We start from the raw sequence: 49692 nt of genomic DNA on the forward strand, positions 1-49692 counted from the left end.
CGCTGACCCTCGCGGGCGTTCCTCCGGCCGCGCCCGTGACGCTGCGGGAGGTAGCCGCCGTCACCGGCACCGGCCGCGGCGCCGTGCTGGTCGGCGCGGCGGGCATCGCCACCGCCGTGGCACAGGCCGCACCAGCGATCCAGGCGCTAGGCACGCTGGCGCCGGCCGTCGCCATCGCGGTCATCGCCGCCGCGGTGGTCGGCGTGCTCACCTGGCGGCTGCGGCGGCCAGCGTGAGCGCCTTCGCCGCGGCCATGGACGCGCTGGTCGCGGATCCGAACATCGGTGTGGATGCGATCTATCGCGCGGGAGGGACCGGTGCGCCGGTCCTGCTCCGCGTAGTCCGCTCGGCGCCGGACCGGTTGGGCGATGCCTTCGGCACGAGCGTGATCCAGGCCAGCGACGTGCTGACCGTGGTCATCGCCGTGCTGCCCGCCGTCGGCGCGGACGACACCTTCACGCTCGGCGCCGACACCCTGACCGTCCAGCACGCCGAGCGCGACGCCGCAGGCATCGCCTGGCGCGTCTTCTGCCGCCGATAGGAGCACCGCCATGATCGACCCCGAGCGCATCGGCGGCATTGTCGGCGAGGCGCTGCTTGCCGGCGCCCTAGGTGCGCTCGGGGCGATGGCCCGCTTCTCCTCCACCGACCGGCCGCTGCTGACCCGCGCCTATCTGCTGCACGCGCTGGCTGGCGGCAGCCTCGGCACCGGCGCCTGGCTGATTGCCCATGCCTTCGAGCTCGACGGCTGGTGGCTGTTCGCGGTGGCGTGGCTGGCGGGGACGCTGGGCTACGCCGCGCTGCACGACCTGCTGCTGCGTATCCTCAGCCGCAAATTCGGTGGGCGCTGATCCATGCGGCTCGGCGTCGCCATCGTCGGCGACCTCCGCAAGGTGCTGGCCGATGAGGTGAAGGCGGGCGAGCGCGCCGCCATGACCGCCATCCGTGCCGAGACCGACCAGGTGAAGGCCGAGCTGCGGCGGCAGGTCACCACGGCCTTCTCGGGGAACGCGCGCGGCATCGCCAATGCCTGGCGGTCGATCATCTTCCCACGGTCCGGGCAGTCGCTGCGGCCGGCCGGGCTGGTCTTCACCAAGGTCCCGAATGTGATCGACGCCTTCGAGCGCGGCGCGCTGATCCGGGCGAAGGGCGGCGGGAAGTTTCTGGCCATCCCGACCGGCTTCAATGCGGCGCGCGGACGCCGCGGGCGCGGTGAGAAGGGCATGCGCGTCACGCCGGCGCAGATGGTGGCGTCCGGCCAGGCCTTCCTGCGGCCCTTCAAGTCGGGACGGGGCTTCGTGTGGTGCCTGCCGCTGCGCCAGGGCGAGCAGACCGGGCGGCGGCGCAGGACGCGATTGGTGGCGGGCGGCGTGACAGAAGTCGGCACCGCCAATCGCAAGGGCCGCGAGGCCTGGGCGCGCGGCCTCCTGGAACAGGGGATGGTGCCGATGTTCCTGCTGCTGCCTCAGGTGAAGCTGGCCAAGCGGCTGGACGTGCGCGGCGCGGCTGAGCGTGGGCTGCGCCGCCTGCCGGGCCGTTTCGTCGCGACTTGGGCGCGTGAGAGCGGACGGGCAGCATGAGCGCGCGCGAGACCGCCATCGCCGCGCTGCACAGCCGGCTGGTCGCGTCGCTCGCCGTCCGGAACCCTGTACCGCTGGTGCTCCGCGGCGAGACGGTCCCGCAGCGCATCCCCGCTGGCGGGCTCGTCGTCGTCCGCGACGGCGAGACGGTGGAGGAGACGCCCATCCTCTCACCACTCGCCTGGCAGATCGAGCATCGCGCCGAGGTCGAGATCACGGTCGCGGGCGCAACGCCCGCCGTGCGCAACACCCTGCTCGATGCGATGCTCGTGGATATCGCTGCAGCAATCACCGCCAACCGCACCCTCGGCGGCGCCGTCGAATGGGCGCAGCCCGGCAGCGCGTCCTTCGAGGATGTCGAGTTCGAGGGCGCGGCCGCGGCCCGCGCCGCCGCCATCCCCGTCACCCTCTGGTTCACCGTCGCCGGCTCGCCGCTGGCCTGATCCCCCTCCAGGAGAAAGCCCATGCCCCGTGCCATCGGCGCGAACTGCCGCCTGCTCATGCTGCCAGAGACCGTCTACGGCACCGCGCCCGGCAGCAACTGGCGGCGCATGCCGTTCCTGTCGTGCGATCTCGGCGCCGAGCAGCCGCTGCTGGACGCCGATGTCATCGGCGTTGGCAGCAACCGGGATCCCGCCGCGCCCTTCCTCGACACGGTGACGGTCGCCGGCCAGGCCGTCGTGCCGGTCGATCTGATCAACATCGGGCACTGGCTGCGGCTGCTGCTCGGCGCACCCACCACCACCGGCACCACCAACTTCATCCACACCTTCGGCTCGGGCGCGGCCTCGCTGCCCAGCAACGCGATGGAGATCGGCTACCCGGACGTGCCGTCCTTCGACGTCTGCACCGGCGTCCGCGCCGATACGCTGGAGATGGACTTCACACCGACCGGCGCGGCCACCGCGACGTTCGGGCTGATGGGCCAGGGCTCGGTGCGCACGGGCGCCACGTCAGGTGGCACGCCGACCAGCTCGGCCTATACCGCGTTCAACAAGGCGCAGGGCTCCATCACACGCGGCGGCTCGGCCCTGGCGCAGGTCACCGGCGCGCGGCTCACCTACGCCAATGGCATGGAGGCAGTGCGCACCATCCGCGCCGATCGGCGCGTCGAGGGCGTGGATCCCGGCATCGCGCGCTGCACCGGCCAGATCACCGTGCGGTTCGAGAACACGACGCTGCTCGCGCAGGCGCAGGCTGGCACCTCGGCGGAGTTCGCGCTGGCCTTCACCATCGATGCGAACCGCAGCCTGACCATCACGCTGCACGAGGTCTATCTGGCACTGGCCAAGACCCCGATCGAGGGGCCGGCCGGAGTGGAGGCCAGCTTCGATTTCAGGGCGGCGTTTAACGCGACCGCAGCGCGGATGATGACCGCGGTGCTGCGCAATCAGCAGGCGGGGACAGAGTACGCGTGAGCCTGATGACCGCTTTGATGCGACGCTGGCCACTGCGATCGATCGCGCGAACAAATTTTTGGACACAATTCTGGAATGTTGCTGGCTGCATTGCCTGAGCATGGATCGCTACTCCCCTCAGCATCGATCCGACTGAGCTTTACGGAGAAGGTCGGGTATGATACCCGTTCTTTGGTTCGGGTATGGTGCCCATACTCTGGAGAGCCTGTGCGACTGATCAGATCTCGCGATGTCCCAGCCCTTACGGGGCTCACCGCCGATCAGCTGCGGGAGTGGACCGTCCGCCGCCGGCTGATCCAGCCAGACGAACCCGCCCAGAAGCGGGGTAGCGAGGCGAAGTTTTCCTGGCAGACCTTATTGGTGCTGCGGCTCGCCGTCGCGTTGCGGACCGGCTTCCACGTCGAGTTGCAGGCTCATCGCGAGCTTCTTGCTTCGGCGCGGAAACTGCTGGACGGCGCATCATTCCTGGGGCTCTGGGGAGGAACGCTCGCGATCTATGGATTGGCGCGGTGCGAACTGCTGAGCGCGCGCACGCCACCGGCTTCAGTGGAGGAGGACGCGATCCTCCTCCGTCTCAACCGTCACTTGGACGCCCTTTCACAAGGGCTAGGGTTTCCAGAGCCGGTCTCACAATTGTCTCTCTTCACGGCCGTCGGACTCAAGGGGGCGGGCGAGGGCGCGCCTGCCGAGTTCCGACGCGCCGAAGGTGCACGCTCATGAACGCGCTACTCTCCATCGAGACCGAGCTACGGCAGCTAGGCTACGCGTCCGAAGCAATCATCCGCGATTACACCTTCGCTGACGTCCTATCGGCGACTGGAGAGTCGCGTCGCGTGGATCTGGCGGCGTTCACTCAGGTGCCCGAATCCTACCGTTCGGCAGCCTTCGGGGTAGTCGTCGGAGAAGACGAGATTTCGCTGATCGACCGCCGGGCTCTGGGCGCGCCGATCCTGTTCTCGATCGGCCGGCAGGACATCGGTGTTTGGCGAGTCGTTGCCAAGGGCGCTCCTCGGCTGATCGAACGCGTCAGTTTGGATGCGATCCCAGAGCTGTTCCGTCGGAACGCAGAGCGCTGGCGTCCGCAGGCCGTACATCGCGCGAAAGCGCTGGGTCAGGCACAAACAGCTTATCAGCTTGATTTCGTCGACCTTGGTCTTCTTCCAGCCATTGAGCACGAAGTCGAGGGCAAGCTCGATCGCCTGCTGCGGCAAGTTGTCGAAGAGCTCATGGCAGGGCTGGATGGCGAGACAGAGGAAGCCGTTTTCCGCACGACGTTCCGGTTGCTCGCAGCGAAGATCTTGCTCGATCGCGAGCACCCAGCAGCGGTCATGTGGCGGGATGCATCCGTCACCAAGGTTTTGGCCGGCATTGAGAGCTATTATGGCCTTGGGCGGTTGCCGTCCGAGGCCCTGAGCGGAGTCCCGTATCCATCGCTGGAGACCGCTTGGCGAACACTCTCGCGAGCAATCAGCTTTCGGAACATCTCCTCGGACAGTCTGGCCTTCGTGTACGAAAACACGCTGGTCACGAAAGACACTCGCAGGCGCTTCGGAACGCATAGCACCCCGCGGCAGGTGGCCGAGTATGTTGTTGGTCGGCTCGACCTGAGTAATTTCGACCTCGATGGGCTCACCGTGTTCGAGCCGTTCACAGGTGCGGGCGCATTTCTTGTCGCGGCGCTCCGCCACATGCGGGATCTTCTGCCCGAGGGGCTTTCGGCTGAGGAGAGGCACGCTTTTCTCGTTCCGCGCATCCGGGGCGCCGAAATTGATGCGTTCGCTTGCGAGGTGGCAACGCTCTCCTTGATCCTGGCGGACTACCCGAATGCCAATGGTTGGAAGATTTCCAACGAGGACCTATTCCGACCGGCGGTGCTCGCGCAGCAGATCGGATCGGCGAGGATCATGCTGTGCAACCCGCCCTGGGAGGACTTTGAAGCCGAGAAGCGTGCCGAGTATCCCGAAATGGCGACAAAGTCCTTCTCAAAACCAATGGCGGTCCTTCGAACCGTTCTGGAGGCAACGCCCGACGGAATTGGGTTTGTGCTACCGCAAGGCTTTCTTCGTCAGCAGCAATATAGTCAGATTCGGCAGATGATCGCTGATCGCTATCAACGTGTAGAGCTGACTTCGCTTCCGGACCGTATTTTCCAGCGGGCGGGTTTTGAGGCAGCAGTTCTGATTGCCAGTGATCGTCGCGTCGACCTTGAGCAGCGGACAGTTCATTTGGTGTCTAGTGTCGTCTCTGACCGAGGTCGTGCCGACTTTCTGGCGACCGGGAAGCTGACTACCGAGCGGCGTAGAACAAAAGATATCTACTCGGGCGACCTGTGGATTGGAGAACTCGACGAACTATGGGAAACGATTGAGCGCTTTCCGCGATTGGGCGAGATGGCGGACGTCTACCGCGGACTAAAGTGGTGGCAGCAGGGCAGCGGGGTCTCGGAAGCGCCGCTAATGGGCTTCGCGCCAGGTGTGTTCAAGCCAGCAGATTCTCTGTTGCAGTATTGCGTTCGCAACACTGTCTATCTCAACATGCATCCAGATGCAGCGATGTTCCCTGGACCGCTGAGTCGACCGTGGGACAGGCCCAAAGTGCTGACGAACGCCGCTCGGCTTTCGCGGGGGCCGTGGCGGATGGCCGCGGCTTCCGATTTATCTGGCCTTGTTGCATCTCAGGGCTTCTTCGGGATTTGGCCCACGAGCGACAAGCTCCCTCTCGAGGCGTTGGAGGCCATCCTCAATGGACCACTCGCCAACGCCTTTCTCACAGAGCGCGCGTCCAATCAGCATTTCACCAATGAGTTGCTGAAGCTGCTCCCGATGCCCAAGAAGGCGCTCAACCGGGTGGTTGAGGCCGTAAAGCGCTATCGCGCGGCAGGCGGGGCTGCAGGTGCGGAAACACTTCGAGCCGCAGACACCGCCGAGATCCTGAACAGGCTTCTGATCGAAATCGATGCGGAGGTCCTAAGAGCCTATGACTTACCTCCGCGCCTGGAGCGACGTTTGCTCGAGTTCTTCCGTGGTCATGAACGCGAGCGCCGCGTTGACCATCCATTCCAAGGATGGCTGCCGGAGGACTTCACGGCGTACATGCCGCTGCACGAATTTCTGGGGCCCTTGGTGGAGAGCAACCGTGGATCGTGGGCGCTCGAGGCATTCACGCCGGCGCCGGAGGAAGAGGCGGGAATTCTGAGGCAGTACATCCACTGATGGACACGTATCTCCTCGACACCAACCTCGTATCAGTCCTCTACGACAGCGGTCGGCCAAATCACCAAGCGGTTCGCAGTGCGCTCGCTGCCCTAGACCCCAACTCCCCGCAGCTTGTCTCGGCGATTACGATTGGCGAGTTGCGCTTTGGTCTTGCTCTCTCCAGGTCCGCAGGCCGACCGCTGGCCCATATCGAAGCTTGCATCGAGCGAACTGAGGAGCATCCCTTGGCCGAGGTTGGTCGTCATACCGCCGAAGCTTTCGGATATGTGAAATCAAGCGTTGCGCTCCAACGTGTCGATATCCGGCGGCGTATTCCACGTTGGGTCGAAGCGTGGTCCGACCGGGTGACGGGGCAACTCCTACAGATTGACGAGAATGATCTGTGGATCGCTGCTCAGGCGGTGGAGCGAAATCTTGTAGTCGTGACATCAGATCCCGACTTCGCCCTCGTGATTGCACCGGCCGTGCGTGAGCTTCGTGTCCAGCTCGTGTAGCAACTATGTACGAATCTCACGTGAAACATAGCAACTTGATCTGACTGAGGGTTTGATCTCGCGTGGTGAGTGTCCCCCGGATCAAAGCTGTCGTCTGTGACACTACGCGGCTTTCGCCGAGTTCTGCCTTTCGCGCGGATGTGGGCATTGGCGTTTTGTCGAACCACCGGTTTCCCTGATGGGTGCGCTCCTTGTTGTAGGGGGTGACCCAGGCATCCAGATCGGCCTGCGGGCGCACCCTGGCTGACTCACTGCGAAGGCGCCGCCGTTTCGTCGGATGCCTTGCCGCAGTCCCCATAAACGGAGAACCCCATGCTCACCCTCGACCTCCCGGCCGGGCCGTACTGGCTCGACCTGCCGCGCGGCGTCCGCGTGGAAATCCGCCCCGTCACCACCGCTGTCATGGCCGCGGCTCAAGCCGGCTCCGCGCGTCGTCTCGGCGCGCTGCGGGCTGCCGAGGCCGATCTCGACCCCGACATGGCGCGTGGCCTGGCCTTCGCTTTCCTGGTCAAGGCGCTCGCCCGCCACGCCGTCACCTCCTGGGAGGGCGTCGGCGATGCCGCCGGCAAGCCGCTGCCGCTCTCCCCCGAAGCCGTCGAGCGCCTGATGGACATGGACGAGATGGCCGCCGCCTTCTGGGATCGCGCCACCGGCCCCGTCGCCGCAGTGGCCCTGGAGGGAAACGGCTAAGGGCCCGGGCCGAATGGCACTTCGGCCAGGGCCCTGACTACTGCCGCGGCTGCGCGGCCCTCGATCGCGACTGCGGCCTCGCCTGCCCCTACGCCGCGCAAGCCCCAGCCAGCGTTGAGGGTGCCGCGTGTTGGGCCGCCGGCACCACCTGCGCCGCGGCGACCATGGCAGGCCTCGACCTCGACATGCCGGCCGCGCTCGCCACCGCCCGCGAGATGGGCGCTTCCGGCTGGGCCGCGGCGGAACTGCTGCTCGCCATGCGCATGGGCCTCGCCGGCGGCAGCGCTGCGCGGCGCACTGATCCGCCCGGGCCCTGACCACCCGACCAACGCAGGAGGCGTGACGCATGGCGGATAGCACGCGCCGCGTCTCGGTTCGGCTGTCGCTGGATGACGCTGCCCGGGTAAAGCAGGAGCTGCGCGAGGTCGGCGAGACCGGCCAGCGGAGCCTGGAGCGCATCCAGGGCGGCGCCGATCGCGCCTCCCGCGCGCTCGACCTGCTCGACGTCGCCGTCCGCGGCGTGCAGATCGCCGGCCTCGCCGCCGGGCTGCGCGCCGTGGTCGTGGCCGGCGATGCGCTGACCCAGTCCATGGGCCGGCTGAACACCGCGCTGGGCTCTGTCGAGCGCGCCGGCGAGATCTACGACCGGCTGTATCGCGACAGCCTGCAGACCGGCGTCGCGGTGCGCGAGAGCGTCGACGCCTTCGCCCGCTTCTCGATCGCGGCGCGGGAGATCGGCGCGACCTCCGACCAGGTCGCCACGCTGGTCGGCGGCCTGCAGCGCATCGCCATCGCGTCGGGCGCCAGCCAGCAGGAGATTGCGTCCAGCACGCAGCAGCTGGCCCAGGCGCTGGCCTCGGGCACGCTGCAGGGCGATGAGTTGCGCTCGATCCTGGAAGGCCTGCCCACCCTGGCGCAGGCGCTGGCGCGCGAGCTCGGCGTCTCCATCGGGGAACTGCGCAAGCTCGGCTCCGAGGGCAAGCTCACCGCGGACACGGTCTTCCCCGCGCTGCTGCGCGCCGTCGAACGGCTGAATGGTGAGTTCGAGCGCGCGCCGCTCTCGGTCGGCCGCGCCTTCGGCCAGCTCACCGCCGCGGCGGATCAATTCCTGGCCCGGCTCGACCAGGCCATCGGCCTGTCCAATGCCCTGGCGCGCGCCCTGTCCGGGGCCGCCCGCGTGCTGGACGGCGTGCGCCGCGGCTCGGGCCTGCTGCTGCCCTCCGAGCAGGATGCCGACCGCCGCGCCCAGGCCGAAGCCCTGCGGGCCCAGATCGCCCGCCTCGAGGCGGAGAGCGACGGCCGCGACAGCCTGCGCTCCCAGCCCCGCCGCGGCAGCATCCAGGGCGGGCTGGTCGGCACCGCCCAGCAGCAGGCCGGCGTGGACCGCGCCGCCCGGCTGGAGGAACTGCGCCGGCAGTACCAGGAGCTGTCGGAGGAGATCACCCGCGGCGAGCAGGCCGCCGGCGAACGCCAGAGCACCGAGCAGGAGGCCGCCGCCGGCCAGGCCGCCGAGGCCCGCCGTCGCCGCACCGCCGCGGATGCCGAGGAACTGCGCAAGGCACTCGACGACCGCTTTCGGATCAACAGCGAGTACGAGGACCGCGTCCGCCGCCTGCGCGAGGCAGAAGCCGCAGGCGGCATCACCGCCGCCGACCGCACCCGCCTCGAAACCCTGGCGCTCCGCGAGCGCGACGAGGCGCTCCGTCGCATCGAGGGCACCACCCGCCGCGTGGCGTCCATCCCGCGCCCCGACCGCGAGGCCGAGCGCGAGATCAACGACATCATCCGCGAGCGCGAGCGGCTGATCCAGAACAACGAGAACGCCCAGGAGCGGTACACCCGCCGCCTAGAAACTCTGGGCCGGCTGGTGGAGCGTTCGGAGCGCATCGGCCGGCCCATTCCGGACGAGACCGTCTCGCGCGAGGCCAATGCCGCGCTGGAGGAGCTGGAGCGCAGCCAGCAGCGTGTGCAACAGGCCACGGAGCGCACCAGCAACACGGCGCGCGAACTCGGCCTGACATTCTCCTCCGCCTTCGAGGACGCGATCATCAAGGGCGAGAGTTTTTCCAAGGTGCTGCAGGGCATCCTGCAGGACATCGCCCGCATCGTGGTTCGCCGCACCATTACCGAGCCGCTCGGCACGGCGGTGACCTCCAGCCTGGCGGGCTTTGACTTCGGCTCGATCTTCTCGGGGATCGGCTCGGCGCTGGGCGGGCTGTTTCGCGCCGAGGGCGGGCCGGTGGCGGGTGGGCAGCCCTATATCGTGGGCGAGCGCGGGCCAGAATGGTTCGTGCCGAACCGCAGCGGCACGGTGCTGCCCAACGGCGTGGCGCCCGGCGGTCCGGTGATCAACCAGAGCATCACCATCGATGCGCGCGGCGCCGATGCCGGTGTCGAGGCGCGGCTGCGCGTGCTCTCGGCGCAGATCGTGCGCCAGGCCAGTGCGGCCACGCTCGACGCCATCCGCCGCGGCGGCAGCGCCACCTCCATTGTGCGGGGATAGCCAGGAGCGCATCATGACGGAATACGCTTGGCCGGCCGTGCTGCGCCCGTCGCGGCTGAGCTTCTACCTCCAGCACAACACGCTGCGCTTTGTCTCGCCCGTCACCCGCGCCACCCAGGTGCTGCGGCGCGAGGGCGCACGCTGGGTGGCGGAGGCGAGCTTCGAACCGCTGGGGCGCGTGCAGGCCGGGGTGATGGACGGGCTGCTGGCAGCACTCGCCGGTTCCGCCAACACGGTGCGCATCTGGGACTGGCGGCGGGAATACCGCACCGGCGATCCCCGCAGCCAGGGCGATGTGCCGACTGGACCCTACTCCTTCTCGGACGCGACGATCTTCACGGACGGGACGGGGTTGGTGGTGGGCTCGGGCAATCCCTCGCTGGCCGCCGGCGCGCCACGCGGCGCGCTGTCCATCGTCACGCAGGGATGGTGGCCGAGCACGGTGGCGGTCGGCGCCGGTGACTACATCGGCCTCGGCGGGCGGCTCTACATCGCGACCGCCGCGGTCGCCGCCTCGGGCGCGGGGACCGCCGCCATTGCCATTGCGCCACCGCTGCGCGCCGGGGTGGTGGTGGGCGAGCCGCTGATCCTCTCCCTGCCGAGCGTACCGATGCGGCTGGTCTCTGATGACGAGGCGGCGAACCCGACGCGCCCCGGTCCCTTTGCCGCCGTCACCATCCGCCTCGAGGAAGCATTGTGATGTCCGGTACCCCACGCCTCAGCAACCAGGCGGCGTCCGCCGCCACCGCGCCGATCGCCACGCCGGTCGTGCTGGTCGAGCTCGACTTCGCCACCGGCCCCTTTCGCGTCTGGACCGGGCTCGGCCCGCTCGATTGGGCCGGGAAGGTGTTCGAGGGCGCCGGCAGCATCGGCGCCATCTCGGATGTCGAGGAGACGGTGGAACTGCGTGCCGTCCGGCTCACCCTCGCCCTGTCGCCGGTGCCCCAGGAGGTGGTGGATATCGCGCTGGCCGAGCGCAGCTATCGCCTGCGGCCGGTCACGCTGTGGGGCGCGCTGCTGGACGCCCAAGGCGCCTTCGTCGCGGACCCGTTTCCGCTCTGGGCCGGGCTGATGGACACAATGGAGGTGACGGACGGCGCGGAGCCTTCCGTGGCGCTGGCCTGCGAGAGCCGGCTGGTCGACCTCGAACGAGCCGAGGTCCGCCGCTACACGGACGCCGACCAGCAGGCGGAATACCCCGGCGATCGGTTCTTTGAGTTCGTGCCCGCCCTGCAGGAGGCGGAGATCCGGCTGCCGAACCAGTGAGGGGCCCGCCCGCGGGTCGGCTGCCCGACTGGCCGGAACGGCTGGCGGCGCTGATCACGGCTGTGGAGCATCGGCCTTTCGACGCAGCACGCTGGAACTGCGGGCGCTTCGCCATGGCGGCGGTGGTCGCCTGCACGGGCCAGCGGCCGGCGTGGCAGCACCGACCCACGCTCCCCGCGATGGCGGACACCGCAGGCTTCTCGCGCGTGCCGGTGCCCTTCGCCCGCGCCGGCGACGTCGTGCTGGCCACCGACCCGGATCGCCTCGGCGTGGTCCTGGATGCCGGTCGCGCCGCCTTCGTTGGTCCCGCGGGCCTGCTCCGTCTTCCCATCACTGCCTGCGCCATTGCCTGGAGGGTTGGCTGATGCCCGTCGCCATCCCCTTCATCGCTGCCGCGGCAGGGGCCGCCGCCTCGGCTGTCATCGGTGGTGGTGTCCTAGGCGCCGTGGCGGCCGCCGGTGCCGCCCTGGTCGTCTCGGCCGTCGGTGCCGCGGTGTTCCGCCCCAAGTCGCCCTCCGCGGCCCGCAGCGCCAACGTCACGCCAGGAACAGACACCGGGCCGGGCTCGGGCTTCGATCCCCGCACGCCCGGCGCCGGCCGCACCCAATCCTTCCGCCAGCCGATCACCGAGCACCAGATCGTCTTCGGGCGCTGCCGCACCTCCGGCCCCGTGGTGTTCCTGCATTCCGCCACCGATGACGAGGGCCGCGCCGACGGCTTCCTGCATGTCGTCGTGGTGCTGGCGGCGCATCGCGTGCGCGCCATCGGCGAGGTGTTCCTCAACGGCACCGCCTCCACCGACGCGAAGTTCGCCGGCCTCCTGCGCATCGACCGGGCGCTGGGCGATCCCGGCCAGGCCGCCAACGCCAACCTCGTCGCCGACACCGGCGGCCAGTGGACCGCGGCGCATCGTGGCCAGGGGCGGGCCTATCTCGCCGTGCGCCTCAAGCTGCGGCCCGAGGCCTTCCCTTCCGGCGCGCCCAGCCTGTCCGCCATCATCGAGGGGGCGGACACCATCCTCGACCCGCGTACCGGCGCCACCGGCTGGTCCGACAATCCGGCGCTGTGCCTGGCCTGGTACCTGACCTCGCCCTTTGGCTGGCGCGCCGCCTGGGCGGATATCGACCTACCGGCGCTCATGGCCGCGGCCAACATTTGCGACGAGATCATGGGCCGGCGCGATGGCACCGCCGAGCGGCGCTACACCGTCAACGGCGCCGTCACCCTGGGCGAGGGCAAGATCACCATCACCCGCAAGCTGGTCGCCGCCATGGCCGGCGCGCTCGTGGTGAGCGGGGGGCGCTTCTACATCCATGCCGGGGCGCCGGCGCTGCCGGCCGCCACACTCACCTCCGACGATCTGCGCGGCGACGTCACCATCGTGGGCTCGCGCCCGCGTCGGGATCTCTTCAACGGGGTGCGCGCTGTCTATGTCGAGCCCGCCGCCGCCTGGCAGCCGACCGATGCGCCGCCGCTGCTCGCCAGCAACTACGTCACCGAGGATGGCGGCGAGGCGATCTACCGGGACATGGAGTTCCCGCTCACCACCTCGGCGGCGACGGTCCAGCGCCTGATGAAGATCGAGCTGGAGCGCAACCGCCGCCAGCGTGAGGTGGCGATGCAGGCCAACCTCTCCGCGCTGCGGCTGCGGCCCTGGGATGGGGTGACCGTGGCGCTGGAACGCCTCACGCCGTTCCCGGCCCGCGTGACGGGCTGGGCGCTGGCGCCGGATGGCGGGGTGAACCTGCAGCTGGCGGAGGAGGATCCCGCCGTCTGGGCCTGGAACCCGGCGACGGACGAACGGGCGACAGGCCAGAACCCCTCGGTGGTGCTGCCGAACCCAGGCGTGATCGCGGCGCCGGCGACCATCCTGGTGGAGACGCCGCTCGGGACGACCTTTACCGCGATCGCGGTGTCCTGGTCGGCGGTGGGTTCCGCCTATCTCGCCGGCTACGAAATCGAGTTCCGGCCGGCTTCCGTCGCGGTCTGGCAGGGCTACGCGGGGGGCTTCGGCGCCACGGCCGTGGCCATCCCCACCGCGGAGCCCACCGCTTTTCGCGTGCGCGCCCAGGCGCGCAGCGGGGCGGTGTCGGGCTGGCGCGAGGCGCTGGTGCCGGCTGCTGCGTCCGGCCTGGCTGCGACCGGCATCGCCGGTGGCGTGCGGCTGTCGGGCGGCTTTCCGGCCGACGGGGTGCGCCTGCAGGTCTTGGAGGCCAGCAGCGCCAGCCTCGCCGCGGCGACCAAGCTGGCCAGCGAGCCGACCGCACTGCCCTGGGACCGCACCGGCCTCACCTCGGGCCAGACCCGCTGGTACTGGCTGCGCAGCGTCGCGGCCGAGGGCAACGTCTCCGCCTTCGTCGGCCCGGTCACCGCCACCGCCCTCTGATCGGAGAACGCCATGCCGGCGCGCATCGACGACCTGCTGGTCCTCAACGCCAACCTCAATAAAAGCGACTTCGCCAAGTATCTGCGCGACCGCGAGGCGGTGCTGCCGAATGACTTCGGCGGGCTCGGTGATGGCGTGGCCGATGATCGCACCGCCATCCAGGCGGCCTTCGATCGCGCCGGGGCGGACCAGAAGTTCGCGATGATCCCGCCCGGCACATGGAACGTCTCCGGCACCGTTTCGCTGCCGGGCGGGGCGCGCGGGCTGATCATGCAGGGGACCATCCGCTACACCGGCACCGCGCCCACCTCCGTGTTGGTGCTGGGCGATGGCGGCACCATCCGCAACGCCGAGAAGCTCTACACCGGGCTGAACGTAATCCGCCAAACGCTGTCGGACTGGTCCTCCGAGGCGGACATCGGGATCACCGTGCGCAACGTCGATGCCTCGCAGATCGAGCTGCGGCGGGTGGAGGGCTTCACCATCGGCATGCGCACGCTCGGCGATGGCCGCGGCGTGGAGGACAGCACCTTCACGCTGGGGCGCATCGTCAACAACCGCATCGGCCTCGACATCTGGTGCGCAACCGCCACGGCCTGGAACACCTCGATCCGCTACTACGGCGGCCACTTCGCCCAGGCGACGGGGGTGAATGCTGCGCAGGACCGCTTCGGCGTGCGGTTCGGGAATGAGGCGGGCGCCTACACCAATCACAACCGCCACGTCTTCGACGCGCCGAATTTTGAGCTGCGCCAGGCCGGCAGCAACATCGCCATCCCTTTCCTGAACCAGACCTCGGGCTCTGCCATCATCGCCCGCAACATGCGCATGGAGTCCTGCTCGCCGCTGGCGGCACGGCACACCGCCGGGGCGCAGGATTGCGAGTACGACATAGCCTGGACCAACACCTACCTGGTGGGCATCGACTACACGCCGACGGCGAACCGCTGCGGCAATGCGGTGATCAACCGGCACCGCGCGCCGGCGTCGCGCTTCCAGCGCTTTCTGGCCGGCGTGCCGAACACCCGCGCGGCGGCGTTCCGGCAGTCGGCGACCGAGGTTGGCGTGGAGGGGCTGATCACCATCGCCACCTCGACCACCACCGCGACCTTCATGGCGGACCTCTGCTTCAACGGGTTGACGGACCTGACGCCGACCGATCGCGCCGTGACGCTGGCGGCGAACCGCGGGCTGGGGTGGATGCTCGACACCTCCCAGGCGAAGGAGTTCGCGCTGGCGCATTGGCTAACGAGCGGCGCTTCGGGCGGCCGTCTGTTCGTGCGGGTGTTCGATGGCGCAGGAAACGTGCGCGAGGACATCGCGGGCGACGTGCTGGCCTCGATCACCACCATGCAGTGGAACGGGCCGGCGAAGGGCTGGAATGCCGGCGCGCCGATGGATGATGCGAACTTCAATCGCCGGCAGACGATCCGCGTCGGCGAAGCGGTGGCCTATGCGCAGGTTGGCGTGATCGGCTTCGACGGACCAATCGACCTGCAATCGCTCCGGCTGTACGGGCTGCCGGAGGCGGCGCCCGCGGTGCTGAACGGCACGCCGTTGCTGACGGGGGCGCTGTTCGGCTCGGGGCGGCGCGACTTTGCGGCCGAGGTGTCCTGGGATCTGCCCAGCCTGGCGCCGGGGGCGACGGCGTTGCTCGACGTCACGGTGAACGGGGCACGTGCGGGCGACCTGGCAACAGCATCGCTGGTGTCGTCGACGCGCTTCATCGAGCTCGATGCGGCGGTGTGGTCGAACAACACGGTGCGCGTCATGGCGCGGAACATCTCCGCGGCGACGTTCGACCTGGCGGCGGCGACGCTGTCGGTGGGGGTGGTGAAGCGGCGGGTTCCGTGACGGCGGTTCGCAATGACCATCCCTACAGGGAGGGGGTGCGCCGCCCAACCTCGCACCCCCTCCGTCTCACCTCCCGGCATACCGGGCAACATCGGCCGACCCTATGACGGCCGGCCTGGTGGGCTCCAGACGGGTTCGCCGCCATCCCCACCACCGCCCTCGATCTGCCCCTCGTGCAGCGTCTCCGGCGGTCCCCGCGCTTTCGGGTCCGGGTCCCCATCATCCTCGGGCCATCAATGGCCTGGTGGGATCACGCGGCCACGCTGTCCATTTCCGCGATCTTTTGGAACTCAGCCAGAAATTCGGGCCGCTGTTGCGCGAGATATCGAACGACGCGCGCATTGCCGAGCAGCCGCGCGAGATAGCCTCGTGCCAGCACGAGATGGAGGTGGTCGGCTCCATAGGATTGCTCGGCGACCTTCATCTCGCGGTTCAGCTGCCCAGACTCCCTTTCCATCAGAGCCATCTGCTCATGGCTGAGGCCTTTGACCTGCTTCGGCTTCGCGTCGGGGACCAGCTGTGTCTGCGGCGTGGCAGCCAGCAGGGCCCGGGCGTAGCTCTCGGTGTATCGGTCCATGGCCACCATGAGCTCCACCGCCTCGATCTGCCGCATCGGAACCATCTTCTTCAGCACAGCAAAGATATGCTGCGAGACCGACTTATCCTTCAGGATTTCCACGGCTTCCGGGCAAACGCCGTGCAGCAGCTTTTTCTTGTGGCGCAGTGTGCCGATATCAATGTTAAGGGCGCGGGCGATCCTTTCCTCGGGAACCCTGTCCTCAATCGCCTTCAGGATCATGCGATGCTCCTGGACGATGGCGAGCCGGTTGATGCGCTTGTTGTACGTGAACGCCTCATCATCCGTCGCAATCAGGCAGACCACGTCGAGGTCACCGCGCTCCTCCAGCACCGCGACGCGCAGGTGGCCGTCGAGTAGCAGGTAGCGTCCCGGCTTTGATGGATGGCGTGCGACGACAGGCGGCTCGATCACACCGACCTCGCGGATCGATGCGGTGATGCGAGCGAATTTCGACGACCGCTTCACCTTCACTGGGACCGAGCGCAGCATCTCGATGTTGGCGATCGGGATCCTGATGCCAGCGCTCTCGAAAGCCGACCGGACCGGTCCGACGTTGGGATCGTCGGGCATGTTCAATCCGCTCCTTTGCTCTGCAGCCGTTCGGCGAGGCCTCGCGGCAGGGTTTCCAGCTGTTCCGCACGGAGCAGATTGACGAAGCCATCCTCGGAGAACAGCGCACGGAGTGCCTCCGTCACGAAGACCAGCCGATCCCGTGTCGCTTCCGCCTTCCGGACTATCATGCGCTTCTTATCCGTGTCCTGCTGGTAGGTGCGGACGAGAGCCTCGACTGACAGGGTCCGATGGCGCTTTGGGTCGTTCGGGTTCAATCCTTTGCCGCGGCGCCGGCGCTGCTCCACGAGGCGCTTCGCGGCGATCAGCCTGTGGCCACGAAGCAGGTTCCGCTCATACGCATCCTGCAGGACGTTCTGGGTCTCCTCGTCTTTGGCCATGGCGATGTCGACGGCGATGCTGACGGGAATTTGGCCGCTCTCCACGGCGCGGATCAGGCGTGTTTCGCCTTTGCCAAGCAGCCGGATCACTCCCTTGACATACTCGCCCGTCAGCCCGGTCTTCCGCGCGATATCCGTCTCGGAATGCCCGCGCTGTCGCATGCCATCGATATCGTGCAGCAGATCGAGCGCCTGGTGCTGCCGCCGGGCCAAGTTCTCCACGAGGCTCATGACCAGGCAGTCCTCGCTGCCCGCCTCGACCACGATCGCAGGAATCTCGGCTTGGCCGAGGACACGGAACGCCTCCAACCGACCCTGCCCGCAGACCAGATCGTACTTCACGGTCCCAGCGACCACGCGGCGCGCCACCGTGATCGGCCTCTTGAGGCCAATGGCTGCAATGCTCGCAACGATCTCCTGGAACGTCTTCTGGCTTCTGGCTCGCGGGTTGATGACCTCGATCAGATCGACCGCGACCGACTGAACCATGGGCGGCTTGGGATCGGCCATCATCCGACCTCCAGGATATGAGTTCGGGCTGCCAGGTCGAAGAGCGCATCGAGCCTGTCGAAGCGGTAGGCATCGAGCGATATGCCGTTGCTCTCGCGCAGCCGAAGCCGAGGCAGGTTCATGTCGAGGCGCGGCAGCAGGTAGTAGTCGAGCGCTTCGCGATTGCCTGGCGCCATCCGAACCGCGACGGTGATATCGGGGGCGATGCCCGCATCCATCCGGACATGCCACCGACGCCCACCGGCCTCGGTCTCTTGGCAGCGAGCCAGGACAATGGATGTGGTGAACTCCCTGTTGACCGTCAGAAGCTCCGTCGCCGGATTCTGCTCCACCGAGCCGCCGGCAGCCCGAATGCCTTCCAGTGTCGCCGCGACGACTTTCGGATGCATCGCCCGGAGAAGCCGATTCACCTCGAGGTAGCGATAGTCCCGGTCCGGCGTGAAGCCGACCAGCTGGTAGGCCCGGATCAGGCTCCCGAAGCGGGCCTGGTAGGCGCTGCTGGATGGCGCATCATCGGTCTCGTCGATGACGAGGCCAGACAGATGCCCGTGATGCGCGAGGGCGCGACGCAGGACCTCCAGCATCTCATCATCCGAGAGCCGGCGCGAACGCTCCTGGATGATGACCTGGACGGCATCGAACAGCAGGCGATCGACCACAGCCTCGAAAGCGGCGTCGCGACGCACCCACATATCCCGCCCATTGCGAACCCGCTTGCCGTGCAGCTTGCAGGAGATGCGGTTCCAGACGTTGTCGCCGACATACTTCTCGTTGATGAGAACCTGGTGGACAGTGCCACGCGTCCAGGGGCGGTCGAGGTCCGTGCGCAGATTGCGGTCGTTCAGGATGGCCGCGATTTCTCGCTCCGGCCGGCCATCCTCGACAAAGGTGCGATAGATCCAGCGCACCGTCTCCACCTCCTCCGATGGCCCGGGCACAAGCACCACGCGGTCGGTATGAATGCTTTTCTGCTGGCCCCGCGTCAGCACGCCCTTCGACGCGCCAGCTTCGTCGAGCAGCTTTCGCCGCAGGCCGAACCCGGGTGGTCCCCCTTGCCGGAAGCCCAGCTCGATCAGCCGGCACTGGCCGATGAAGGTCTTGTTGCCGAGGTCTCGGCTGTATTCCCGCGCCATGACCCGTTTGACGCTCTTGAGGATGTCGGAGCCGACGCTGCCGTCATTCTCGAATTGCTCGGCGCAGTACTCCACCGTGACGCCGGCCCGCTTGCAGACATACTCGTGATAGGCACTCTCGTCCGCGTCCTGGAAGCGGCCCCAGCGGCTGATGTCGTAGACGAGGATAGTGGTGAAGTCGGCACGCCCCGACCGCACATCATCGAGCAGCCGCTTCAGCGCATCTCGGCCTGCGATGCTGAGGCCGCTCTTGCCGTGATCTGCGTAAGTCCGGACGATCTCGATGCCGCGCCGCTTGGCGTATTCTCGGATAGCGTCCGATTGGTTCTCGGTGGAGTAGCGCTGGTGGTCGGTCGACATCCGCACGTATTCCGCGGCGCGGATACCGGCCGCCGCCGCTGGTTTGTCGTCGTCCACGCCAGGGTCCTGCACCACGCTGCGTCCCTCTCATTGTCCGTCGCTCCGCGTGGGCACCCTGCTGCCCCTGCTGAAAAGCAGAAGCTGCGCGACAGTTCGGACCGCGTTGCAATTTCGCCCAGAGAATAGCGAGGGCGAATCGTGCTGTGCGGACAAAGAAGGGCAATCAGTTGCACTCGAAGGGCAACAAGTTGCCCTTCTTCGAGAATGCAAAGGACGCGCGCGAGTGCTATGCGCGCGAGATCGGCAACGCGCTGCGAAGCGAGATTGCGGCCACGGGTCGGTCCGCGAAAGACATCATGCGCTGGACGCGGGCGAGCGAGCGCGCGGTGAAGGGATGGATCAGCGGAAGGCGGGGACCGAGTGGTGAACATCTCATCCCGCTGTTGGCATGCTCCGACGCCGTTTTTGCCGCGGTCCTCAAGGTCACCGGACGGGAGCGGTCATCGCGGGGCAGGCAGGTCGCCGAAGTCAGGCGCCTTCTTGGCGAAGCCGTGCTTGCGCTTGACGAAGTCGACCGGTGAGATGAGGTGGTAGGGGGACGAGCGGGATGCCTGGTCGCCTGGGTCGGAGGTGCCTATTCCGGATCGCGTGCTGCCCGGATGATGCCGAGGTCCAGCGCGTGGCAGGCCTGACCAAGTTCAACTGGGCTATCCAGCACCCGCCGCCGTGTCGCGACCCGAAGGGCTCCCCCGACCCGCGCCTGGAATAGCGCGAGGTTGTCACCGGTCCGGAAGCGTGAAGGAAACGCGATGCCATCGAAATTGGCCGGGTGTCGGTGGAGTGCTGCGGCCCAGGAACGTGCCAAGCGCTGGTCTGCGGCGCCCACGACATCGGTCGGAACGCGCGAGCGGGCAAGCGCGGCCCCGCGCAGATCCACCACGCGCACCGGCCGGATCACCTCGATCACCGCCCAATCCCAGAGTGCCAGTTCCGCCTCTGCGACCAGGAACGGACCTGGCAGGGCCGCATTTGCCCGGTCACGCAGCAGGGTCTCCTGCAGGCAGAGGGTGAAGCTCTCGCCGAAATACATCGGCAGCCATCGCGGCGTCCTCCCGCGATCCAGCATGGGATCGGAGAAGCGGGATCTGCCAGGCCCGGCGCCAAGGGCGTCGGTATGGGTGGAGCGCACGAACCTCAGCCAGCGCGCGCCCACCGGGATCGTGGCGATCGCTGGATGAAGTTCTGAGGCACTCCGCGGCGGACGGGCCCGCGCCCGCCGATCCATCACGCGCCTGTCGGGCCGAAGGCACCGATGTTGCGTGCGAGGTCGACGAGCTCCGCTGCGCGACGCCGATCGGCAGCGACCTGCAAGCCAGACTGCATGCCAAGCTCTGGGTGCTGCTGGCGCAGGAAGCGGAAAACGGCCCAGGGCTCGCCGAGCACGTCATGCAATTCCCGCAACGCCGCGATCGGCAGGCCATCCGGCCCCACCTGCCACGCAGGGAAGCGCACGCCACGCTTGGCGCCCTCGATCCCGAGCAGTTCTCCCCGCCGCCGCTTCTGGAGGACGGCCTCACGCGACAGGCCGAGCCGTTCCGCGATCTGGTCGGAGGAGAGCATGTCAGGCCCTGCCAGCAGTTCTGCCGCCGCATCGGCGCCGCGCGTGTAGGCCCGCCGCAGCGCAGCACGGGCTTCCGCGGGCGTCAGCTCGGGGCGCTCAGCTTCTGCCTCGACGGCTGGTGGCTTTGGGCGAAGGGCTTTGGTGATGTGAAAGCGGCTTTCTCCCTTCCGCTTGGCGGGGCCAATATCCAGCGTCAGCGTGCGACCGGTGCGGGCCACGGTGCCGGCGCTGCTGGCGACTGCCGTTAGGACGCGGCGAGCCTCCTCCAGAGAAATGCCGGGAGGGACCTCAATCCTGGAGCCACGGCGGGCAGCCGCACTGGATGTGGTCGAGCGGCGGGAGGTTTGGGATGCGGTGGGAGCGGCCATAACGGCAATATCGTCGTCGCAGCACGTTTCGTCAAGTTCGTCAGGTTCGTCAGGCTGTGAAATGGGCGCGCGGCAGCACGCCGATCACCGCCCAAACCCTCCCTGTTCTGTATTCATGCGGTGGAGGCCAAGGACGTAAGCTGGCTCGGTGGTGCCAGCGGGTAGCCGACAGGTCCGTTGGCCATCCCGGCTCTACACCCCGGACAAAGCCGGAATCGCCCGCGGACGCTACCTGTCGGCGCCATCCCGCTTCGTGGCAGAAGGGTGGAGCGTATCCAGCGGACCCGAATCGAGGTGCTCCAGAATACGCTTCAGTGCCGCAATGTTGTTTTCGTCTTCGGCGCTCTCGAGCGCTTCCTGCAGAACCGCGCGGATGTCGTCGGCTCCGACCCGCTCCATCTCCCAATTTGGGTACAGACGCGCGCGCTTTTCCACACTCCGGTCCAGCGTGACGATATCGTAATGGCGTGGATCGCCATGAAGGCGCGCGATCAGGTTCTCCACCTGGGCGGGCGGCCCCTCGATCCACTGGAAGAAGACGCCGCTGCCGAAAACCAGCACCCCGGTGATGTCGCGGGCGACATTGCGGCGCTGAGACAACTCGATGAGGCGGTCGACCTCAGCGTCGTCGACGCCTTCGGCGGCACGACTGCAGTAGACAAAAGTATCAAGAACGGGCCCGGCGTAGCCCGAGTCATCGTCGCCTGGAAAACGGAATTCGTCGAACATGGGTCAGCTCGCCTTGTCTATGCCGGGCAGGCCACGCCATCCGGGAAGTGGTAGGGATGCTAGCGCATCTCCCCGATCTGGATAAGGAAGGATTGGAGCCCCATCCCGGTCCCGCCTTCGCGACCGACAGCTTCGGCGCAAATGGCGAATGAGCGCCCAACTCTCCAAGGCTCCAGCCTGGAGACCGCCTGTACCGAGTCGCACCTCCTCCGCCAGTTTTGCTCTGGTTCGCACCACTACGCTGCTTTTCGCTCTGGCTCCCACAGCCCCTCTGATCCACCGCGAAGCGAAGCGAAAACGTGCGAGGGACCGCTTGTAACCGGTCGCACTCCCTCCGCCAGTGCTCCTGGGTTCGCGCCGCTACGCGGAGTTTCGCTGTCGCGCACAAGGGCGCGCCCCTGTGCCGAACACGCTTCCAGCGGTGATAGGATTTTTTCCTTGTCGCGGATCAGTCTGGGTGCAACGCAAACGTCGAAAGCTACGCGCGCTCGAATGGGAACGGGGTGCGGTTCCAAAAGCGCTGCAGGCCGTCATGGGCAATCGTCCGCTCTTCCATCGCATGTAGGGAGGCAGCGATGGCTGTCCGATCGCCGGTGCGAAGGACATCCCGAAGCGCCGCCTGCTCTCGATGCTCCGCCATACCGACCGCCGACCACAGCGGCTCGCCCAGATCCAGATACGCCTGCAGGTGGACAGCCGCGGCGGAGAAATCGCCCTTCATCGCCGCAAGCCACGCATCAATGAGGTCGATGGGAGCACTGTCGAAGAACGCACCACGCAGTGAGTTGACCCAGGCGACGACGTCGTCGAACCCGCGCACGGCATCGAGAAAGGGGCGCCCCTTTGTGTTGAAGTTGCGCAGCAGGTGCGTCTCGTAGTCGGGAGCGAACATGTCGTGGAATATGCGCGGCGGGCCCTCTTCCTCGCCGCGCACCCACCCTCCGGGCGCGGGTGAGCCGATGACGCGTTCGACTTCGAAAGAACGACGGAAGCCATGCACTGAAGGTGCCGAGAACCGCGAGAGCGGCACCACCGACAGATCCATGGCAGAGGCGGAGGCAGATCCGGTGCGTCCGATGTACAGCCCGACAATGGCGGTCTCGATTGGCGGGCGGAATAGCCAGCGGCGATGCAAGACCAGGTCCGAATGCTCGGCCAGGATCGGCGCAAAAATCTCGCGAAGCTGCTTGGCAGTTGCCACTTTCAGGGTGCTCGACGCAGTTCGATGATCAGCACCCTGGGATTGGGTAATCTGCTCTGCAGGGCGAACCGGTGCGCTTCTCCGTAGATGCGTGCTGCTTGATTTGCGTTCAGTGAAGTTGGGCCGGTCTTGATATCGTAGACGCAAATGGTGCTCGTCCCCTCGACTCGATGATAGATGTCGAGGCGAGTGGACCCATGCGTTCCATAGCGGCGGCTCTCGCCTCGCACCAGCGACAGCTCGGCTCTGACGGCAGTCGACTCGCGGCCGTAATGCCGACGCACGCTCCGCTGCATACCCGTGTGCACGGCGGTGCCCCATTGCTGCGGTGTCAGGCCCTCGCGCGGGATGCTGGCGGCAATCTCGCTCAGCCTCTCCTCGAACTCCGCGGTCTTCGGGCAGAACTCCTGCACCCGCTGCTCCGACAGCGTGCCCACCGTGACCTGCGCGCCGGCTTCAGTCCCTTCGAAGCCTCGATAGAACAGCAGAAACGGCGCGTCTGGCGCGGCGCTGCCAGATGGGGCCATCAGCCACCGGTTCTGTAGTTGGTTGTAGAAGCCTGTTGCCGCGCCAAGCAGCGCCGGAAAGGCATAAGTGGCGGTCGGGGCGGCCACGGGTACGAATTCCCCGTCTCCGGCCTGCAAGCCCTGCACGACCACACCGCCGTCCGGCATGCCCAGAGTGCAGAACTGGCTGCCATCGGTGAGGCTCTCGCAGCGACCGATCAACCGTCCCGAAGCGTCGCGCGCCGTGGCACGGCGAGCCACGCCTGGGCCCGGGTTGTTCTCCACCTCCACTCTTACTCTGGGCGTACCGTCACCACCGCCACTGCGGGCGCCTGCTCTGCCGGAGTGGCGGAAATGGCCACTCACTTCCTCGGCTTCGCCATCCCGCGTGCGCGTGTAGGGATTAACCCAAACAAGCCCGTCGCCGGTCTCACTGGCCCCGTGTCGCTGTCGGAAGGCATCGCCCACCTAAGCCTGGTAGGCGGCCCGTTCGGGATGGCCGGACTGCCAGTAGCGCGGGTCGCGCATGGCCTGTCTTAAATCGGAGGCGCTGAGCGGGATACGGTCGGGCATAAGCACCTCCTTCAATGTGCTTATTATCCTATTTTCCGATCCGAGTCCAGCATGAATACTGCGCTTAGCCCCAAGGTCCACGCTTTGGAGCGGGCCGCGACGCAGAGACGGTTCGAACCCGGTACCACCCGCCCCGCCAGTTTCGCTCCGGTTCGCACCGCTACGCGGCTTTTCGCTCCACCACGCTCCTCCCCACCACCGATCTAGCCTTTGCCGGGAACCGATAGGACTTTCGTCCCGGCATTTGACCATACAGGGTATAGCGATTGGCAGCCGAGGCTACGCTTTCTCGAATGGGAATGGCGTGCGGCGCCAGAAGCGCTGGAGGCGGTTCTGGGAGATCGTGCGCTCCTCCATCACGAGCAGCAAGGCGGCGATATGCTGTCTGTCGCCGGTGCGCAGGACGTCTCGGATCGCTCTCTCTTCACGCCCGCTATCTGCGCCGAATGCTGACCAGGATGGCGTCATCCAGTCTATGTGGGCTTGAAGCCTGTTGGCGGCGGTCACGAAGTCCCCTTGCATCGTTGCAAGCCAAGCACTGAATTTATCGATGTCCCCTCGACCGTCGGGCGGCCGACAGAAACGGCGAACCCAGGCAGCGACATCGTCGAAGTTGCGGAACGCGTCGAGAAACGCCAGTACCTTAGCGTTGAAATTTCGCAGGAGTTCCGTTTGGTACCCAGGCGCGAACATGTCCTGAAAGATCCGTGGGGGACCTTCTTCTTCGCTCCGTACCCACCGGTTGGGAGCAGGCACGCCAATGACACGTTCCACTTCAAACGGTTCGTCGAATCCAAGCGTCGAGGGATGATAGAACCGTGATAGCGGGATGACCGACAGTGCCATGACAGAGTCGCTCGCTGACGAAGTTCGGCCAATATACAAACCCACAATTGCACTCTCGATCGGCGGACGGAACAGCCAGCGGCTACACAAAATTAAGTCGGGATGCTCGACCAGGATCGGGGCGAAGATTTCGCGAAGTTGCTTCAGCGTTGCCATGATCAGGGCGTCCGCCGCAGTTCTGACGAGAACGCGCGGGTTGGCGATGTTGCCGCTCCGTTGGCCGAAAGCATGTGCTGTTGCGTCGATGCGCGCCGCCTGCGTCGCGCTCAACCCCGTCGTCCCAGTCTTGATCTCATAGGCGCAGATTGTGTCTGTTCCCTCGACGCGGTGATAGATATCGAGGCGCGTTGATCCTGCTGGACCGTAGGGACGAATTAGATTTTCGACCAAGGACAACTCCGACCTGACCACGGTTGAGGACGTACCATATTGCCGTCGCAAGCCGTGGTGCATCGCCGTATGGACATCCATTCCCCATCGCTGCGGCGAGCGTCCTTCGCGTGGCAGCCCCGCGGCGATCTCGCTCAGCCTTTCCTCGAACTCCGCGGTCTTGGGGCGTAAATCGCGCACACGCTGCTCTGAAAGCTGGCCGACAGTGACCTGCATGCCGGCTTCAGTTCCCTCGAAGCCGCGGTAGAAATACAGGAAAAGCGTATCTGCCTCGGCGCTGCCAGGTGGCGCTGTCAGCGGCCGATTGGGCAAGTAGTTGTAAAGCCCTGTGGCAGCGCCGAGCAACGCCGGGAATCCATAGGCAGCCGCTGGGGCGGCGACGGGCACGAACGCGCCGTCGCCAGCCTGCAAACCCTGCACGAGGATACCGCCATCCGGCATAGCCATGGTGCAAATCTGCCCGTCATCTGAGAGGGTCTCGCAACGACCGATGAGGCGTCCCGAGCGGTCGCGCACAGTGGTGCGGCGCGTGACGCCGCGACCCGGCTCGTTCTCGACCGAAATGGCGCCCTGGGCTGCATCGCCACCTGGATCACCTGGGCCACCTTGCCTGCGCGAGTGGCGGAAATGGCCGCTGACTTCCTCGGTTTCGCCGTCCCGCGTGCTCGTGGCTGATATGTCCAGTCTTGAGGCTGAAGGACGTCGCTTACCCTGCAGCCGAGATCGGCAGCTTCGCGCCCCATGTGGCCGATCAGAACTAACGAGAGCCAGCCCGGAAGCCGCCCTTCGGTCGAGCGGAAGAGCCATTGTCTTTCTCGAGGACTGGCGCAGGCCCTACAACAGGGTCAGGCCGCACTCGGCACTGGGCTACCGCCCGCCCGCCCCGGAGACGCTGCCCATGGCCAAGTCGCAGATCAACTCAGGAGCAGGTGCGACTGTGATGGGCCACTAACATTCAGCCCGGACCACTCGATGGGGGCTGGTCAAATCCTCAGCCATCACTATCGACCTTCGTAAATGGACCATGCGTTATTGGTAGGGCGCGAGCCTTCGTTTCTCGGAGCAGAACGGCAGCGCGATGGCGTGATACTGGCGCCTGCCTCACGCAGTCTGGCAGTGACAAGGCTGCTCGCCTGCGGGTAGCTTTGTCGCAAGATTGTGCGGCAACAGCGCGCGCGAAGGGCAGGAGATCGGCATGGCCAAACTCAACGTCAACGGGGCGGTGGTGGAACTCGATGTCGCCACGGAAACGCCCCTGCTCTGGGCGCTGCGGGACCACGCTGGTCTCACCGGCACGAAGTATGGCTGCGGCATCGCGGCCTGCGGCGCCTGCACCGTCCACATCGACGGCCAGGCCATCCGCTCCTGCATCACGCCGGTCTCGGCACTCGACGAATCCCAGAAGATCGTGACAATCGAAGGGTTGTCGCCGGATGGCAACCACCCCGTCCAGGTGGCATGGCGCGAACTGGACGTGCCGCAATGCGGCTTCTGCCAGTCCGGCATGATCATGGCCGCCGCCGCGTTGCTGGCGCAGACACCGCGCCCGACCGACGAAGACATCAACGTGGCCATGAGCAACATCTGCCGCTGCGGCACCTATAACCGCGTGCGCGCCGGCATCCACAAGGCCGCCGCTGGCGGCATCACCGGCTGAAGGAGGCGCACATCATGGCTCCGCTCGACAACGTCGCGCCGTCCCGCCGCCTCCTGCTGAAGGGGGCGGCCGCAGGCGCTGTCCTGTTCGGCTTCCACCTGCCGCCCAAGCAGGCGCTCGGCCAGGGCGCACCCTCGGCGCAGGTGCCGGAAGTCAACGCCTGGGTGGTGATCCACCCGGATGACCGCGTGGTGCTGCGCATGGCGCGGTCCGAGATGGGTCAGGGCACGCGCACCGGCCTCGCGCAGATGATCGCCGAGGAACTGCACTGCGACTGGTCCAAGATCAGCACCGAATACGTCACGCCCGGCCAGAGCCTGGCGCGCAACCGCGCCTGGGGCGCCTTCCTCACCGCCGGCAGCCAGGGCATCCGCAACAGCCAGGACTACGTCCGCAAGGGCGGCGCCGCGGCGCGGATCATGCTGGTGGCGGCTGCGGCGACCCGCTGGGGTGTTCCGGCGGCAGAATGCACTGCCAAGGACAGCGTGGTCACGCACGGCCCCACGGGCCGTACCCTGCGCTATGGCGAGGTGGCGGCCGATGCCGCGAAGCTGACGCCGCCGGCCGAGGTTCCGCTGAAGGACCCGAGCGACTGGACCGTGATCAACACCTCCAAGCCGCGCCTGGATACGGCGGCGAAGACGACCGGCAGCCTGATCTATGGCTCCGATCTGAAGATGCCGGGGATGCTGGTGGCCGTGCCGCGGCGCTGCCCGGTGTTCGGCGGCACGGTGCGCGCCATCGACCGCGCGAGTGCCGCCGCCCTGCCTGGCGTCCGGCACGTGCTGCAGGTGGGTGATGGCGCGGTGGCCGTGGTGGCGGACACCTTCTGGCAGGCCAAGACGGCGCTCGACGCGCTGAAGGTGGACTGGGATGTGGGCGAGAACGGCCAGGTCTCCTCCGCCACCATCGATGCGAGGCTGACCGAGGGGCTGGACGCGGCGGAAGCCTTCATCGGCAACCAGAACGGCGACGCGCGCGCCGCCATCGGCGCCGCGCCGCGCAAGCTGGAGGCGGTGTATTCCTATCCGTTCCAGAACCACGCGCCGATGGAGCCGATGAACGCCACGGTGGTGTGGACGGCGGAGCGGTGCGATGTCTGGTGCCCAACCCAGAATGGCGAGGCGGCGCTGGCCGCCACCGCCCAGGCGGCCGGCCTGCCGCAGCAGCAATGCGACATCCACCGCGTGGACCTCGGCGGCGGCTTCGGCCGGCGCACCACGCATGACTGGCTGATCGACGCGGTGCTGATCGCCAAGCAGATCCCGGGCGTACCCATCAAGACGATGTGGACGCGCGAGGAGGACATGGTGCAGGGGCGCTACCACCCCGTCACCAAGGCCAAGCTTACCGCGGGCATCGACGCCAACGGCGAGATCACCGGGCTGCACATGCGCATCTCCGGCCAGTCGATCCTGTCCTTCGTGTTCCCAAATGCCTTGCAGGCCGGGCGGGACCCGGTGGTGTTCCAGGGGCTGAACCCGACCGGCAATGACAGCCGCATCGGCTACAGCTTCCCGAACCTGCTGATCGACCATGCGATGCGGAACACGCATGTGCCGCCGCATTTCTGGCGCGGGGTGAACCACAACCAGAACGCCGTCTACCTCGAATGCTTCCTGGATGAGGTGGCGCACGCCACGGGGCAGGACCCGCTGGCGCTGCGCCGCAAGCTGATGGCGAACCACCCGAAGCACCTCGGCGTGCTGAATGCGGTGGCGGAGCGTATCGGCTGGGGCGGGCCGCTGCCGGAAGGCGTGCAAGGCCGCGGCATCGCGCAGCAGATGGGCTTCGGCAGCTATGTCGCCGCCGCAGCCGATGTCTCGGTGAACGACCAGGGCGTGCTGCGGATCCACCGCATCGTGGCCGCCACGGATTGCGGCTATGCCGTCAACCCGCAGCAGATCCAGATGCAGGTGGAAGGCTCCTTCGTCTATGGCCTCTCGGCGCTGCTCTATGGTGCGTGCACGGTGAAGGACGGGGCGATCGAGCAGACCAACTTCGACACCTACAACGTGCTGCGCATGGACGAGATGCCGAAGGTGGAAACCATCGTCATGCCCTCCGGCGGGTTCTGGGGCGGCGTGGGCGAGCCGACCATCATGGTGGCGGCGCCAGCGGTGCTGAACGCCATCTTTGCCGCCACCGGCAAGCGCATCCGCACCGTGCCGCTGAAGGACCAGGACCTGCGCCGCGCGTGACGGCGTGCCCCGATCCCTCCCCCGCAGGCGGGGGAGGGGCTGGCTGGGCCTGCCGGCTGGGGCTGGGGCTCATGCTGCTGCTGCCCGGCGCCCCAGGCTTGGCGCAGGTGGCGCCCTACAGCGTCACCGGCGATGCGATCGAGGCGCCGCTGGAGGACCTTGCAGGCGATGCCGCGCGCGGTGCCGCGGTGACGCGAAACCGGGAGACGGCGAATTGCCTGATCTGCCATGCCATCCCCGACACGCGGGAGCCGTTCATGGGCGATATCGGCCCGCCGCTCGCGGGGGTTGGATCACGGCTCACCGAGGGCCAGATCCGGCTGCGGCTGGTGGACCCGACGCGGCTGAACCCGGACGCGGTGATGCCGCCCTATCACCGCGTCGCCGGCCTGACGCGGGTGGATGAACGCTTTCGCGGCCAGCCCGTGCTGACCGCCCAGGAGATCGAGGATGTGGTCGCCTTCCTCGCCACGCTGAAGGACCGAAAGGAATGAGCCTGCACCGCCGCACCCTGCTTGCCCTGCCCCTCGCCGCCGCCACGGCGGGCGGGGCGGCGGCGCAATCCATCACCGGCGAGAGCTTCGCGGCCGCGGAACGCGCCATCCTGGCCGGCCGGACCCCGGTTGCGGCAGGCGTCACCATCGCCATGCCGCCGCTGTCCGAGAACGGCAACGCCGTGGATCTCTCGGTGAAGGTCGAAAGCCCGATGACGGCGGAAGACCATGTCTCGGCCATCCATATCCTGTCGGAACTGAACCCCTTCCCGCGCGTCGCGCGCTTCACCCTTTCGCCCCGCGCGGGCCGGGCGGAGGTCACGACGCGGATCAGGCTCGCCACGACGCAGAGCATCGTGGTGCTGGCGGAAACCAGCACCGGACGGGTGCATCGCGGCACGCGGGAGGTCATCGTGATCCTCGGCGCCTGCGTGGACGGGGGCTGAGCCGATGGCGGAAAGCATCCTCGCCCGCATCACCCTGCCGGAGAAGGCGCGGAAGGGCGAGGTCGTGGCCGTGCGCGTCATCGTCCGCCATCCGATGGAACGCGCGGTGGACGCGCCTGGCCTGCGGCCGGTGCCGCGGAAAATCCTGCACACGCTGCGCGTCACCTATGCCGGTGCCGAGGTGTTCCGCATGGAGATGTCGCCCGGCATCGCCGCCAACCCCTATGTCGAGTTCACCACCGTCGCGGTGGAAAGCGGCGCCATGGTCTTCGAATGGCAGGAGGATGGCGGCACGGTCTTTCGGCGCGAGGCGCGGCTGGAGGTGGCGTGAAGCGCGCGGCGCCGCTCGCGCTGCTCGCCGGGCTCGGCCTCGCTGCCCTTGCCGTGGCGGCGGAGGTGCGGCCGCCGCAGGACTACCTCTCGCCCACCCTGCGGGCGCAGCAGGACGACCCCTCGCGCCATCCCGGCTGGCTTTGGGTGGATGAGGGCGAGGCGCTGTGGCGGCGGGGCGATCCAAGCTGCCAGTCCTGCCACGGCGATATCGCCGGCATGGCGGGGGTGGCCGCGCGCTACCCGGTGGTGGCGCAGGATGGCGCGCTGCTGAACCTGGAAGGTCGTATCGAGCGCTGTCGCATGCGCCACCAGGGCCAGCCCGCCATCGGCTATGAGAGCGAGGCGCTGCTGTCGCTCACCACCGCCGTCGCGTCGCGCTCGCGCGGCCTGCCGATGTCGGTGGCGGTGGACGGGCCAGCGGCGGCGTTCCTCGAGCAGGGCCGGACGCTCTATGAGACGCGGCAGGGGCAGCTCAACCTGGCCTGCGGGCAGTGCCATGACGACAATGCCGGGCGCAGGCTGCGCGGTGACGTGATCTCGAACGGGCTCGGCACCGGCTTTCCCGCCTATCGGCTGGAATGGAACGGGGTCGGCTCCCTGCACCGCCGGCTGCGCGCCTGCCAGCTTGGCGTCCGTGCCACGCAATTCGAACTGGGCGCGCCGGAATACACGGCGCTGGAACTGTTCCTCGCCCACCGCGCCCGCGGCCTGCCGGTGGAGGCGCCTGGCCTGCGGCGTTGAGGTTCAGGAGAACATGTCCGCCGTGATGCTCTCATACCAGCCATCGGCGTAGAGCGCCTCCAGTCGGCGCTGTTCCGGCAGGTCGCCACGGGGCGAGGTGCCGCCGGAAGCGGGGACCTCCGCCACCGCGCTTCCATCCGCATTCGGGCGGAAGATATTGACCACGGAAATCCCGTAGCCCTCCCCCGCATGGGAGTAGCAGGTGTTGAAGTACACCGGCTCCGGCGGCGGCGCGCCGCGCAGCGCCGCCACGGCACTGGCCACCGCCTGCTTCGCGGTGCTGTTGGCAAGGAAGCCGGATTTCGGCATCGCCCCCGCCTGGTTGGCATCGCCGATCACATGGATGCCCGGCGCCGCCTTCGCCTCGAAGCTGCGGTAGTCCACCGGCACCCAGCCGGTGGCATCGGCAAGACCGGCCTCGATGGCGATGGCGGCGGCCGATTGCGGCGGAATCACATTGGCGACGTCGGCACGGTGCCGCGTGCCCAACTCCGTCTCCAGCACGCCGGCGCGCGGCTCCACGCGCATCACGCGGCCATCCACATTGGCCGGCACCCATTCGACCATGGCGCCGTAGAGCGCGCGCCAGGCGTCCTGGAACAGCGGCTGCTTGCTGAACCGCTCCTTGGCATCCAGCGCCAGGATCTTCGCCCGCGGCTTATGGCGCTTGAGGTAGTGCGCGATCATGCTGATGCGCTCATAGGGCCCGGGCGGGCAGCGATAGGGGTTGGGCGGGATGGCCAGCGCCACCACGCCCCCATCCGGCATCGCCTGGAGCTGCCGCCGCAGCAGGCGCAGCTGCGCGCCATCCCCGGCGATCCAGGCATGCGGCATCGCCGCCGCCGCCGCCTCGTCATAGCCCTCGATCGCATTCCAGCGCAGCGCGATGCCCGGCGAGAGAATCATACGGTCATAGGCCAGCGTCTCCCCCCCGCCGAGGCGGACGCGGCGCGCCACCGGGTCGATGCCCACGGCGCGATCCTGCACCACGCGCACGCCACGCGCGACGAGACCCTCATAGCCATGGGTGATGGCGGGCATCTCCCGCAGCCCGCCGAGCACCAGATTGCCATAGGGGCAGGTGATGAAGCGGGGCTGCGGCTCCACCAGCGTGACGGCGACCTCGGGGGCCAGTGTGCGGGCGAAGCGCGCGGCGGAGGCACCGCCGAAGCCGCCCCCCACCACCAGGAGCCGGGCCTGGCCCTGTGCCCGCCCCAAGGCGGGGGCGGCGAGCAACAGGGCGGGGAGGCGGAGCGCAGTCCGGCGCGGCATGGGGCGCATGGCTCAGCGGGCCCCTGCGAAATGCTCGGCCATGATGCCAAGTTCCGCCTCGTCGTAGCCGCGCATGATGCGATCCATGATGGTGGCGGGACGTTCACCGCTGCGGAAGGCGTGGAGCAGCGCGCGCAGTTCGCCCGCATCCCGCCCGGCGATGGCGGGCACCGCGCCGGCGCCGCCGCCGGCCGGACCGTGGCAGCCGAGGCAGGCCTGCGCCACGGGCGGTGCGGCGGTGCCAGCGGCGAGGGCGGCCGGGGGCGGCGCAAGCAGCAGCAGCAGGATAGTGCGTGACAAATGCCGCTGCATGACCGTTCCCCTCCCAATGCGGGGAAGCCTAGGCCGGCCGCGGCGTGCGGGCCAGCGTTGTGTCAGGCGGGGCGCGTGGACGAACCTGATCCATAGGCGGATGGAGGAGAGAGCGGCGAAGCCGAGGAAGCTGTCGGCGGTCTGGTCGTGGCGGGTGGCGACGCGGCGGCTGTTCTTCAGGCGGTTGACGAAGCACTCGATGCGGCGGCGCAGCGCGTGGAGGGGGCGGCTGACGCAGTGCGGGACGTGGCGGTTCCACCTGGTCGGGATCTCCGGCACGGCAGCCGCGGCTGCGCAGGTCCTGCCGGATCGGGTCGCTGTCATCGTCCTCGTCGCCGAGCATGATGCCGGAGGCGCTGTCGCGCGCCTCCATCAGCGCCTCGTCGTTCGAGCAGTCAGCCTCCTGCCCAGCGGTCACATGCAAGGCGATGGGCAGGCCATGCGCGTTGCCGCGGATGGGGAGCTTGCTCGTGAAGCCACCTCGCGAGCGCCCAAGACCCTGTCGATGAGTCCCCCCCTTCCGCCGGCGGCACAGTGGTGTGCCCGGATGCTGGTGCTGTCGATCATCTGCAGGAGGTCGGCCTCGCCGCCGCCATCGGCCAAGGCTTCCAGCATCACGTCCCACAGGCCGGATGCGGTCCAGCGCCGGAGACCACTCCACCGGGGCTGGTCAAGGTATCCCGGCAGATCCCGGCGATCGTGGCCGATCACCGCCTCAATCGCCGGCTTGGCGGCGCGCCATCTGGCGCGACGGCTATCCGGCCGCTCGCCCGCCTTCGGCGGGCGCAGCCCGTCGCCAGGTCAGTCGCGACGCGCGCCCGTGGCGCGGATGATCGGCTCCCAGCGCGTCTTCTCGGCCCGCACGAAGGCCATCATCTCCGGCTGCGGGATCGGGGGCAGCACTTCGAAGCCGAGTTCCACCAGGCGCCGCCGCACCGTCTCATCGGTCAGGGCCGCCTGCGTCACCTCCACCATCCGCGCCATGATCGGCGCCGGAACCCCGGCGGTCGTGGCGATCGCGACCCAGGTGGTCATCTCATAGTCAGGGAAGCCGAGCTCCTTCATCGTCGGCACATCCGGCAGGAAGGGCGATCGCCGTGCGGAGGTCACGGCAAGGGGGCGGAAGGCGCCGCCGCGGATGCCCGGAAGCAGGGTGGAGATGTTGAAGTAGGCGAAGTCCACCTCGCCGGTCTGCGCCGCCAGGATGCCTTGCGGCGCGCCGCGATAGGGGACGTGGAGCACATCCAGCCGCGCCTGCTGCGCGAGCATCGCCGACGAGATGTGGTGCGTCGTGCCGACGCCGCCCGAGGAATAGGTGAGCTTGCCCGGCTGTGCCCGCGCCGCCGCGAGGAGGTCGGCCAGGGAACGGAAGGGTGAGGCGCTGCGCACCACCAGCGCGTTGGAGATGCCGGCGATGCGGCCGATATAGGCGAAGTCCTGCAGCGGGTCGTAGGGGATCGAGGGATAGAGCACCGGGTTGAAGGCGACGCTGGTCTGCCCCGTGACGGTGATGGTGTAGCCATCCGATGCCGCACGCGCGACCTGGCCCAGGGCCAGGTTGCCGTTGGCCGCCGGCCGGTTCTCCACCGGCACCGGCTGGCCCAGCCGCTGCGACCACTGCTCGGCCATGAGGCGCGCCAGGATGTCCACCGAGGAGCCGGCCGCGAGCGGCGCGATCATCGTGATCGGCCGTGTCGGCCAGCTCGCCTGTGCTCGGGCGCCAGCGGCAGGCAGGGCCAGGGCGGCGGCAAGCGCTGCCCGCCGAGTCAGCGCAACAGGTATACGGGGCTGGTCCACAAGACACTCCCATCCTCGAAGGTGGCACGCAGATAAAGGGCATTGTCGCCCGGCCGCAGCGCAATGCGCCGGCTGATTCGCATGGCGGAGGGGGCCGAATCCGGCAGCAGGAAGGCCCGCATGGCGCGGCCCAGCCCGCCGGCCTCCCATCGCCGCTCACCCGCGAGCAACTCGCGCAGCGGCAGCTCGGCCTTCACCAGGCCGGTCTCGATGCGCAGCATGCCCTCGAGGTCGGAGAGCGGGGCCTCCATCGCCTGGAAGCCGCCCGTGGTGACGCCCTGGAAGCGCAGCGTCGTTGCATCCGCCTCGAACCGGTGATCCAGGTTGAAGCGGTTGATCGCCCGCACCGCGCCCCATGTCGTGCCGCCGCCGAGACCGATCTCCCCGATCCAGGAGGTCTCCCGCCCGCGGCCACGGTATTCGCTGCCTTCCCAGACGACGCGCAGGCGGTTGCCGGGCGGGCCGTCGGGGCGGATGACCTCCAGCAGCTCGCGCCCGTTGCGCAGCTCGATGCGCTCGATCGGGGAGGCGGCCATGATCTCCGCCTCGAACAGCGCGGTGTCGTCCGCGACGCCGGCGAGGATGTCGCCCATCACCGCCTGGGCCGTCTGGCCATCCGGCGCGCCGCCCAGCGCGGGGTCATCGATGTGCAGCGCCGCCGGGCTGGCGAGCGTCACCGCGACATCGGCGTGGATGCGCGCGGCATTGGTGGTGGCGTAGTGATGGCGCCGGCGCAGCGCCTCGAACACGCCCGCGCGGGAGAGCTCCGGCGCCAGCAGGCAGGTCAGCCCGCCATAGGAGCCGAACTGCGAGGCGCCGGGATGCGAGGCGCCCTGCCGCCCCTTGTGCCCGTCCGATCCTGCGACGATGCCGACGCGCGCGCCGACGGCCAGCGCATCCTCGAACAGCCAGTCGAAGGTGCCCCAGTCCGAATGCACCTCCACCGCACGCTCCAGCGCGCGGTCATGGGCGTAGTGCAGGTTCGCATAGCGGCCGCCGACATGCGGGATGCAGAACACCGGCCTTCCTTCGGCGCGCAGCGCGACATGCAGGGCCCGGGCATCGAGGGCATCCGTGTGCTCATCCTCCAGCGCCTCGATCAGCGCGTGGCAGGACCGGTGGATGGTGCGGCCGGCCTCGGGGAAGATCACGTTGCGGTCGCCGCCGAGCGCGGTGTTGCCCGACCACTCATAGCCCGGCAGGAACACGAAGCGGCCGGGCTGGTCGAAGGCGTCGAAGGCGCGGTTGAAATCCGCCCAGCCCTCCCCGGTGATCTGGAAGTCGTTACCCTGGTGGCAGATCGCGTCCACGCCGGCGAGGTCGCGGGCGTAGGTGGCCAGCGCGTCGATGGTGCCGGTGCCGACGGTCTCGCCGGACTGGCCGTGCAGGTCCGCCCAGACCGGCCGCAGCGGCCCTGGCGCGATGCGCATCGGGTTGGAGGGCACGTCGTCCCAGCGGATCGTCAGCGCCTCGGCCGCCGCCGCCGTCAGCCCCTCGATGCGATGGGCGCGGGCGCCCTCGGGCCAGGTGAAACGCTCCGGCAGGCCGGCGACGGGGGCGCTGGCCGTCAGGTGGTGCTCGCCCGCGGGCAGTGCGGCCGGATTGCCCCAGCGGTCGTCGGCGCGGAGCAGCAGCGCGAAGGGCTCGTCCGGTGCGCGCCGTGTCGGCAGGATCGCGAGGCGACGCACCGGCGGGCCTGGCACGATCGGGAAGCCCGGCTGCACCGGCAGCAGCGCCCAGTTGCAGGTCGCGAAGACATCGGCCAGCACCAGGTAGTGGAAGCGCGCCTCGCAATAGGTCTGCATGCGCATGCCCGGGCTTCCGCCGCGCCGGTCGCCGAGCCGGATGGTGATGGTGTCGCCGGGCGAGAGGAAGCCGCGTGCCACCGTGACGGTGATGGTCCGCGACCACGGCCGCATGGCAAGCTTCGGGTTGTAGTCCAGCACCAGCTTCGCGCCGTTCGAGGCTTCCGCCGTGACGTGGTTCGCGGCCCTGGGATCGGTGAATTGCGGCCGGCCGTTGTCGCTGACCTGGCGGGTGCAGATGCGCAGGCTGCCGGTGTCGTCCACGCCGAAGCGGCCGGCGGTGAACACCAGCATGTGGCTGGCGAAGCTGCCGGCCTCCACGGGGCCGTCGGGCGAGATGGTGACGCTGCCGATCTCCGCCGCACGGTAATCCGTGAAGTGCGCGGTGTGGCCGGGATGGGCATTGGGCAAATCAAGATGGCGAGGACGGGACATCGAGCAATGTTAGCGGCCCGATCGTCACTGTCGAGCCCGAAAGCGGCAGGAATCGACCCTCCCCAGGTGGTCGGGCGGTCCGATCGAAGAAGGCGCCCGCCACAAGGACCGTCGCATTCCCCCTGCATGGTCCGAACCGGCAGGTCTTGGCCCGCCAGCGCCCGGCATCGCCCCTACGCCTGCGCGCCCGGCCGCCGCTCCGCGACGATGCGTCCGTCGTCCATTTCGAGGATCCTGTCGAAGAGGTCGATGGAACGCGGATCGTGCGTCACCACGGCGACGGCAGCGTGCCGCTCCCGCGCGATGGAACGCAGCACCTCCATCACCTGCCGGCCGCGCCGGCTGTCGAGGGCCGCGGTCGGCTCGTCTGCCAGCACCAGCACGGGATCATTGGCCAGGGCGCGGGCGACGGCGACACGCTGCTGCTCCCCTCCCGACAGGCTGGCCGGGCGGTTTCCGGCGCGATGCGCGGCCTCCAGTGCGGCCAGCAGCGCGATCGCCCGACGTTCCGCCTCGGCCGCCGGAACGCCATCGATCACCATCGCCAGCGCCACATTCTCGGCCGCGGTCAGGACGGGGATGAGGTTCGGCTTCTGGAACACGAAGCCGATATGCCGCCGGCGGAAGTCGCGCAGCGCCGCCTCGGTCGCGACGGCGGCGGCCGGGATGCCGGCAAGCTGCACGGCGCCGGAGGTCGGGCGCTCCAACAGGCCCGCGGCCATCAGCAATGTGGTCTTGCCGCAGCCCGACGGCCCGAAGATGCCAACCATCTCCCCCGCCATCAGGTCGAGCGTCACCCCCGCCAGCGCCTCCACCATCGCCCCGTCGCCGCCGCGATAGCGCACCCCGACATCGCGCAGCGACAGCACCGGCGTGCCTGGCTGCGGCGTCATGCGAGCACTTCCTTCGCGCGTACCCGCATGGCGCGCTCGATGCCGATCCAGCTGCCCACCACGCAGGCGAGCAGCAAGCCGCCAAAGACCAGCGTGAGATCCTCGGCCAGCAGCACCACATTGCGTGGGAAGAACCGGAACAGCAGCGTCGAGAGCAGGAGCGCCAGCCCATAAGCGAACAGCCCGATCAGCACCGCCTGCTCCAGGATCATGCGCAGGATGAAGCCGTCGCGCGCGCCGATCAGCTTGAGCATGGCGATCTCGTGCAGCTTCTCCAGCGTGCTGGTGTAGATCGTCATGGCGATCACCACACCGGTCACCGTCAGCAGCAGAATGGTGAAGAACAGGATCTGCATGCGCAGCCGCCACAGCCTTCCATCGACAAGGGCCGATCGCTGATCCTCGCGGCTGAGGACCGCGACGTCGCCCCAGGCGCCGATGATTCGCGCCACCTCTTCGACCATGCCCGCCTCGGTGGTCACGACGACGGCGGCGATGCGGCTCGGCCGGTCGGCGCTGACGCCCAGGCCTTGCGCGCGCTCCAGCAGCACGGTCTCCGGCGTGCGGCTATCGGCGATGTCCATCGCATCGGGGATGGTCACGAAGAGCTGGCCGTCGCCCGACATGTCCACCTGGCCGCTTGTGACGCCCACCACGCGATAGGAATCGCGGCCCAGCCGGATGTCCTGGCCCAGGCTGAGGCCGAGGCTCGCATCGGCGATCGCCTCGCCCCGCCCGGACTGCAACAGCCTGCCCTCGGCCAGGCTCAGCCACGCGCCCTGGTCCTTGGGGAAATCGAGGCCGGTGATGGCGATGCGTCGCGGCTTCCCCTGGATGTCGAATTGCAGGTTGTTCTGCACGAACCGGCGCGCGCTGGTCACGCCCGCGACCCCTTCGACGCGGCGGTCGAGCGTGGCCGAGACAACGGAGGCTTCCGCGAAGGGGCCGGCGCGCCCCCCCTGCACGACCCACAGATCGGCGCCGATCCCCTCGATCGTCAACAGCGCATCGTGCAGCACGCCGCGATACAGCCCCAGCATGCCCATGCTGCCGGTCAGGAGGAAGCCGACGCCGGCTGCGGCCAGGAAGAAGCGCATCAGGTTCGCGGTGATGTCCCGCCAGGCCAGGTAGTTCACGACATCACCGGCGTGACGGGCTTGAAGGCATAGGGACGCCACGGCCGCCGCAGCACCACCTCGCCCTCCCGCAGCCCTTCGGTCACCTCGATCCGGCCATCGGCGGCGGCCCCCAACTGCACGCGACGCCAGCGTGCGCGGTGTCCGCCCTCGGCCACCCAAAGCCCGGCCTGGCCACCGCGCGGCGCCAGCGCATCCTGCGGCACCGTGATGGTGGCGGGCGCCGTGCCCGTGGCCAGCGTGACCATGGCGCGCTGGCCGATTGCCCAGTGCGGCGGCGGTTCGGCCAGGGCCACCTCCACGGTGAATTCGCGCGTGGTGGTGTCCACGCTACGGCCAAGACGCAGCACCGTCCCGTGGAAGACACGGCCCGGATAGGAGATGTAGCGCAGTTCCGCCGCCTGTCCCGGCGCGACCTGCGACATGACGGATTCGTCGAACCGCGCCGTGAGCACCAGGCTCGCCGGATCAACGAGCCGCAGGATGGGCGTCCCGGCGCCGACCACGTCACCGACGCTTTGCAGCCGATCAGTGATGATGCCGGCCACCGGCGCGGCGATGAGGGTGTCGCCGAGCCGCACGCCGGTGCCGCGCGCCCCGGCCTCGGCGGCGTAGAGCTGGTCGCGGGCGCGCATCACCGCGCTGCGGGCGCGGTCCGCATTGGCCGTGGCCTGGTCGAGCGTCGAGCGCGCCGCGTCGAATTCCGCGCGGGTCGTGGCGCCGCGGGGCAGCAGCTCTTCCTTGCGGCGGAAATCGGCCCGGGCACGCACCAGGGCGGCCTCGGCGGCATCGCGATCGGCCTCCGCCTCGGTCACGGCGCGGCGCGCGGCGGCGGTCTGCGCCTCCGCCTGGGCGAGAAGATGCGCCGCATCGCCGGCATCGAGCCGCACCAGCCGCGCGCCGGCAGCGACCTGGTCGCCCTCCTCCGCCGGCAGTTCGGCGATGCGGCCCGCGATGCGTGCCCCGACCTCCACCTTCACCAGCGCATCGAGCAGCGCGGGACCGGTGACGGTGCGCGTGAAGGGCGCGGCGCGGACCTCGATCGCTTCGGCCCGTGCCGGCACGCCGTACCGCCAGGCCAGGGAAGCGGCGAGACAGGCGGCGACGAGCAGGAGCCCGCGTCGCCCGTTCCGGCGGCGCGGCCGGGGCGGCGTCGGCTCGACCCTCGACAGGCCGGCCCGCGGCGGCTGACGAAGGGTGGAACCGTCATCCATTCCACTGACTCCTGCCGCGATGCGGCGCCGGGCGGGGCTCTCCCCGCCCGGGGGACGCGTCACCAGCCACGCTGCACACTGCCTGACCGCGTCGCCGTGCCGCCACGGCGCCCCGTCGCGGTGCCCTGCGCCGACCACTGGCCGGGCGCTGTCCGCGTGACGTTGCGCTGGCGCGTGGCGGTCTGCCCCTGCGGGCCGGTGGCCGATCCGGACCGCGTGCAGCTTCCGTCGGCGCAGTTGAGCGATCCGGACCGCGTGGCGGTCTGGCCCTGCGGGCCGGTAAGGCTGCTCTGCGCCTCCCAGGCGGAGGCGGCGGGGACGCCGGCGACACTGCCGAGCATGGCGGCGACGAGAAGGATCTTGCGCATAGGAGGGTCTTCCGTGCTGTAGGAGCGGAGGAGATGTCAGCGTTGCAGCCCGCTGAGGGCCTGGCGGCACGCGGGCGAGAGCTTCTCGCCATTCTGGCGCAGGCAGGCGACGATGCGACCGCCGCCGCGTTCGACCGTCGCACAGTGGCTGCGGATGTCGGGCAGGCAGGCCTGGGTGGCCTGGCGCTGAGCCGGCGACATGCCGCCCTGGGCGGCGGCGGTGGTCGCCACCAGGAGCGGCAGGGCGGCGAGCGCCAGCAATCCTGGCCAGCCGAACGGTGTCAGACTCATCAGGGTATCTCCTTCACGGGGGGTCTCGCGGGGTGCCCCATGGCATCCCCGTCCCTGCACGCTGATACGGGGCGATCCGGCGGAATTCTCGCGGCGCGGGTGCAGCTTTTCCGTCGGACGGCGAGGATTCGTCCGGCGGGGGCCGTAGCAGGGTGGCCATGCATGTCCCGCCCCGATCCGCGCTGTGGTGAGCGCCCCGCTTTCCGCACCGGACGACGCCGCGCTCCTGGTGCGCATCGCGGCGGGCGACGAGACGGCCTTCCGCCATTTCGCCGACCGCCATGTCGGACGGATGCTGCGTCTTGCCCAGTCGATCCTGGGGTCGGCGGCCGAGGCGGATGAGGTCGCGCAGGATGCGCTGTTGCGTGTCTGGCGACACGCGGCGCGCTGGGATGGTGCGCGCGGCCAGCCCGGCACCTGGATCCACACGATCGTCGCGCGCCTGTGCGTGGACCGGCTGCGCCAACGCCGCCACCAGCCGATCGAGGCGGCGAGCGACGTCGCGGATCCGGCGCCGAGCGTGCTGGAGGCCCTGTCCTCGCGCCAGGAGGCGCTGGCGCTGCGCGCCGCGCTGGCGTCCCTGCCGGAGCGTCAACGCGTCGCGCTCACCTTGTTCTACCACGAGGAGTTGGGGGGCGCCGAGGCGGCCGCGACGCTCGGGATCACGCTGCGCGCCTATTGGTCGTTGCTGGAACGGGCGCGCCGGGCGCTCCGCCATCGGATGCAGCGCAATCCAGGCCTCGAACCGGACAGATAGGGAAAGACCTCGATGAACACGGAGCAATTCACCCGCCTGCTCGATACGCATGGCACCGAGCCCGACCGCTGGCCCGCGGCGCAGCGCGCGGCGGCGCTGGCGCTCTGCGCGGTCTCGCCCGCCGCGCACGGGCAATGGATGGCGGCGAAACGGCTCGACGCCCTGCTTGCCGCCGCCAGGGCGCCGGTGCCGGACGCTTCGCGCCAGGCCCGTATCGTCGCCGGCGCGGTGGCGCGGCTGCGCGCTCGATCGGAGACGGTGCGGGATTGGCGCTGGCTGTTCACCCGGCCGATCGGGGCGGCCTTCGCGGCAAGCCTGGTGGCCGGCTGGCTGGTCGGACTTGAACTGGCCGAGAGCGCATCGGCCGATCTGGTGCTGGCCGATCTCCGCTTCGAGGATCTGTTCCTGTGATGCCCCGATTCACGCCAGAGCGGCTTCGCGCGATTCTCGTCGCCTCGATCGCGTTGAACCTGTTTCTGGTGGCGCTTGTCGGCGCGCAAGGCTGGCGGGCGGTGCAGCTGCGGCGGATGGCTGTGCCGGTGATCAGTGAACTGGAGAGGCTGGGGCTGCAGGACCCTGAAGGCACTCTGGAGCGGCTTGGCGCGAGGCTGTCGCGCGATGACGCGGCCATCCTTGTCGGCGCGGCGCGGTCACGCCTGAACGCGCTGCTCAGCGTGAAGGCCGAGTTCCTCTCGGCCGCCGCCCGCGCGCGTGAGGAGATCGCCCGCGACCCGGTTGATCCCGCCGGCCTGCGGGCGGCGATTGCGGCGGCGCGGCGGCAGCGTCAGCACTTCGGCCCGTTGCTGGAGGACATCCTGCTGGACGCCGTGCCCCGGATGACGCCCGCAGGCCGGCAGGCGCTGTCGCAGCTGCACGGCTTTGCCGCGCCATGAGGTGAAGGATCGCGGACGCGTCGTCCAGCGACAGGGGCCTTGGCGCGGTTGCCCGATGGGTGGACCCTGCGAGGGCACCGGCCGCGTGATCTCCGCATGCGGGCAGGTCGTGCTGCTCATGCACCGCCACCGGCATGCCGGCCTCGGCCAGCAGCGCCGCCGCCTCGCCCGAGGCGGCGCTGCGGGTCTGGGGCATGGTGCACGGCCTGGCGCATCTGTGGCTCGACGGCGCGATCCCGGTGCCCGACCGGGAGGCTTTCATCCAGCGCGTCATCGGCTGCGATCCGGAGGGCCGAGCGGCGGCGCGTCCCCCGCGGGCAGCAGCAGCACCGCGCGCAGCCCGCCGGCTTCGCGGTTCTCAAGCCAGATGCGCCCGCCATGCGCGGCCGCCACGTCGCGCACGATGGCGAGGCCGAGCCCCGTGCCGCCGCCCTCCAGGCTCCGCGCCGCGTCGCCGCGATGGAAGGGCTCGAACACCCGCTCCAACTCGGCCGCCGGCAGGCCGGGCCCGTCATCCTCCACCGTGACGCGCCAGGCCGCGCCCGCCGGCACCAGGCCGAGCCGCGCGGCGCCGCCATGGACCACCGCGTTCGACACCAGGTTCTCCAAGGCGCGGCGCAGCGCGGAAGGCGCGCCCGACACCACCGCGCCGCGCTCCGGTCCGGCATAGGTCACCGGCTCATCGATCTCGGCCCGTTCCTCCGCCACATCGCCGAGCAGCACGGCGAGGTCGAGCAGCCGACGCGGCTCGCGCGCCACATCGCCGCGCGCGAAGGCGAGGGCGGTGGCCAGCATCGCCTCCAGCCGCGCGAGGTCGGCCAGCAGCGCGGCGCGCTCCGCCGGCGGCTCCATCGCCTCGGCGCGGATGCGCGCGCGGGTCAGCGGCGTGCGCAGGTCATGCGAGATCGCGGCCAGCAGCCGGGTTCGGCCGGCCACGAAATCGCGCAGCCGGTCCTGCATCCGGTTGAAGGCCTGCGCGGTGGCCCGCGCCTCCCGCGCGCCGGCGGCCGGCATGGGGGGGGCGTTGAGGTCGGCGCCGAGCCGCTCGGCGGCCTCCGCCAGTTGCCGCAGCGGCCGGGTTGCCACCACCACCACCCCGGCCAGGATCAGCATCGTGGCCAGCGCAAGCAGCCCGAAGGCGGCCAGGAAGCGCGGCTCCCACAGCGCCTGGGGGGTCCCGGTGAAGGCCATCGCCTCGGCATGCGCCCAGCGCCCATCGGGCAGGCGCAGCGTGACCACCAACCGGCGCGGCGGCGGCGGGCGGCGCTTGAGCAGGGCCATCTGCTCCGCCCGGCCGAAGCTGCGCCCAGGCTGCGGCGCCGGGATCGTGTCATCAAGGCGGGCGCGCACCGCCGTCGCCCAGGGCAGCCGGGCCGCGATGCCCTGCGCCGCCAGCATGGCGAAGCCGCCCGGCACCTCGGCACCGAGGCGTGGCGCCGGCTCCAGCCGCAGCGTCACGCCGAGCGGTTCGGCCGGCAGCGGGCGATGCGGCCCCGGCAGGCCGGAAAGCAGCATCTGGTCGGCGATCCGATCCGCGGTGCGCGCCGCCTCGAAGGCGAACAGCGCCTCCGCCCGGCTGCGTTCATAGAGCAGGAAGGCCAGCAGCGCCGCGACGCCCAGCGCCAGGCTCAGCGCCAGAAGGCTGCGCGCCAGGATGCCGGCGGGCCAGCGCGGCCTCATCCAAGGGTGTCGATGGCGGGCGCGAAAAGGTAGCCGCCGCCGCGCACCGTCTTGATGATCTGCGGGTCCTTCGCCTCCAGCTCGATCTTGCGGCGCAGCCGGCTGACCTGCAGGTCGATGGAGCGGTCGAAGGGCGTCGCCGCGCGCCCGCGCGCCAGGTCCAGCAGCTGGTCGCGGGTCAGCACCCGGCGCGGATGCTCGATGAAGCAGCGCAGCAACTCGAACTCGCCGGTGGTGAGGGACAGGGCGACGCCATCCGCCCCTTCCAGCACCCGCGTGCCGAGGTCGAGAACCCAGCCCGCGAAGCCGATCCGACCGGCATTGCGGCGCGGCTCGGCGGCCGGGAGCATCTCGGCCCGGCGCAGCAGGGCGCGGATGCGCGCCACCAGTTCCCGCGTGCCGAAGGGCTTCGGGACATAGTCATCGGCGCCGACCTCGAGCCCCACCACGCGGTCCGTCTCCTCGCCGCGCGCCGTCAGCATGATGATCGGTACCGCGCTTTCCGCGCGTAGGCGGCGGCAGATGGCGATGCCGTCCTCGCCGGGCAGCATGAGGTCCAGCACCAGGCAGGCGACGCGCTGGCTGGCCAGCACCGCATTCGCCTCCCGCCCCTCGCGCGCGGTGGCGACACGAAAGCCGAAGGGCGGCAGGGCGCGGGCCAGCAGGTCGCGGATGCCGCGGTCATCATCCACCACCAGGATCAGGGGCGCATCCGTCATGGCGCCGCAGGCTAGCACGCCGCCCCGGCATCGGCAGGGCGCCGATGTATCGCCGTGTATCCAACGGTGGGCGCCGATGCAGCCGGATACCGGGCCGGCATGAACGGGATACGCGCAGCGGCTTTCCTACGGGCTGCCTGGTGTGGAGCAACCCTCGGTGATCCGGCTGCTGGTCAATGGCGTGATGCGCGAGGTGCCCGAGCCCTGGGCGGGGGAGAGCCTGCTCACCGTCCTGCGGGAATGGCTCGGCCTGGTCGGCGCCAAGGAGGGATGCGGCGCGGGCGATTGCGGCGCCTGCGTGGTGCATGTGGCGGGCCGGCCGCGCCGCGCCTGCCTGGTGCCGGCGCGCGCCGTGGCAGGGGAGGCGATCCTCACCATCGAGGGTCTCGCCGGGCCGGACGGCGCGCTGCATCCGCTGCAGGCGGCCTGGATCGCCGAGGGCGTGGCACAATGCGGCTTCTGCCAGGCCGGGCATGTCATGCAGGCGGCGGCGCTGCTGGCGGCGAACCCCGACCCGGACCCGTCGGCGATCACGGCCGCGCTGGGGCGGATGCTGTGCCGCTGCGGCACGCAGCCCCGGATGCACCGCGCCATCCGGCGCGCCGCGACGGCGCTGCGGGCTGGGGAAGTGCCATGAGGCTGCCGCGCCGCCGCCTGCTGCGCCTCGCCGGCTGGGCGGCGGCGGGGCTGACGGTCGCCTGGGCCCTGCCGCGCCCGGCGCTGCCGATCCTGCCTTCCACCGCCGCGCCGGGGGCGGATGAGGGGGTGGCCTGGCTGCAGCTGCTGCCGGACGGGCGGCTCAGCCTGATGGCGCCGTTGCATGAGCTGGGCCAGGGTTCCGCCGCGGGACTCGCGCAGATCGCGGCGGAGGAGCTGAACCTGGCCCTCGAGGCCGTGGACCTGCGCAGCCCCGCAACCGCCGCGCTGCCCCGGATGCGCTTCACCACCGGCAGCCAGGGCATCGCGCTGCACGCCGCCCCGGTGGCGCGCGCGGCGGCCGCGCTGCGCGAGGCGCTGCGGGCCCGCGCCGCGCAGCGCCTGGGGCTGCCGGAGGCGGCGCTGGCCGAGGTGGCGGGCGGCTTCGCCGCGCCGGATGGAAGGCGCCTGACCTATGCCGCCCTGGCGGCGGGCGTGCCGGTGCTGCTGGCCCCCGGCCGGCTGGCGGAGGCCAGGCTGCACAGCTTCGATCCGCGGCGGGTGAAGCGGCAGGTCGGGCAGCCGGCGCCGCTGCCCGAGGCGCGGGCGATCGTGACCGGCATGGCGCTTTTCACCGCGGATCTGCGCCTGCCCGGCATGGCCTATGGCCGCTGCGTGCCCCCGCCGCTGGCCCAGGCGCGACTCATGGCGGTGGAGACCGGCCCGGCGGCGCGGCTGCCGGGTGTGCTGCAGGTGGTGGTGGATGCGCCGCGCGGCCTGGTGGGCGTGGTGGCGGAAACGCCCGGCACGCTGGACCGCGCCATGGCTGCGCTCCGCGTCACCTGGGACCGCCCGGCGCCGATCGACGCCGCCGCGCTGGCCCGCCGGCTCGATGTGGATCATGCGCTGGGTCAGGGCCGGCTGGCGCATCGGATCCTGGATGAGCAGCCTGCCCCGGGCGCCTGGGACATCGACCTGCGGCTCGACCTGCCGGCGCTGCACCATGCCGCGCAGGAACCCCGCGCCGCGCTGGCCCGCTTCGGGACGCAGGACGGCGCCGAGACGGTCGAGGTCTGGACCGGCACGCAGGACCTCTTCGTCAACCACCGCAAGCTGGCGGCCGAACTCGGCCTGCCGGAGGCCCGGGTGATGCTGCACGGCCGGCGCGTCGGTGGCGCCTTCGGCGGGCGCGCCCAGTACGATGTGGTGCGGGAGGCCGCGCTGCTGGCGCGCGCCGCCGGGCGGCCGGTGAAGGTGGTCTGGTCGCGTGCCGATGAGTTCCGCGCCGACCGCGCCCGCCCGCCATCCTCGCATCGGATCAGGGCGCGGGCCGATGCGACGGGGCGGCTCAGCGATTGGTGGCACGCCTGGGTCACCGGCCCCGTGCTGCTGACGGAGATGCTGGGGCCGCCCTGGCTGGTCGGCGCCGCCCGGCTTGCCCTTGCCGATTTCGGCGCCACCCGCGGCATCCTGCCGCCCTACGCCGCGCCGCGCCGGCGCATCGAGATGACCGATGTCGACCTGCCGGTGCCGACCGGCCCCTGGCGCGGGCTCGGCGCCGGGCCGAACACGCTGGCGATCGAGGTGGCGATGGAGGCGCTGGCGCTTCGGCTCGGGCGGGACCCGGTGGCGTTCCGCCTGGCCCATCTGGGGCCCGGCGCGGCGCGGCTGGCGGCCTGCCTGGCCCGGGCGCGCGACCTTGCCGCCGCGGTGACGCTGCCCCCCGTCCCGGGCTTCGGCCGCGGCCATGCCTGCGGCACCTATCATGAGACGAGCCATGTCGCCTGCGCCGCAGACGTGGCGGTGGACCCCGCGACGCGCGCGATCCGCGTGCTGCGGTTCTGCTGCGCGCTGGATATCGGGCTGGCGGTCAACCCGGACCGGGTCCGCGCCCAGATCGAGGGATGCGTGATGATGGCGATCGGCCAGCTGCTGCGGGAGGAGGCGCGCATCGACGCCGGCGGCTATGCCGCGCGCCGCTTCGCCGACTACCCCATGGCCGGGCCCAGCGATGTGCCCGCGATCGAGATCGCGCTGCTGGGCGATGCCGTCACGCCGCCGGCCGGGGCGGGGGAGGTTGCGCTGATCGCCGCCGTGCCGGCCCTGGTGAACGCCGTGCGCGACGCCACCGGCCACGCCGCCACCCGCCTGCCGATCCGCCCGGCCGATCTGCCGGACGCCATCCCCAGCCCCGCGGCGCGAACCCCATGAGGAGGACTGCATGAGAAGGCCCTGGATCATCGCCGGCGCCATGGCCGCGCCCTTGCTGCTGGCCGCCGGCGCCATCGGCATCGGCACGCTGCTGACCGAGCGCGAGATCGCCGCGCATGCCGCGCAGGTCGTGGCCATCGGCCGGCTGCAGCCGGCACAGCCCGCCGATCCGGCGGCGCTCGCGGCCCTGCCCGAGCCGGTGCAGGCCTATCTGCGCTTCGCCCTGCCGGGGCCACCGCGGCCGCTGCACACGGTGCGGATCGCGCAGGCAGGCGCGTTCCGCCGCCCGCTGACCGAGGGCTTCGCGCCGACCACGGCGACCCAGACCATCGCCATCGGCACCCCCGCCCTGATGTTCGCCGCCACCACGCCGCTGCTGCCGGGACTCTGGGCGCGCGCCTACGACTTCTACGCCGCCGGAAGGATGCGCATGCGCGCCAAGATCCTCTCCACCCTTGGCGTGGTGAACGAGCGGGAGACCGAGGCGCTGAACCGCGCCTCGCTGCGCCGCTGGCTGCTGGAAAGCCCGCTCTACCCCATGGCGCTGCTGCCCGGCGGGCCGGTGCGCTGGGAGGCGGTGGATGCGCGCCGTGCGCGCGCCATCGTCGCCGCGCATGGGCTGGAAGCCACGCTGGTGGCGACCTTCCGCGCCGATGGCAGCCTGGAGCGTTTCGACGCGGAGCAGGATGGCGACCTGACCACGCCGTATCACGGCTCGGGCGAGCATGTGACGCGCAGCGACTACCAGCCGGTCGCGGGCATGATGGTCCCGATGGCCTTCCTCATCGCCCGCGCGGCGGAGGGGCGGATTCATCCCTTCTGGCGCGGCCGCGTCACCCGCATCGTCTTCGAGTGATGCCGCATCGGCGGAGGAGGCCGCGCCCATGTCACCTCGCCTGCTCGTCGCGCTGCCCTTCCTGGTCGCGGCGACGGGTCTTGTGCTCGCGAGCCGCCGGACCGAGGCCCTGGTCCGGGCGCGTGTCACCGCGCCTGCCGAGCGGGTGACGATCGACCTGCGCCCCGCCACCTACGCCGCCTTGCCGGCCCCGGTGCGCCGCTACTTCGACGTCGCCTTCAACGGCCAGGCCGAGGTGACGCTGCGCGGGGTCGACTGGACCGAGCAGGGCGAATTCCTGCTGCCGGTCGGCCGCTTCAGCGTGCAGGGTCGCCAGCGCAGCAGGCGCGCGAGCCGGTCTATGCCTGGACGGGGCGCTTCCACCGATTCGGCGTGCCACTGATCGAGAGCCGCGACGCCTTCTTCGGCGATGCGCATGACATGCGCGCGCGGCTGTTGGGCCTGCTGCGGCTGATGCACACCGACTACGACGATTCCACCGACCGTGCCGCGCTCCACAGCTACCTGCTGCTGCGCTCCGATGGCCAGGCGCCGCTGATGCCCTGGGCGCTGCTGCCGAACCCGCATGTCGCCTGGCGCGGCCGGGACGATTCCTCCGCCTGGCTCGAGATCACGCGTGAGGGCCTGGCCGGCCGCTATCTCGTGACTTTCGGCGCCGATGGCAGCATCGCGCAGATGGCCACCGGCCGGCTGCTGCTCGAGGGCAGCCATGTCTGGCAGCGGGAAGTCGGCCTGAAGCTGGACGATGCGCAGCACAGCCGCTTTCGCCTTCCGCAGCGCATGGCGTATCGCTGGTACCTCAAGGACGGCGCGCTGTCGTCGCACGACGATTTTCACCTCACCCGCTTCGCGTTGGAGCGATGGTGACCTTCGACCGGTGGTGCATTTCCGCGCACGGCGGTCGGGCTCGGCGGCGATGCAGCGGGTGTCGCGCCCGGCGTCGACGGGATCGCGATTCCGCGCTCCGGTGGATCTCGGCATCGGCCAGTCCTTCGCGGCGCCGGGTTTCTCCATCCGCCTCAGGCCTTCGGCGCCCCGGCCCTCTGCCCCCGCGGCTACGCGCGCGTCTGGCGCGGGTCGCCGTGCCGCTCCTCCTGCCCTCGCGCAGCGCATCGCGCTGGCTCGGGGTGATGGAGCCGGCGCCCTATCCGCTGGCCAGCCGCATCCGCGACGGGCTCTCGGTCGCGGTGGCTTGCAGCCGCCCGCCCTGGTGACGCCCGGGGCGCGTCGCCGCGCCGTACCTCAGCCGCTCCGCGCCACCACGCGCTGCGCCGCGGCGCGCCACGCCGCCCAGGCGCGGTCGGCTTCCGCGCCGGCCTGGCCGGCAGCCAGGCTGGCGGCGTTCAACGCCACCCGCGCCGGCTCCCGCGCC

The 49692-nt window shown here is 69.7% G+C and carries 54 protein-coding genes (1 of these 54 only partly in view); 34 read left to right on the forward strand and 20 right to left on the reverse strand.

Features of this window, described 5'->3' with window-relative positions; genetic code table 11:
• From HEQ75_RS27845 to HEQ75_RS12350, 17 genes are all read left to right on the forward strand, one after another.
• Positions 1–236, forward strand: the final stretch of a protein-coding gene (locus tag HEQ75_RS27845) for a structural protein (RefSeq protein WP_209318514.1). 403 nt of this gene lie to the left of the window's left edge; 236 of the gene's 639 nt are visible here — the last part of the coding sequence; its start codon lies off the left edge, out of view; the stop codon is at positions 234–236.
• A complete protein-coding gene (locus HEQ75_RS12275) occupies positions 233–541 on the forward strand; it encodes a head-tail joining protein (RefSeq protein WP_168030857.1) in 309 nt (102 codons plus the stop codon). Before HEQ75_RS27845 ends, HEQ75_RS12275 begins: the two co-directional genes overlap by 4 nt.
• A 10-nt stretch (positions 542–551) precedes the next feature.
• Positions 552–851: a hypothetical protein gene (locus HEQ75_RS12280; protein ID WP_092963389.1), complete on the forward strand. Its 300-nt coding sequence runs from the start codon at positions 552–554 to the stop codon at positions 849–851.
• A gap of 3 nt (positions 852–854) precedes the next feature.
• A complete protein-coding gene (locus HEQ75_RS12285) occupies positions 855–1580 on the forward strand; it encodes a DUF6441 family protein (RefSeq protein ID WP_168030859.1) in 726 nt (241 codons plus the stop codon).
• Positions 1577–2023 carry a hypothetical protein gene (locus HEQ75_RS12290; RefSeq protein ID WP_168030861.1) on the forward strand — a complete coding sequence of 149 codons (447 nt, stop codon included), beginning with the start codon at positions 1577–1579 and terminating at the stop codon, positions 2021–2023. The genes HEQ75_RS12285 and HEQ75_RS12290 overlap by 4 nt, the downstream gene beginning before the upstream one ends.
• Positions 2024–2044: 21 nt before the next feature.
• Entirely contained in the window at positions 2045–2998 is a 954-nt protein-coding gene (locus HEQ75_RS12295; RefSeq protein ID WP_168030863.1) for a phage tail tube protein, read from the forward strand.
• Positions 2999–3205: 207 nt separating this feature from the next.
• Positions 3206–3718, forward strand: a complete 513-nt coding sequence (locus tag HEQ75_RS12300; protein ID WP_168030865.1) for a hypothetical protein — start codon at positions 3206–3208, stop codon at positions 3716–3718.
• Complete coding sequence (locus tag HEQ75_RS12305; RefSeq protein WP_168030867.1) at positions 3715–6210, forward strand: N-6 DNA methylase; 2496 nt, start codon at positions 3715–3717, stop codon at positions 6208–6210. Before HEQ75_RS12300 ends, HEQ75_RS12305 begins: the two co-directional genes overlap by 4 nt.
• Complete coding sequence (locus HEQ75_RS12310) at positions 6210–6707, forward strand: PIN domain-containing protein (RefSeq protein ID WP_168030869.1); 498 nt, start codon at positions 6210–6212, stop codon at positions 6705–6707. The genes HEQ75_RS12305 and HEQ75_RS12310 overlap by 1 nt, the downstream gene beginning before the upstream one ends.
• A gap of 312 nt (positions 6708–7019) precedes the next feature.
• Positions 7020–7397, forward strand: coding sequence for a hypothetical protein (locus HEQ75_RS12315; protein ID WP_168030871.1), 378 nt, complete (start codon positions 7020–7022; stop codon positions 7395–7397).
• Between the two features lie 164 nt (positions 7398–7561).
• Positions 7562–7714, forward strand: a complete 153-nt coding sequence (locus tag HEQ75_RS12320; RefSeq protein ID WP_168030873.1) for a hypothetical protein — start codon at positions 7562–7564, stop codon at positions 7712–7714.
• A 29-nt stretch (positions 7715–7743) separates the two neighbouring features.
• The gene (locus HEQ75_RS12325; RefSeq protein ID WP_168030875.1) at positions 7744–9900 is read left to right on the forward strand and encodes a tape measure protein; all 2157 of its coding nucleotides are present in this window, start codon (positions 7744–7746) and stop codon (positions 9898–9900) included.
• A gap of 13 nt (positions 9901–9913) precedes the next feature.
• Positions 9914–10600 (forward strand): hypothetical protein, encoded by a 687-nt coding sequence (locus tag HEQ75_RS12330; protein WP_168030877.1) that lies wholly within the window; start codon positions 9914–9916, stop codon positions 10598–10600.
• Positions 10600–11166, forward strand: a complete 567-nt coding sequence (locus HEQ75_RS12335) for a hypothetical protein (RefSeq protein WP_111472463.1) — start codon at positions 10600–10602, stop codon at positions 11164–11166. The genes HEQ75_RS12330 and HEQ75_RS12335 overlap by 1 nt, the downstream gene beginning before the upstream one ends.
• A complete protein-coding gene (locus tag HEQ75_RS12340) occupies positions 11163–11531 on the forward strand; it encodes a DUF6950 family protein (RefSeq protein ID WP_168030879.1) in 369 nt (122 codons plus the stop codon). Before HEQ75_RS12335 ends, HEQ75_RS12340 begins: the two co-directional genes overlap by 4 nt.
• Complete coding sequence (locus HEQ75_RS12345; RefSeq protein WP_168030881.1) at positions 11531–13552, forward strand: phage tail protein; 2022 nt, start codon at positions 11531–11533, stop codon at positions 13550–13552. Before HEQ75_RS12340 ends, HEQ75_RS12345 begins: the two co-directional genes overlap by 1 nt.
• A 12-nt stretch (positions 13553–13564) precedes the next feature.
• The gene (locus HEQ75_RS12350; RefSeq protein ID WP_168030883.1) at positions 13565–15406 is read left to right on the forward strand and encodes a pectate lyase family protein; all 1842 of its coding nucleotides are present in this window, start codon (positions 13565–13567) and stop codon (positions 15404–15406) included.
• A 250-nt stretch (positions 15407–15656) separates the two neighbouring features.
• Here the strand turns inward: HEQ75_RS12350 and HEQ75_RS12355 are convergent, their stop codons facing one another.
• From HEQ75_RS12355 to HEQ75_RS12365, 3 genes are read right to left on the reverse strand one after another with little or no spacing between them, the layout of a single operon-like run.
• A complete protein-coding gene (locus HEQ75_RS12355) occupies positions 15657–16556 on the reverse strand; it encodes a plasmid partitioning protein RepB C-terminal domain-containing protein (protein ID WP_168030885.1) in 900 nt (299 codons plus the stop codon).
• Positions 16557–16558: 2 nt separating this feature from the next.
• Complete coding sequence (locus HEQ75_RS12360; RefSeq protein WP_209318515.1) at positions 16559–17446, reverse strand: plasmid partitioning protein RepB C-terminal domain-containing protein; 888 nt, start codon at positions 17444–17446, stop codon at positions 16559–16561.
• On the reverse strand, positions 17446–18996 hold the full coding sequence (locus tag HEQ75_RS12365; RefSeq protein ID WP_328733765.1) for a recombinase family protein: 1551 nt from the start codon (positions 18994–18996) through the stop codon (positions 17446–17448). The genes HEQ75_RS12360 and HEQ75_RS12365 overlap by 1 nt, the downstream gene beginning before the upstream one ends.
• 191 nt (positions 18997–19187) lie before the next feature.
• On the opposite strand from HEQ75_RS12365, the gene HEQ75_RS12370 reads away from it, so the two are divergent.
• Positions 19188–19520 (forward strand): hypothetical protein, encoded by a 333-nt coding sequence (locus tag HEQ75_RS12370; protein ID WP_168030889.1) that lies wholly within the window; start codon positions 19188–19190, stop codon positions 19518–19520.
• 53 nt (positions 19521–19573) lie between these two features.
• Here the strand turns inward: HEQ75_RS12370 and HEQ75_RS12375 are convergent, their stop codons facing one another.
• The 6 genes from HEQ75_RS12375 to HEQ75_RS12400 all read right to left on the reverse strand — a co-directional run bounded on the left by HEQ75_RS12375 (position 19574) and on the right by HEQ75_RS12400 (position 25620).
• Positions 19574–20029 carry an RES family NAD+ phosphorylase gene (locus HEQ75_RS12375; protein ID WP_168030891.1) on the reverse strand — a complete coding sequence of 152 codons (456 nt, stop codon included), beginning with the start codon at positions 20027–20029 and terminating at the stop codon, positions 19574–19576.
• Positions 20030–20223: 194 nt separating this feature from the next.
• Positions 20224–20778 (reverse strand): hypothetical protein, encoded by a 555-nt coding sequence (locus HEQ75_RS12380; protein WP_168030893.1) that lies wholly within the window; start codon positions 20776–20778, stop codon positions 20224–20226.
• A gap of 378 nt (positions 20779–21156) precedes the next feature.
• A complete protein-coding gene (locus HEQ75_RS12385; RefSeq protein WP_168030895.1) occupies positions 21157–21657 on the reverse strand; it encodes a BLUF domain-containing protein in 501 nt (166 codons plus the stop codon).
• Positions 21658–22135: 478 nt separating this feature from the next.
• Complete coding sequence (locus tag HEQ75_RS12390; RefSeq protein WP_168030897.1) at positions 22136–22858, reverse strand: hypothetical protein; 723 nt, start codon at positions 22856–22858, stop codon at positions 22136–22138.
• 2 nt (positions 22859–22860) lie between these two features.
• A complete protein-coding gene (locus HEQ75_RS12395) occupies positions 22861–23655 on the reverse strand; it encodes a hypothetical protein (protein WP_168030899.1) in 795 nt (264 codons plus the stop codon).
• Between the two features lie 561 nt (positions 23656–24216).
• Positions 24217–25620, reverse strand: coding sequence for a hypothetical protein (locus tag HEQ75_RS12400; protein WP_168030901.1), 1404 nt, complete (start codon positions 25618–25620; stop codon positions 24217–24219).
• Positions 25621–25849: 229 nt separating this feature from the next.
• Between HEQ75_RS12400 and HEQ75_RS29185 the strand changes: the two genes are divergently transcribed.
• The 7 genes from HEQ75_RS29185 to soxA all read left to right on the forward strand — a co-directional run bounded on the left by HEQ75_RS29185 (position 25850) and on the right by soxA (position 31045).
• On the forward strand, positions 25850–26125 hold the full coding sequence (locus HEQ75_RS29185) for an integrase core domain-containing protein (RefSeq protein WP_407925894.1): 276 nt from the start codon (positions 25850–25852) through the stop codon (positions 26123–26125).
• A 243-nt stretch (positions 26126–26368) separates the two neighbouring features.
• Positions 26369–26830: a (2Fe-2S)-binding protein gene (locus HEQ75_RS12410; protein ID WP_168030957.1), complete on the forward strand. Its 462-nt coding sequence runs from the start codon at positions 26369–26371 to the stop codon at positions 26828–26830.
• Between the two features lie 14 nt (positions 26831–26844).
• Positions 26845–29031, forward strand: coding sequence for a xanthine dehydrogenase family protein molybdopterin-binding subunit (locus tag HEQ75_RS12415; RefSeq protein WP_168030903.1), 2187 nt, complete (start codon positions 26845–26847; stop codon positions 29029–29031).
• Between the two features lie 71 nt (positions 29032–29102).
• Entirely contained in the window at positions 29103–29525 is a 423-nt protein-coding gene (gene soxX / locus HEQ75_RS12420) for a sulfur oxidation c-type cytochrome SoxX (protein WP_168030905.1), read from the forward strand.
• A complete protein-coding gene (locus tag HEQ75_RS12425; RefSeq protein ID WP_168030907.1) occupies positions 29522–29971 on the forward strand; it encodes a thiosulfate oxidation carrier protein SoxY in 450 nt (149 codons plus the stop codon). Before soxX ends, HEQ75_RS12425 begins: the two co-directional genes overlap by 4 nt.
• 4 nt (positions 29972–29975) lie before the next feature.
• The gene (locus tag HEQ75_RS12430) at positions 29976–30302 is read left to right on the forward strand and encodes a thiosulfate oxidation carrier complex protein SoxZ (protein WP_168030909.1); all 327 of its coding nucleotides are present in this window, start codon (positions 29976–29978) and stop codon (positions 30300–30302) included.
• Positions 30299–31045 carry a sulfur oxidation c-type cytochrome SoxA gene (soxA, locus tag HEQ75_RS12435; RefSeq protein ID WP_328733774.1) on the forward strand — a complete coding sequence of 249 codons (747 nt, stop codon included), beginning with the start codon at positions 30299–30301 and terminating at the stop codon, positions 31043–31045. Before HEQ75_RS12430 ends, soxA begins: the two co-directional genes overlap by 4 nt.
• A gap of 3 nt (positions 31046–31048) precedes the next feature.
• Here soxA and HEQ75_RS12440 read toward each other — a convergent pair whose 3' ends face one another.
• The 9 genes from HEQ75_RS12440 to HEQ75_RS12480 all read right to left on the reverse strand — a co-directional run bounded on the left by HEQ75_RS12440 (position 31049) and on the right by HEQ75_RS12480 (position 40568).
• On the reverse strand, positions 31049–32281 hold the full coding sequence (locus HEQ75_RS12440; protein WP_235961545.1) for an NAD(P)/FAD-dependent oxidoreductase: 1233 nt from the start codon (positions 32279–32281) through the stop codon (positions 31049–31051).
• 48 nt (positions 32282–32329) lie between these two features.
• Positions 32330–32908 carry a hypothetical protein gene (locus tag HEQ75_RS12445; RefSeq protein WP_168030913.1) on the reverse strand — a complete coding sequence of 193 codons (579 nt, stop codon included), beginning with the start codon at positions 32906–32908 and terminating at the stop codon, positions 32330–32332.
• A 522-nt stretch (positions 32909–33430) separates the two neighbouring features.
• The gene (locus HEQ75_RS12450; RefSeq protein ID WP_168030915.1) at positions 33431–34309 is read right to left on the reverse strand and encodes a Bug family tripartite tricarboxylate transporter substrate binding protein; all 879 of its coding nucleotides are present in this window, start codon (positions 34307–34309) and stop codon (positions 33431–33433) included.
• Positions 34310–34395: 86 nt separating this feature from the next.
• Complete coding sequence (locus HEQ75_RS12455) at positions 34396–36666, reverse strand: DUF3604 domain-containing protein (protein WP_168030917.1); 2271 nt, start codon at positions 36664–36666, stop codon at positions 34396–34398.
• A 173-nt stretch (positions 36667–36839) separates the two neighbouring features.
• Complete coding sequence (locus HEQ75_RS12460) at positions 36840–37559, reverse strand: ABC transporter ATP-binding protein (protein WP_168030919.1); 720 nt, start codon at positions 37557–37559, stop codon at positions 36840–36842.
• Entirely contained in the window at positions 37556–38656 is a 1101-nt protein-coding gene (locus tag HEQ75_RS12465) for an ABC transporter permease (RefSeq protein ID WP_168030921.1), read from the reverse strand. The genes HEQ75_RS12460 and HEQ75_RS12465 overlap by 4 nt, the downstream gene beginning before the upstream one ends.
• 35 nt (positions 38657–38691) lie before the next feature.
• Complete coding sequence (locus tag HEQ75_RS12470) at positions 38692–39909, reverse strand: efflux RND transporter periplasmic adaptor subunit (protein ID WP_168030923.1); 1218 nt, start codon at positions 39907–39909, stop codon at positions 38692–38694.
• 59 nt (positions 39910–39968) lie between these two features.
• Positions 39969–40277, reverse strand: coding sequence for a hypothetical protein (locus HEQ75_RS12475; protein ID WP_168030925.1), 309 nt, complete (start codon positions 40275–40277; stop codon positions 39969–39971).
• A gap of 36 nt (positions 40278–40313) precedes the next feature.
• Complete coding sequence (locus HEQ75_RS12480) at positions 40314–40568, reverse strand: cysteine rich repeat-containing protein (RefSeq protein ID WP_168030927.1); 255 nt, start codon at positions 40566–40568, stop codon at positions 40314–40316.
• A 187-nt stretch (positions 40569–40755) separates the two neighbouring features.
• Between HEQ75_RS12480 and HEQ75_RS12485 the strand changes: the two genes are divergently transcribed.
• The 3 genes from HEQ75_RS12485 to HEQ75_RS12495 are packed head-to-tail and all read left to right on the forward strand — an operon-like array spanning position 40756 to position 42218.
• Complete coding sequence (locus tag HEQ75_RS12485) at positions 40756–41325, forward strand: sigma-70 family RNA polymerase sigma factor (RefSeq protein ID WP_168030929.1); 570 nt, start codon at positions 40756–40758, stop codon at positions 41323–41325.
• Between the two features lie 12 nt (positions 41326–41337).
• Positions 41338–41736, forward strand: a complete 399-nt coding sequence (locus tag HEQ75_RS12490) for a hypothetical protein (RefSeq protein ID WP_168030931.1) — start codon at positions 41338–41340, stop codon at positions 41734–41736.
• Positions 41736–42218 (forward strand): periplasmic heavy metal sensor, encoded by a 483-nt coding sequence (locus tag HEQ75_RS12495; RefSeq protein WP_168030934.1) that lies wholly within the window; start codon positions 41736–41738, stop codon positions 42216–42218. Before HEQ75_RS12490 ends, HEQ75_RS12495 begins: the two co-directional genes overlap by 1 nt.
• A 270-nt stretch (positions 42219–42488) precedes the next feature.
• Here the strand turns inward: HEQ75_RS12495 and HEQ75_RS12500 are convergent, their stop codons facing one another.
• Positions 42489–43898, reverse strand: a complete 1410-nt coding sequence (locus HEQ75_RS12500) for an ATP-binding protein (protein ID WP_235961546.1) — start codon at positions 43896–43898, stop codon at positions 42489–42491.
• Positions 43895–44617, reverse strand: coding sequence for a response regulator (locus HEQ75_RS12505; RefSeq protein WP_168030936.1), 723 nt, complete (start codon positions 44615–44617; stop codon positions 43895–43897). The genes HEQ75_RS12500 and HEQ75_RS12505 overlap by 4 nt, the downstream gene beginning before the upstream one ends.
• A 157-nt stretch (positions 44618–44774) precedes the next feature.
• Here HEQ75_RS12505 and HEQ75_RS12510 point away from each other — a divergent pair, with 157 nt between their 5' ends.
• The 6 genes from HEQ75_RS12510 (at position 44775) to HEQ75_RS28780 (ending at position 49534) form a co-directional block, all read left to right on the forward strand.
• On the forward strand, positions 44775–45254 hold the full coding sequence (locus tag HEQ75_RS12510; RefSeq protein WP_328733781.1) for a (2Fe-2S)-binding protein: 480 nt from the start codon (positions 44775–44777) through the stop codon (positions 45252–45254).
• Positions 45251–47464, forward strand: a complete 2214-nt coding sequence (locus tag HEQ75_RS12515; protein WP_168030938.1) for a xanthine dehydrogenase family protein molybdopterin-binding subunit — start codon at positions 45251–45253, stop codon at positions 47462–47464. The genes HEQ75_RS12510 and HEQ75_RS12515 overlap by 4 nt, the downstream gene beginning before the upstream one ends.
• Before the next feature lie 10 nt (positions 47465–47474).
• Complete coding sequence (locus tag HEQ75_RS12520) at positions 47475–48320, forward strand: DUF6920 family protein (protein ID WP_168030940.1); 846 nt, start codon at positions 47475–47477, stop codon at positions 48318–48320.
• A gap of 28 nt (positions 48321–48348) precedes the next feature.
• Positions 48349–48702, forward strand: coding sequence for a hypothetical protein (locus HEQ75_RS12525; RefSeq protein ID WP_168030942.1), 354 nt, complete (start codon positions 48349–48351; stop codon positions 48700–48702).
• Entirely contained in the window at positions 48693–49187 is a 495-nt protein-coding gene (locus HEQ75_RS12530; RefSeq protein WP_168030944.1) for a DUF6544 family protein, read from the forward strand. The genes HEQ75_RS12525 and HEQ75_RS12530 overlap by 10 nt, the downstream gene beginning before the upstream one ends.
• Positions 49188–49402: 215 nt before the next feature.
• Positions 49403–49534, forward strand: a complete 132-nt coding sequence (locus HEQ75_RS28780; protein WP_268887749.1) for a hypothetical protein — start codon at positions 49403–49405, stop codon at positions 49532–49534.
• Positions 49535–49692 lie beyond the last annotated feature (158 nt).

This window comes from Falsiroseomonas selenitidurans, assembly GCF_012103215.1.
Classification (GTDB): Bacteria; Pseudomonadota; Alphaproteobacteria; order Acetobacterales; family Acetobacteraceae; genus Falsiroseomonas; species Falsiroseomonas selenitidurans.

Excerpts from the sequence above, each read along its gene's own strand:
- HEQ75_RS12410 (WP_168030957.1), top strand. The coding sequence starts at position 26,369 with ATGGCCAAACTCAACGTCAACGGGGCGGTGGTGGAACTCGATGTCGCC.
- HEQ75_RS12355 (WP_168030885.1), bottom strand. The coding sequence starts at position 16,556 with ATGCCCGACGATCCCAACGTCGGACCGGTCCGGTCGGCTTTCGAGAGC.
- HEQ75_RS12430 (WP_168030909.1), top strand. The coding sequence starts at position 29,976 with ATGGCGGAAAGCATCCTCGCCCGCATCACCCTGCCGGAGAAGGCGCGG.
- HEQ75_RS12490 (WP_168030931.1), top strand. The coding sequence starts at position 41,338 with ATGAACACGGAGCAATTCACCCGCCTGCTCGATACGCATGGCACCGAG.
- soxX (WP_168030905.1), top strand. The coding sequence starts at position 29,103 with ATGCTGCTGCTGCCCGGCGCCCCAGGCTTGGCGCAGGTGGCGCCCTAC.
- HEQ75_RS12310 (WP_168030869.1), top strand. The coding sequence starts at position 6,210 with ATGGACACGTATCTCCTCGACACCAACCTCGTATCAGTCCTCTACGAC.
- HEQ75_RS12425 (WP_168030907.1), top strand. The coding sequence starts at position 29,522 with ATGAGCCTGCACCGCCGCACCCTGCTTGCCCTGCCCCTCGCCGCCGCC.
- HEQ75_RS12350 (WP_168030883.1), top strand. The coding sequence starts at position 13,565 with ATGCCGGCGCGCATCGACGACCTGCTGGTCCTCAACGCCAACCTCAAT.
- HEQ75_RS12480 (WP_168030927.1), bottom strand. The coding sequence starts at position 40,568 with ATGAGTCTGACACCGTTCGGCTGGCCAGGATTGCTGGCGCTCGCCGCC.
- HEQ75_RS12470 (WP_168030923.1), bottom strand. The coding sequence starts at position 39,909 with ATGGATGACGGTTCCACCCTTCGTCAGCCGCCGCGGGCCGGCCTGTCG.
- HEQ75_RS12295 (WP_168030863.1), top strand. The coding sequence starts at position 2,045 with ATGCCCCGTGCCATCGGCGCGAACTGCCGCCTGCTCATGCTGCCAGAG.
- HEQ75_RS12315 (WP_168030871.1), top strand. The coding sequence starts at position 7,020 with ATGCTCACCCTCGACCTCCCGGCCGGGCCGTACTGGCTCGACCTGCCG.
- HEQ75_RS12375 (WP_168030891.1), bottom strand. The coding sequence starts at position 20,029 with ATGTATTTCGGCGAGAGCTTCACCCTCTGCCTGCAGGAGACCCTGCTG.
- HEQ75_RS12400 (WP_168030901.1), bottom strand. The coding sequence starts at position 25,620 with ATGGCTATGCCGGATGGCGGTATCCTCGTGCAGGGTTTGCAGGCTGGC.
- HEQ75_RS12305 (WP_168030867.1), top strand. The coding sequence starts at position 3,715 with ATGAACGCGCTACTCTCCATCGAGACCGAGCTACGGCAGCTAGGCTAC.
- HEQ75_RS12290 (WP_168030861.1), top strand. The coding sequence starts at position 1,577 with ATGAGCGCGCGCGAGACCGCCATCGCCGCGCTGCACAGCCGGCTGGTC.
- HEQ75_RS12495 (WP_168030934.1), top strand. The coding sequence starts at position 41,736 with ATGCCCCGATTCACGCCAGAGCGGCTTCGCGCGATTCTCGTCGCCTCG.
- HEQ75_RS12285 (WP_168030859.1), top strand. The coding sequence starts at position 855 with ATGCGGCTCGGCGTCGCCATCGTCGGCGACCTCCGCAAGGTGCTGGCC.
- HEQ75_RS12280 (WP_092963389.1), top strand. The coding sequence starts at position 552 with ATGATCGACCCCGAGCGCATCGGCGGCATTGTCGGCGAGGCGCTGCTT.
- HEQ75_RS29185 (WP_407925894.1), top strand. The coding sequence starts at position 25,850 with ATGTCCAGTCTTGAGGCTGAAGGACGTCGCTTACCCTGCAGCCGAGAT.
- HEQ75_RS12475 (WP_168030925.1), bottom strand. The coding sequence starts at position 40,277 with ATGCGCAAGATCCTTCTCGTCGCCGCCATGCTCGGCAGTGTCGCCGGC.
- HEQ75_RS12505 (WP_168030936.1), bottom strand. The coding sequence starts at position 44,617 with ATGACGGATGCGCCCCTGATCCTGGTGGTGGATGATGACCGCGGCATC.
- HEQ75_RS12515 (WP_168030938.1), top strand. The coding sequence starts at position 45,251 with ATGAGGCTGCCGCGCCGCCGCCTGCTGCGCCTCGCCGGCTGGGCGGCG.
- HEQ75_RS12385 (WP_168030895.1), bottom strand. The coding sequence starts at position 21,657 with ATGTTCGACGAATTCCGTTTTCCAGGCGACGATGACTCGGGCTACGCC.
- HEQ75_RS12345 (WP_168030881.1), top strand. The coding sequence starts at position 11,531 with ATGCCCGTCGCCATCCCCTTCATCGCTGCCGCGGCAGGGGCCGCCGCC.
- HEQ75_RS12525 (WP_168030942.1), top strand. The coding sequence starts at position 48,349 with ATGTCACCTCGCCTGCTCGTCGCGCTGCCCTTCCTGGTCGCGGCGACG.
- HEQ75_RS12320 (WP_168030873.1), top strand. The coding sequence starts at position 7,562 with ATGGCAGGCCTCGACCTCGACATGCCGGCCGCGCTCGCCACCGCCCGC.
- HEQ75_RS12450 (WP_168030915.1), bottom strand. The coding sequence starts at position 34,309 with ATGATCGCGCCGCTCGCGGCCGGCTCCTCGGTGGACATCCTGGCGCGC.
- HEQ75_RS12415 (WP_168030903.1), top strand. The coding sequence starts at position 26,845 with ATGGCTCCGCTCGACAACGTCGCGCCGTCCCGCCGCCTCCTGCTGAAG.
- HEQ75_RS12325 (WP_168030875.1), top strand. The coding sequence starts at position 7,744 with ATGGCGGATAGCACGCGCCGCGTCTCGGTTCGGCTGTCGCTGGATGAC.
- HEQ75_RS12330 (WP_168030877.1), top strand. The coding sequence starts at position 9,914 with ATGACGGAATACGCTTGGCCGGCCGTGCTGCGCCCGTCGCGGCTGAGC.
- HEQ75_RS12465 (WP_168030921.1), bottom strand. The coding sequence starts at position 38,656 with ATGCGCTTCTTCCTGGCCGCAGCCGGCGTCGGCTTCCTCCTGACCGGC.
- HEQ75_RS12460 (WP_168030919.1), bottom strand. The coding sequence starts at position 37,559 with ATGACGCCGCAGCCAGGCACGCCGGTGCTGTCGCTGCGCGATGTCGGG.
- HEQ75_RS12455 (WP_168030917.1), bottom strand. The coding sequence starts at position 36,666 with ATGTCCCGTCCTCGCCATCTTGATTTGCCCAATGCCCATCCCGGCCAC.
- HEQ75_RS12500 (WP_235961546.1), bottom strand. The coding sequence starts at position 43,898 with ATGAGGCCGCGCTGGCCCGCCGGCATCCTGGCGCGCAGCCTTCTGGCG.
- HEQ75_RS12360 (WP_209318515.1), bottom strand. The coding sequence starts at position 17,446 with ATGGCCGATCCCAAGCCGCCCATGGTTCAGTCGGTCGCGGTCGATCTG.
- HEQ75_RS12335 (WP_111472463.1), top strand. The coding sequence starts at position 10,600 with ATGTCCGGTACCCCACGCCTCAGCAACCAGGCGGCGTCCGCCGCCACC.
- HEQ75_RS12520 (WP_168030940.1), top strand. The coding sequence starts at position 47,475 with ATGAGAAGGCCCTGGATCATCGCCGGCGCCATGGCCGCGCCCTTGCTG.